Genomic DNA, 40,953 nt, shown 5'->3' on the forward strand with positions numbered 1-40,953 from the left:
AGAAACCAATGAGTCGACTGACATACCGCAATCGCGAGCAGGCTCACTCCTACAGTTGATCTGGTCCGGCATAAAATTTTGATCGACGCCTGAAAACTCCAGGCGCCGAAGGGTCTATCAGGCTTGCGTCAGTGCGGCGGCAGCGCGTTCGAAGCGGTCGAGACCGGCATCGATATCGGCGTCTTCCACCACCAGGCTCGGGGCGAAACGGATCACGTCCGGGCCGGCCTGCAGAATCATCAGGCCTTCTTTTTCAGCGGCGTTGAAGATGTCTTTGGCCTTGCCTTTCCAAGCTTCGCTCAATACACAACCGATCAGCAGACCGAGGCCACGCACCTGGGTGAACAGGCCGTACTTCTCGCCGATCTGCTCAAGGCGCGCCTTGAACTTGTCGTGCTTGGCGTTCACACCGTTCAGCACTTCTGGCGTGTTGATCACGTCGATCACCGCTTCAGCGACCGCGCACGCCAGCGGGTTGCCGCCGTACGTGGTGCCGTGAGTGCCGACGACCAGATGTTTGGCCAGCGCTTCGGTGGTCAGCATTGCCGCGATCGGGAAACCGCCGCCCAGGCTCTTGGCGCTGGTGAGGATGTCCGGGGTCACGCCGTAATGCTGGTAGGCGAACAGCTTGCCGCTGCGGCCCATGCCGGTCTGCACTTCGTCGAACACCAGCAGCGCGTTGTTCGCGTCGCACAGTTCGCGGGCACCTTGCAGGTAAGCCAGTTCGGCCGGCAGTACGCCGCCCTCACCCTGGATCGGTTCCAGCACGACCGCACAGGTCTTGTCGGAAACGGCGGCTTTCAGCGCCGCCAGGTCGTTGTAAGGAACGTGAGTGATACCGGTGATTTTCGGGCCGAAACCGTCGGAGTACTTCGACTGGCCACCGACGTTGACGGTGAACAGAGTACGGCCGTGGAAGCTGTTCAGCGCGGCGATGATTTCGTACTTCTCAGTGCCAAAGCGGTCGAACGCCACACGACGGGCCAGCTTGAACGCGGCCTCGTTGGCTTCAGCGCCCGAGTTGCAGAAGAACACGCGCTCGGCGAACGTGGCGTCGATCAGCTTGTGCGCCAGGCGCAGCGCTGGCTCGTTGGTGAACACGTTGGACACGTGCCACAGCTTGTTCGCTTGCTCGGTCAATGCACCGACCAGCGCCGGGTGCGCGTGGCCCAATACGTTAACGGCAATCCCGCCGGCGAAGTCGATCAGCTCGCGGCCGGCCTGATCCCAGACGCGGGAACCGGCGCCACGCACCGGAATGAAAGCGGCAGGCGCGTAGTTGGGAACCATTACCTGGTCGAAATCGGCGCGTTGTACCGCAGCGTGCTCAACGGACATCGGAGTCTCCTGATGAGGGCCACCCGCCTGAAACTGGCGAGCGATGGGGGGATTGTAAGGACAGTTTTCTGCCCGGCCTTGTCGCCAAGCGACAACTTCTTATAGCGCAAACCCCGGATTTTCACGGGTTTACGGCAATGCGACATATAGCGTCGCAAAGGCGCAGTTTAAACTGGCGCTGCCGATTTGCGGCAGGTCGGGAAGGATATCAACTCAATGCCCTTTCACCGGTATAAATATGTACCGCACTCGCTGTGCGTCGCTCTGTTTTGCTTGGCACTTTCCACCGCCAAGGATTGGCCCGATGTACCCGACCGCAGAGCAGCACACCGCCCCCCGCCAAATCGTCGACTCCCGACAGCCCGATGCTCATTACCTGCATCTCAAAGACAGCCTGCCCGAATGGCTGGGCAACGCCTCGCCAACCCGACGCAACGCCCTCAAGAACACACTTCCGGTGATGCCGCTGAAACTGCAGGGGCTGCCGGTCGCCCAGCATCAGGCGCTTAAAGCCCTCAATGCCGCCCACTGGTCGGCACAAAACGCTGTCGACCAACGGCTGGCCCACTTGCAGGATGCCCGAGCCTTCGCCGAGCCATTGCTCAAAGCCGCGCTCAAGGCCCAGTTCAATCTGGATCTGGATGTCAGAACCACGTTCCTGCACCTGTACATCCCGGTGACCACTCCGGTGTTCTCGATCAAGACCGGTGCCCGTACCTGGAAAGTGTCGTTGCTGGACGCTGCTTTGCATAACTTCGAGGAAAAGGAAACCGTGGACGATGCCTACGAGGCCGACTCCTCTTACATCACCTTCCCCACCAAGAGCGGCCGCCCCATCCTTGAGGAGAGCGTCGACTCGGCGCTCCCCGCTCAACCCTCGCTGAGTGACGTGTTCGACACCCTGCCCGGGATCAAGCAACAGATGAGCATCCCGGCGTTCACCAAGCTCTGTCGCACGCTGGATATCGGCGCGCAATACATGACCTATCTGGAAGACAACCTCGGAATCAGCGACGGGCAAACCGCCGCGGCCTTGCGCCAGCAAGTCGACAAAAGCCAGCAGGCCGGACTGAAAGCCGCCCTGCAATTTGCGCGCATGAGCGGCGACATCAGTGACAGCTGGTTTCGCACGATCAGCGCTCTGGCCGAAGGCATCCCGCATATGCGGATCAACGGCCATTCCGTGTTATGCCACAGCCTGACGATGATGGCCGCGCCGCTGGCCGACATTGTGCTTTTTGCGCCGCCAACCTATGAGCCGCGAAGTGCGGCCCGAGTGGTGGTCTATGTGCCGAACGACCCTGAGCACCCGATCAAGGAGTACACCTCATCGGCAGCCTTTGAAGTCGAGCTGACCCGCCAGTTGCGCTCCGCCGACTACCAGAACTTCTTCAGTCGTTTCATCAACCATGAACAGCGCGGCTTTTTCTTCTCCAGCCTGAACGCGCGGCTGAGCCGGGTCACGTGGCACCCACCGCAAGCCGGCAGTTCTGAAGCGCCCTGGCGAGACGAACCGTTGGACAAACCGAAATTTCAATTGAACCCGACACCGATCAGCGGCGAATTATGGGAACACCTTTATCAAGGCAAGTTGAACAAGATCCTTAACGACGCCGCAGTCATTGCCGTCGCCACCGCTGCGGTGGATTCAAAAGCGCGCTGGGCGCTATGGGATTCGTTCGTCGGCATCGCTTCGGCCGTTATACAGACCGCTGCGTTCATCATTGCGCCGTTCGTGCCGTTTCTGGGAGAGATGATGATGGCGTACATGGCCTATCAGTTTCTCGACGAAGTATTTGAAGGCATCGTCGAATGGGCACAAGGCCAGAACACCGAAGCGCTGGAACATCTGTTCGGTTGCCTGGAGTCGGCGGTCCAGCTCGGCGCATTTGCCGTCGGCGGTGGCATTGCCGTGAGCGAGTTTCGCAATGTGTTGCCCAAAGAGATTGTCGCCTTCATCGACCGCTTCAAACCGGTGAAGATGCCCGACGGCCAAACCCGCTACTGGGCACCGGATCTGGCCCGCTACGAACAGAAAAGCGCACCTGACCACTCGTCCACGCCGAATGGACTCGGGTTGCATCAGCATCAAGGGAAGCAAGTGCTGTCACTGGATGAAGCACATTTCGCCGTCACCGAAAGCCAGATTCCCGGCCAGTATCGAATTGACCATCCCACCCGCCCCGATGCCTACAAACCGCTACTTCGCCATAACGGCAACGGCGCCTGGCATACCGAGCTCGAACAGCCGCTGGAGTGGGATTCGCCTACGGCATTGCGACGAATCGGCCACACAATCGAAGCGTTCACTCCCGCTCAACGCGAGCGCATCCTTCAGGTCAGCGGCTTTGACCATGACGCCCTGCGCCTGATGCATGTCGATCAGGCGCCGTTGCCGCCATTGTTGGCCGACAGCATTACACGCTTCAGGATCGACCAGGATCTTCAACTGTTCATCGAACAGATGGCCAGCGAACTGCCTGAACAGCAACGTGCCGCCGACCCGCTGACGCAGTTGCAACTGCTCAGCGAATACGGTCGCTGGCCTGTCGGCAAACGCCTGCGCCTGACCGATCAGCAAGGTCTCGTCATTTGGCAGTCTGCAACCGACGAGACCTTGCCACTGACCGATATTCACCTGAACAATCTGCGCGACGGCGACGTTCTCAAAACGCTGCTGCAAACGCTCAACGAACAGGATGCCAAAGCGTTATCGGGCGAAACATTCGCCGGGCCGGATCTGTCGCTGGAGGTGCGCACCCGCAATTTGCGCCAGCAACTGCTGCAAGTCGCCAAAGCGCAGCGCGGGGTGTTGTTCGATGCTCGCTACCAGGCCATCGAAACGCCCGAAGACCCATTGATCACCTGCATCACGCAACATCAATCGACACTGCCCCTGCCCGTCACCCAGGAACTGCTCAACAGCGCCACCGGCGATGAGCTGCTGCAGATCAGCGAAGGTCAGTTGCCACAGCGTCAGCAAGACCTGATCCAGATCGCCACTGCCCAAGTACGCATCACGCGTGCTTATGAAGGACTGGAGCTGGACTCGACAAGCAATCCGGACACCGACACGCTGGTCCTGCACAGCCTCCGGAACTTGCCCGGCTGGAGCGGTGACGTGCGCCTGGAGATCCGCGATGAGCACTACGCAGGCGCACTGCTCGACAGCACCGGCCGTGTCGATGCCCCATCGCAAAAAGTCCTGGTCAGGCACACCGATGGTCGCTACCAGCCGTTCGATGACCGCGGCCAGCAATTGCACGCGGTCGCGGATATTTACTCGAGCATCCTCTACGCCCTGCCGGACACTGAACGCCAGGCCCTGAACCTGCAGATTGACCAGGCGCCACAATTGAAAAGTGCAATACGTGCCCGACCGCTGGATCGCGCGAATCTGCGCGTGGCGATTTCTTTGCCCCCTGCGCCAGAGACACAGCTGGAAACCCTGCGCCTGGTGGGGCGCGGCGGTCATCAGCCAACGTTTGGTCTGCCTGAAGCCTATCTGCCGCCCGGCGGCCTCGCAGAACCCGCTCCGCTGGAACCTGTTCAGGTGACCTATCGCGGCTACACCGCCCAGGAGGCCGAGGACTTTGCGCTCAGTTTCAACGAGGATCCGGTCGCCATCAGAAACGAACTGGCGCGCCTGAGAGGCGAACTCGGCCAGCTTCAAGATGATCTGCGTCTGTGGGAGCAGCAGGTGCCGGCGAACAACCCCGCCACCGGCCTCCCTTTGACGGCGATTGAACGGCGAGCGGCAAGGCAAAGCCGAACCAATCTGAGGATCGACCTCGAACGCTGCTGGCGCAGAGAATTACGCAGCTCTGCCGGTTACATCCTGCAGATCAGGGACCCGATCATTGGCGATCTGCCTGTGCTGAACGCCGATTTCAGCCATGTCATCTTGCTGAGCATCAATGGTAGCGCTCGCACCGGTGCCGTCGACGGGTTTCTGCAGCGATTCCCGCGACTGATGTACCTGGACATCCAGAACCTGAACGTGCCGAACCTGCCGCCCGTCATCAGCACGATGTCGAGGCTGCGAAATCTGACCGTGCGTAACTGCGGCATAGTGCTGCCGGCCGACAGCCGCTCGCTGTTTTCGCCGCTGTCCGAACTGCAGGTGCTGGACCTGCAGGGCAACCGTCTGGGCGCCACACCCGATGTGCACGCCATACCTTCGTTGCGCTACATCAATCTCGACAACACGAACATCACCACGCTGCCGGACGGTCTGCTCAATCATCCACGACTGGCTACCGGCAGGTTCGACGGCAATCGGATCGTGGATATTCCCGAGGCTTATTTCGACCTGTCTGCGGTGTTGAGCGATGGCTTCAGCTTTGCCAACAATCCCTTGTCTGCCGTCAGCCGCGAGCGGGCGAAAATCTACTACCAGCGAACCTCAAAACACTTCGGCATCTTGCCGGAACGAGCCGATTTGAATCGGGCCATGAACCTCTTTCCCGTACTCGACACCGAGCGCGCCACTGAACTGCTCTACCGATTGCCCGGAACACTGGTTGACGGTCGCGCCCGGCTAGCCCTCTGGGAAACCGAACTCCACCAAATGCAAAACGACCTCGCGCAATGGACCAATAACGTTCCTGACGTTCACCCCGAAACCGGCCTGGCGTTGACCATGAGCGAACGGGTAAATGAGCGTCTGGCCCGACAAGGATTCAGCATCAAACTCGAACAGTTCTGGCGCGAAAGATCTCCGGCAACCCCGAGCCTGCGCAACAGTCGCCTGCAAGCGAGCGTCGAGTTCATCGGCGATATGCCGGTGCTCGAAGCAGACTTCGCTCACGTTGGCGAATTGTTGCTCGATGGCAACAAGAACGTTTCGGCCCTGCTGCCCTTTCTGCAACGTTTCCAGAATCTGACCCAACTTGAACTGAGTTTTTTTGACCTGGAATCCGGCACATTGTCATCCATCGATGCGCAGCAACTGGTCATATTGCGGCTGAAGGATTGCGGGGTGGTGAACACCCCGCAAAATCAGGCAGCGCTGACTGCCATGAACCAGTTGCAAATACTCGAATTGCGCGGCAACCCCCTCGGAACCCTTTTTGATCTGAATCTGCTGCCCTCGCTCAAATATCTGGACGTCTCCGATACAGGCCTGCGCGAGCTTCCACCCGGCATCACCGACCATCCCCGCCTGAGATCGGCACTGTTCAGCGAGAACAACATCAGCGAAATGCCCGACGCCCTGTTCGAGCTCCCGGCCGACCGCAGCGACGGCATTGATCTGGCCGATAATCCGCAACTCTCGCTGGCCACCCGTGAACGGATAAAAACCTACTACCGCCGAACCGGGCAGGATTTCGACGTACTCGCGAATCCTGCAGACATCACCCTGGCGCGCGAACTGTTCCCGGCGCTCGACACCGTCGAGGCCAGTGAAGTGATCTATGACCTGCCCGGCACCCTGGCAGACGGCAGGACTCAGCTCTACACCTGGAAAACAGAGCTGGAAGGGCTCAAACGCGACCTTCGCGCATGGGCCCTTCAGGTACCGCAACACGATCCCGTGACCGGTGCGGCGATCGATGCCATCGAGATGTACAACAACTACACGGCACGGTCGGAATTCGCTCAACGACTGCAGAGTTTCTGGCAGAGCCGATCGAGCACATCCAGCATGCGCGAGGATCATTTCTTTACCAATCTGGCCTTCAGCGGAAACATGCCACGGCTGACGGCGGACTTCAGCCATGTCTCAACGCTGAACCTGATAGGCACGCCAGCCATTGGTGAGATCGCCTCCTTCATTGACCGGTTTCCCAACCTGCACGTTCTGGAAATGCGCAACTTCGCACTGGGGCAGGTCCCGGCCAACCTTGCGCGCCTGTCAGAGCTCAGGGAACTGACACTGTCCAGTTGCGGTATCACCTTCACACCTGAAGCGCAGACGTTGCTGCAATCGTTGAGTGAACTTGAACGGCTGAACCTGAGCCATAACACGCTGGTGCAGGTTCCCGATCTGGCGGGGCTGCCGATGCTCAATGATATTCGCTTGATCAACACCGGCCTGGCCAACGTGCCCAATGGCCTGGCCACTCACTCGAACCTGCGCACTGCGCTGCTCAACGACAACGCGATCACGGATCTGCCGGAATCCTTTTTCACGATGGACATCGATCTGGCTGACGGCATCAATCTGGCCAAAAACCCGTTGTCCACCGCTACGCGTGATCGCATCAAGGCGCACTACGCGGCCATTGGTTACGACTTCGGCGTACTTCCCGATCTCGCCGACATCACCACAGCACAGCAATTGTTTCCTGACCTGGACATCGAAGATATCACTCATGTGATCTATGAATTACCCGGAACACTGGCAGACGGCAGCGCTCAACTGGCGCACTGGGAGATGGAAATCACGCAGATGGTCAGCGACCTTGCCGAATGGTCCGACCGTGCTCCGGCAGGCCCTTTGGGGTTGAACATGATCGCGGCTGACCGAGCCACGCAACGGTTTGAGCGCCGAGCGTTCAGTCGGCAACTGGAACACTTCTGGCGTAGTCGACAAAACAGCAAAACAGAACTCAGGCTCAATGCGTTCGACGCCAATCTGCGGGTGATCGGCGATCTGCCGACGCTGGCGGCCGACTTCAGCCATGTCACCCAACTAACCTTGCAGGGCAACGAAGCGCTGTCCGGCACCGAGGGGTTCCTGAGCTGCTTTAGCGGACTTGAGGCACTGGAAATGCGCGGTTTTGCCTTGGGTCAAGTACCCCTGGCCCTGTCTCGTATGCCCAAACTGAAAACACTGGTATTGAGCAACTGTGGCGTTGCTCTGGAAGAAGCCGGGCAAGCTGCGTTGTCCTCGCTGTCCCGACTGACCATGCTGGATATGTACAACAACCCACTGGGCGACACCCCTGACGTTTCTGCATTGAGAGCACTGACGTTTATCGACCTCTCCAGAACCGGGATCGAGCAGATTCCCCCCGGCCTGCTCGAATTGCCGGTACTGGAAACCGCGATCCTTCATCAAAACCGCATCAGCGTGCTGCCAGAGGCACTTTTTCAGCTGTCCCCGGACGCCAGCAATGGTTTTGACTTGAATCAGAACCCACTGTCGCCGGCCATGCGCGAGCGGATAAAAACCCACTGGCAAGCACAGGGCATTAATTTTGGCGTTTCTGTCCCGCAGGAAAACAGCCTGCTGGCCCGCGAGTTGTATCCGCATCTGACCGATTCGCGGCTCGACGAACTGGTTTACAGCCTGCCCGGCACACTGGCCGACGGGCACCTTGAACTGATACGCCGACGCGGCGAACTGGCGTCCCTGATCAGTGATCTCGAAACCTGGACCACACAGACTCCAGTCGATCCCGTCAGCAATGCCCCGCTGCCCCCCGAAACCTTGCTGCAGGAGCGCGAACGCCGGGAACAATTCAAGACAAGCCTGGAGTATTGCTGGCGCCGAATCGTCACCGCAGGTCAAAGCGAAATCAGTTTCACCTCGAACCTGCCGATCATCGGTGAGCTGCCGACGCTGTCCGCTGACTTCAGCCACATACGTGCACTGAACCTGACGAGCAGCAGCTTCACATCGCCTCGTCTCGGTCGATTCCTCGAACGCTTTGCCAACCTGCACGCACTTGCCATAGAAGGCTACCAACTGGGGGACATTCCCTACGCGGTTGCAGCCATGGAAAACCTGACGGAACTGAGCCTGATCGACTGCCGCGTCACCCTTACCGAGGACACCGCGAATGCATTGCGCAACATGATCAATCTCAATCGACTGAACTTGAGCAACAACAGGCTGGGCCGAGTCCCCGACCTCAGTCAGATGACGGCACTGGCCAGACTGGATCTGAACAACACGGGACTGACAGACATACCGCCGGGTTTATTCAGTAGCGCGCGCCTTGATAATGCCAACCTGGGCAACAACGGCATCAGCGAATTGCCCATCGAAATCATGGACGCCGACACTACCGATTTCGACTTCAACGGCAATCCGCTATCCCCGACCAGTCAGCAAACCCTCAATGTTTACCACAGCAGAAGGGCTGCGCGATTGGCGCTGACGCGAAGAACCCGACAGGAATTCGACGCGTTCGAGGACGACTCGTTTTCCAGTGGCGCCGAAGCCAGGCCGTACATCGACTCTTCGGGAAGCTCCGCTGAGCTGGTCGTCGACTAGGGGTTAGCCGCGCTCAGGCGGCACCGACGACAATTCGAACGGGCTGCTGCTGCGCCGCTGGTTGCGATCTTCCCGCGGCGTGGCACCGAAGAAATTGCGATAGGCGCTGGAGAAATGCGGCCCCGAAGAGAAACCACAAGACAGGCCGATCTGGATGATCGACTTGCTGGTCTGCATCAACATCTGCCGGGCCTTGTTCAGGCGCAGTTCCAGGTAGTACTGGCTCGGCACACGGTTGAGGTATTGCTTGAAGATCCGTTCCAACTGACGACGGGATACGCACACGTGTTGGGCGATTTCGTCGGTGGTCAGCGGTTCTTCGATATTGGCTTCCATCAGCAACACCGCCTGGGTGAGCTTCGGATGACTGGAACCGAGACGGTTCTGCAACGGGATGCGCTGACGCTCGCCGCCCTCGCGGATGCGCTCAACGACCAGCTCTTCCGAGACCGCGCCGGCCAGTTCTGCACCGTGATCGCGAGCCAGCACCGCCAGCAACAGATCGAGCACGGACATGCCGCCACACGCGGTCAGGCGATCGCGATCCCAGTCGAACAGATGGCTGGTGGCGATGACTTTCGGGAAACGCTCGGCGAAATCGTCCTGCCAGCGCCAGTGCACGGCGGCGCGATAACCGTCGAGCAAACCGAGTTGCGCCAAGGGATAAACGCCAGCGGACAAACCGCCGATGACGGTACCCGCACGCACCAGTTGCTTGAGCGCACTGCTGAGTGCCGGCGCCAACGTGGTCGGCGGCTCGTCAGCGAGCAGAAACAGTTTCTGGAAATTTTCGAGCTTGCCCGCCCATGCCTCGCCGGGCAATTGCCAGGCGCCTTCGGCCGGAGGCTCGGCTTGCAGGAACGACAGTTCGTAAACCACGTCCGGGTGCACCCGCTGAGCAACACGCAAGGCTTCCTCCGCCAGCGCCAGCGTCAACGCTTTAGTGCTGGGCCAAATCAGGAAACCAATTCGATGGGCAGTCATGGGCGGGCAATCCGAAACGAAGAACAGTGATGAAGGCATGGGCCAATGCTAGCCCGTAAATGAACACAAATCTTGGAACCAACACCGATCCATTGTGGGAGCGAGCTTGCTCGCGAAGGCGGTGTATCAGTCAACATCGTTGCTATCTGAACTACCGCTTTCGCGAGCAAGCTCGCTCCCACAGGGGATTTTGGTCAGTCTCTAGGTCGCGAAGCATGACCTAATCTGGTGCATAACGGCAGCGATTACTTGAGGCTGCCCGAGAGGAATTGTTGCAAACGTTCAGACTGCGGATTAACCAGCACTTCACGCGGGTTGCCGCTTTCTTCCACCACACCTTTGTGCAGGAACACCAACTGGTTCGACACTTCACGGGCGAAGCCCATTTCGTGGGTTACCACAACCATGGTGCGACCTTCCTGAGCCAGCGCTTGCATGACTTTCAGCACGTCACCCACCAGTTCCGGGTCGAGGGCCGAGGTCGGTTCGTCGAACAGCATCACCTCTGGCTCCATCGCCAGTGCACGAGCGATCGCCACGCGCTGCTGCTCGCCACCGGACATGTGCCCCGGGAAGGCGTCTTTACGATGGGCCACGCCGACCTTGTTCAGGTAGTACTCGGCTTTTTCGCGCGCTTCGTACTTGGGTACGCCGAGCACGTGAACCGGCGCTTCCATGATGTTTTCAATCGCGGTCATGTGCGACCACAGGTTGAAATGCTGGAACACCATCGACAGGCGCGAACGCATGCGTTGCAGTTGCTTTGGATCAGCGGCTTTCAACGCACCGTCCTTGTTCGCCACCAGTTTCAGCTCTTCGTTGTTGAGCAGAATCTTGCCCGCGTGCGGCTGCTCGAGCAGGTTGATGCAGCGCAGGAAAGTACTTTTGCCGGAGCCACTGGAGCCGATGATGCTGATCACATCGCCGGCTGCCGCTTTCAGGGACACGCCCTTGAGCACTTCGTGACTGCCATAGCGTTTATGCAGGTCTTGGACTTCAAGTTTGTACATGCGGTCGGTTCTCACAAAAACAGTCAGTCAGTCGTTGAGCAAGCGCCCGTGACGCAGCGCTTCGCGCCCCGCCACCTTGGCCAGCCAGAAACCGGGTTGGGCATAACGCAGCCGTTCAATGGCAAACAGCACCCCGGAGGTACCAGCACACACCGTGCTGACCCGATCGGACAGAGGATCAATCACTTCAAAAATCTCGTCGCCTGCCTCGACCCACTCGCCGGGCTTGCGCAGAAAACTCACCACGCCCGGATGCGGCGCGAACAGCAACTCGGTGCCTTCGAACGGCATGCCTTCACAGGCTTCGTGCGCCGGGTTCGGCCACTCGCCAGTGATCAAGCCTTGCTCGGCGAGGAACGCGAGAATGCCTTCAGCATACGCCTCCGCTTCGGCGCGACCGGTGTCGGCCTGACCGCCCAGCTCAATGGTCGTTGCCAGACACGCCAGCGGAATCTGCGCATCGGGGAACTGCCGCGACAGACGCAGCCACGGCAACGAGCAGGCTTCATCGAACGAACTGCCGCCGGAATCTTCCGCCAGCAATCCGACCTTCACATTCAGGTGCGCAGCCAGCGAACGCCACTGTGGCCAGTGCTGCGGCAGCGCGTACATGTGCAGCGCGGCTTCGGCATCGCAATGCAAGTCGAGCACCACATCGGCGGTGCAGGCATGGCTGAGCAACACGCGCTGCATGCCTTGCAACTGGCTGCTCGCCTCCGGCAATGCCGCCAAATGATCGGCCATGGCCTGACGAATCAGGCGCACATTGGCATGCGGATCATCACCGAGGCTGTCGGCCAATGCGGCCGCAACCGGCGCGCTCAGCTCGACGAAGTCGCGGTTGAAATTCTTGCCGCTGCCCGCCTCGAAACGGCCTTGGTGATTGCCTTGCAGCAACTGCCCAAGACCCAACGGGTTGGCGACCGGCACCAGCTCGATGACACCGTTGAGCAAGCCTTTGGCTTCGAGTTCGCCGAGGCGCTTTTTCAGCCCCCAGGCGGTGCGCATGCCCGGCAATTCGTCAGCGTGCAGGCTGGCCTGAATGTAGGCCTTGCGCTCGCCATGCCCGAAGCGGAACACCGAAATCTTGCGCTCGCTGCCCAGATGGCTCCACGGCAATACGTGGTCAATGCGTTGCATATCAGTGCTTCCGCGGGGCCAGGTAGCTCAACCAGCGACGCTCGGCCAGTTTGAACAGTTTGACCAGAATGAACGTCAGGCACAGGTAGAACACGCCAGCGGTGATGTACGCCTCGAACGGCAGATAGAACTGCGCGTTGACGGTACGTGCCGCGCCGGTGATGTCGATCAAGGTCACGATGGAGGCCAGACTGGTGGTCTGCAGCATCATGATCACTTCGTTGCTGTACTGCGGCAGTGCCCGGCGCAGGGCCGATGGCAGCAGGATGCGCTTGTACAGTTTGAAGCGCGACATGCCCATGGCCTTGGCCGCTTCGATCTCACCGTTCGGCGTGGCCTTGAGGCTGCCGGCAATGATTTCAGCGGTGTAGGCGCTGGTGTTGACCGCGAACGCCAGACACGCACAGAACGTTGCGCTGGACAGCCACGGCCACAAGAAGCTTTCGCGTACTGCTTCGAACTGCGCCAGACCGTAGTAGATCAGAAACAGTTGCACCAGCATCGGCGTGCCACGGATCACGTAGGTGTAAAGCCACGCGGCGCCGTTGACGACCGGGTTCTTCGAGACGCGCATCAGCCCCAGCGGCAGGGCCGCGAGCAGACCGAAAAACAGCGACAGCGCGAGCAGTTTGAGGGTGGTCAGCAGGCCGCCGAGGTACAGCGGCATGGCCTCCCAAATGACGTTGTAGTCGAAGATCATAGATCAGCCGCCCTTACGCCTACCGAGTAGCGCTTCTCAAGTTGACGCAGGATCAGCAACGAAACACTGGTGATCACCAGGTACATCGCCGCCACTGCGAGGAAGAAGGTGAAAGGCTCGCGAGTGGCATCTGCCGCCTGCTTGGCCTTGAACATCATGTCTTGCAGACCGACCACGGAAATCAGCGCGGTGGCCTTGGTCAGTACCAGCCAGTTGTTGGTGAAGCCCGGAATCGCCAGGCGAATCATCTGCGGCACCATCACCCGGAAGAACACCTGAAAACTGCTCATGCCGTACGCCATGCCCGCTTCGGCCTGACCTTTGGGAATGGCCATGAACGCGCCACGGAAGGTTTCCGACAAGTACGCACCGAAGATGAAACCGAGGGTGCCGATACCGGCGGCCAGCGGATTCAGATCGATGTAGTCGTCATAGCCGAGCATCGGTGCGACGCGGTTGAGCAAGTCCTGACCGCCGTAGAAGATCAGCAGGATCAGCACCAGATCGGGAATCCCGCGGATCACCGTGGAATACAGATCGCCCAGCCAGGCCAGCCAGCGCACCGGCGACAGGCGCAACGCGACACCGATCAGCCCGAGAACGATGGCCAGAGCCATGGACGACAAGGCGAGCTGAAGCGTCAGCCATGCGCCATCGAGGATGACAGCCCCGTAGCCTTTCAACATGATTCAGGTCCTCGAAAGTTGGGATGAAAAAATGGCGCAAACCGCAGAGATCCTGTTGCTTGCGCCATTTCGGACTTGTCGCAGAGACGTCTTACTTACCGTAGATATCGAAGGCGAAGTACTTGTCCTGGATTGCCTTGTATTTGCCGTTTTCGCGGATGGCCGCGATGGCAGCGTTGATCTTGTCTTTCAGGGCGTCGCCCTTACGCACTGCGATGCCTACGCCGTCGCCGAAGTATTTGACGTCGGTGAACGCGGGGCCTGCAAATGCGAAACCTTTGCCGGCGTCGGTGTTCAGGAAGCCGTCTTGCAGCAGGGTGGCGTCAGCCACGGTACCGTCGAGACGACCGGCGGCCACGTCGAGGTAGATTTCGTTCTGCGAGCCGTACGGCTTGATCTCGGCGCCCAGTGGAGCCAGAACTTCGCGGGCGAAACGCTCGTGGATCGAACCACGTTGTACGCCGATGTTCTTGCCCTTCAGCTCAGCCAGACCTTCGCTGACCTGAGTACCGGCCTTCATGACCAGACGTGCCGGGGTGTTGTAGTACTTGTTGGTGAAGTCGACCGACTTCTTGCGATCTTCAGTGATCGACATCGACGACAGGATCGCGTCGATCTTGCGCACTTTCAGTGCCGGGATCAGACCGTCGAACTCTTGCTCGACCCACACACACTTGACCTGCATCTGCTCGCACAGAGCGTTGCCGATGTCGTAGTCGAAACCGACGATGCTGCCATCCGGTGCTTTCGAGGCGAACGGAGGGTAAGCCGCTTCGATACCGATCTTCAGAGGTTTTTCGTCAGCGAAGGCGTTCATCGACAGCACGGACAGTGCCAGGGCGCCAAGCAGCACAAGTTTCTTCATCTTGGGACTCCATCGGTAAAGGGCAAAAACGGCAGAGTGAGCGACAGCCCAATATGCGAATGGGTGAATCGGGAAATCGGTTGCTGCATCGGTGGGAAATTTCCCTTCAAAACCGTGGGAGGTTTCAACGTTAGCCACGATGAGCGAGTGATCGGCATTCTAACGACAGGCCGGAAGCCGATATTTCTTCAATGCGACAACTAATTACAGATGCACAGAGAAAGCGACTTTGGCACATTGACAGCCCTGCAATTTCATGCGAGAGCGAGAGACAGTGAACCGATCTATGCTGCAAATTGCGGGCCTATTATTCGCAAACCCTTCTAATCCGGCAAGCGCAGCGTGGTGTCTTATTTTTCACCGGGGGTTTAGAGGCTCTAAAACGGGGCAATGCGTTTCCCTTCGCCCCGCTCCGGGGCGGGCGGTTACACATTCGGTTACGTGAAAGGCGGCGGGTAACAGCGGGAAATGTCTTACGGGGGAGATCGATAATTATTGGTTGGGTGTTTCCGGTTTCTGGCAGTGGGCTACACCGGTGTCTGACAGATTGCTATCGCGAGCAGGCTCACTCCCACAGGGATCTGCATTTTGTCTGAAGGTACTCGGTCAAACTGTGGGAGCGAGCTTGCTCGCGAAGAGGCCAGCCCAGTCACCACAAAACCTCCAGACACAAAAAAGCCCCGCCCGGCAAAACCGGACAGGGCTCCTATGCTTCTAACGCTTAAGCAACATTCATCGTCTTGTGCGTATCAATCAAATGCTGCACCACACCCGGATCCGCCAGCGTCGAGATATCCCCCAACCCGTCATATTCCGCCGTGGCAATCTTGCGCAGAATGCGGCGCATGATCTTGCCCGAACGGGTCTTCGGCAGCCCCGGTGCCCACTGGATCACGTCCGGCGACGCAATCGGCCCGATCTCCTTGCGCACCCAGTTCTTCAGCTCCAGACGCAGTTGCTCGGTCGGCTCCTCACCATTCTTCAACGTGACATAGACATAAATGCCCTGCCCCTTGATGTCATGCGGCACACCCACCACCGCCGCCTCGGCGACTTTCGGATGCGCAACCATCGCGCTCTCGATCTCGGCCGTGCCCATACGGTGGCCGGACACGTTGAGCACGTCATCGACACGCCCGGTGATCCAGTAGTAACCATCGGCATCACGGCGCGCGCCGTCACCGGTGAAATACATGCCACGGAACGTCTTGAAGTAGGTATCAACGAAACGATCGTGATCGCCATACAGCGTGCGCGCCTGACCTGGCCACGAATCGAGAATCACCAGATTGCCTTCAGCCTCGCCCTCGATGATGTTACCGAGGTTGTCGACCAGCGCCGGCACCACACCAAAGAACGGACGTGCCGCCGAACCCGGCTTCAGCGCGTGCGCACCCGGCAACGGGCTCATCATGTTGCCGCCGGTTTCGGTCTGCCACCAGGTATCGACGATCGGGCAACGCGACTTGCCGACATTCTTGTAGTACCAGTCCCAGGCTTCCGGGTTGATCGGCTCACCGACCGAACCGAGCAGACGCAGGCTGCTGCCATCCGCGCCCTCAACCGCGGCTTGACCCGAGGCCATCATTGCGCGGATCGCGGTCGGTGCGGTGTAGAGGATGTTGACCTTGTGCTTGTCGACAATCTTCGCCACCCGGGTGATGTCCGGGTAGTTCGGCACGCCTTCGAACAGCAGCGTGGTCGCGCCATTGGCCAGCGGGCCGTAGACGATGTAGCTGTGGCCGGTGACCCAGCCGACATCGGCGGTGCACCAGTAGACTTCGCCCGGACGGTAGTCGAACACGCGCTCGTGGGTCATCGCCGCGTACAGCAGATAACCGCCGGTGGTGTGCTGCACGCCCTTCGGCTTGCCGGTCGAGCCGGAGGTATAAAGGATGAACAGCGCTTCTTCCGCGCCCATCTCTTTCGGCGCGCAGACGGTGCCCGCCACTTTCATCAGGTCTTCGTACCAGATGTCGCGATGCTGGTTCCACTTGATGTCGCCACCGGTGCGCTTGCAGACGATGACTTTCTGGATGCTGCTGGTTTCCGGGTTGGTCAGTGCGTCGTCGACGTTAGCCTTGAGGGAAATCTTCTTGCCGGCGCGAATGCCTTCGTCAGCGGTGATCACCACTTTCGATTTGCAGTCGATGATGCGACCGGCCAGGGCTTCCGGCGAGAAACCGCCGAACACCACCGAGTGAATCGCGCCGATTCGGGTGCAGGCCAGCATGGCGACCACGGCTTCGGGAATCATCGGCATATAAATGGTCACTACGTCACCGCGGTGCACGTCCTGACCACGCAGGGCGTTGGCCAGTTTGCACACTTGTTCGTGCAGTTCGCGGTAAGTGATGTTGCGGCTCTCGGAAGGATCGTCACCTTCCCAGATGATCGCGACTTGATCGCCGCGCTCGGCCAGATGACGGTCGAGGCAGTTGTAGGAAACGTTCAAGGTGCCGTCGGCGAACCACTTGATGTCAACATGGTGATCGTCGAACGACGTCTGTTTCACCGTGGTGAAAGGTTTGATCCAGTCGAGACGCTTGGCTTGCTCGCGCCAGAAACCGTCAGGGTTGACGACCGACTGCTGGTACATGGCTTTGTAGGTCGCCTCGTCAGTCAGCGTGTTAGCCAGAACCTCGGGACGAACGGGATACAGAGAAGCCGCACTCATCTTTCCTACCTCGGTGTAATAGTTGTTTTTGTATGACCCTGTTGTAACGGGGCGGGGGCCATAGAACCATTCGACGATGGTAGTAACAAGCCCCTACAAATCCTCCACCTACCCCGCACGCAGATCTCCCAAACATCCCCAATCCCCTGTGGGAGCTTGCCTGCAAGCGAATCAGACACCTCGGTCCCCCAGACAAACCACCCGGTTATCAATCCCCATCTCAAGGGATTGTTACCAAATCTGCCAAAGGTGTTTATCAAAACCCGCTCTGTTTACCCCCGCCCCATCCCCCTAAAATTCACCTCGCCAACAAGGCAAACGCGATTAACAACGATACAGCCCCCACGAAGGCCGTTAATCCAGCTCTCAAGTAATAACTGCAAACGATGAAGTTACACACGCAACCCTAAAAAGGTTGCGTGACCCCACTCGACCTCAAAAAGGTAAATCTGAAATGAAAGCTTTATTGGTTCTGGCCCTCAGCAGTCTGTGCGCAACCGCCATGGCAGATGAGGTCCCGACTGATGTCGCACAGCAACAACCGGTGATCGAGGAATACACTTACTCCACTCACCTGGACATCGCCAACGTTGTATCGATGAGTGAAATTCCCAACGTCTGCGAAGTAGTACCGGCAAAAATGGAGTACGACGACTCCAAGGGCCAGCGCCACATCCTGCGTTACAGCGTCATGGGCAACGGCTGCACCAATTGATGATTCGAGACTGCACCGAATTGGATCTCTCAGCGCTTCATTGAGGGTCGATTCCAGCCCGACTTCGGTCGGGCTCAGTTGTGTTTGAAGCCGGCAAAAATGCTTGCAAAACACTAGATGTAGTGAAAAACCGGGTTTTTTGTTCGTTTTTTGAGCAAATTCACAATGGCGAGATTTTTACGAAAAAAAATCTTCCCCCGGCAAAGCCCTGTAAACCCTCACTCTCGTCGAAAAACCACCCTCCTCGACCGCTCCATGCGCGGATTCGCCTCAGCACAGCCGTGTTTTTTTCCCTATAATGCCGCCCCATACGGGTCAGCAATATTCCCTTACAGGGAGCAAAAGCCATTCTGAAGCCCCGCAGCAGCGTTCAACGCTGATTGCGCCCATCAGAGGCTCTCGGAACCCGTCAAAATTTCTGTTTATTTGCCTGCGTGCATCGCTGCAAAAAACGACATCCAACGCGGTCTGTACGACCGTGTGAAAAACCAACCAATCAGGTTTCACACGGGCACAGGCCCTCACGCAGGAGACGACACGTCATGCTGAGCTGGGACGAATTCGACAAAGAAGACAGTGAAGTAGCAACCGTGAAAGGCGCCAACGCCGGCCACGCTACTGAAGCCAACATGGACCGCCTCGACAACGCTGGCGGTGCCGCCGCGATCGAAGCTCGCGCCGTGACCGCCGACGACTCGGCCGCTGTCGCCCGCGCCAAGGCTGCACTGAACTCCCTCGACGTCGCCGAAGGCCTCGCCGAACTCGAAGGCGCCTCCGCCCGTGTCGCCGTTGACGAAAAGCGCATGATCAACTGCCGCGCCGACCTCAACCAACTCGTGCCATTCAAGTACGACTGGGCCTGGCAGAAATATCTGGACGGTTGCGCAAACCACTGGATGCCGCAAGAAGTCAACATGACCGCCGACATCGCCCTCTGGAAAGACCCGGAAGGCCTGACCGACGACGAGCGCCGCATCGTCATGCGCAACCTCGGCTTCTTCTCCACCGCCGACTCCCTGGTTGCCAACAACCTGGTCCTGGCCGTGTACCGCCTGATCACCAACCCGGAATGCCGCCAGTACATCCTGCGCCAGGCCTTCGAAGAAGCGATCCACACCCACGCCTACCAGTACTGCATCGAATCGCTGGCCATGGATGAAGGCGAAATCTTCAACATGTACCACGAGATCCCATCGGTCGCGAAAAAAGCAGCCTGGGGCCTGAAGTACACCCGTTCGATCTCCGATCCGAAGTTCGAAACCGGCACCCCGGACACCGACAAAGAGTTGCTGCGCAACCTGATCGCCTACTACTGCGTTCTGGAAGGCATCTTCTTCTACTGCGGCTTCACTCAAATCCTGTCCATGGGCCGCCGCAACAAAATGACCGGCGTCGCCGAGCAGTTCCAATACATCCTGCGCGACGAATCCATGCACCTGAACTTCGGCATCGACGTGATCAACCAGATCAAAATCGAAAACCCGCATTTGTGGGATGCTGAGATGAAAGAAGAAGCGACCCAGATGATTCTGCAGGGTACGCAGCTGGAGATCGAATACGCGCGCGACACCATGCCTCGCGGGGTGTTGGGTATGAACGCGGCGATGATGGAGGACTACCTGAAGTTCATCGCTAACCGTCGTTTGTCGCAGATTGGTTTGAAGGAAGAGTACCCAGGGACGACTAACCCGTTCCCTTGGATGAGCGAGATTATGGACTTGAAGAAAGAGAAGAATTTCTTTGAGACACGGGTTATTGAGTATCAGACTGGTGGGGCGTTGAGCTGGGATTAATAGTCTCGCTCGGCATGATTTGACGATTGCTGCCTGAGTCGACAAGTCGAGAAAGCAAAAAGCCCCGATCTGATCGGGGCTTTTTTATGGGCGATGACTAGTGTTCTCGATCTTTAGCTGGCAGCGTTTACACAACACCGATACTCATAACGACTTTCATAGCCCTACTTTAAACGGCCATCCGCGCTGCTGAAGCTCAGTGGCGAAAGGCACACTGGCGCATCAATCGTCCAAGCGTAATCTGGCTATTTGCCAATGGTTGAGTCATCGAAAACCCAACGGCCGCTAAGAACCCCTTTCAACTGCTCAACACTCAGCAATTGCTGGGGCTTTTTATGCACAACCGCGTGACAGTTCGCACAGAGAGTAATCATGTCGGTTGCTGGATCAACTACTTGATCCTCTTCATATTCAGAAATGGGCTTCACATGATGGACATGGATAAACCCTTTCGCATGCTCGCCGTAAGCCTTCTCAAAATCAAAATTACATGCGTTACACCGAAGGCCATGAATATCTATCGCGCGCGATCTCAGCTTTGGGTTGCGCTCATACCTCACACCGTAATAGGCGACCTTCTTTCCTTCAATACCAGTTATTCTCGTCTCAAACTCTTGCGCGCCGTCTTCTGAAACAGAGCTCAGACTGGGTTGCTCCTTTAGCACCGCATGAGAACGAACCCTGTCAAAGACGTCTTGATTAATTTTCCGAACGCTACTACGCCAATAGTTAGTTTTAGGTGTCGCGGGAACGGGTTCAAAGTATTGCCCATCCACTTTGGTTGGAACCGCAAACTCAAAAGGTTTGAAGCCCTCAATATCAGCAAACAGATCCCCAGTTGTACTGTCGATGTCCGCGTATATTCTCACGACGCGACCAACACCAAAATAATGAGGTTTAGTGCTAAGCCTCAGATTCTTAAACTCCTTTTCTTTCATCCTACATTTATAGTAGAGCACCTCCATCCCCTCGGAGAGCGACCCTTTGAACTGCTTTGGGAAGTGGTACCGCACGCCGGTTTCATCAGACCACTTCGAAACATCACTTTCGGCAATGACAGCTGGCATCCATTTATCCTCACAAGAGAGGACGAAGCCTACCAAATAACACGAAATTTCCTACATGATTATGGAAGGCTCCCGACGCAAGGACCAGAAAATGGAGGGCTTCGTGGACTAAACCTGAGGGCATCCCCCCCCCTTGAATGACACGACAGATCGCCAGACTCCGCGTGTATAGAAATATTTTATTTTGCCGAATTAATAGGTGCACGACCCCACACCTCCCGCTATTAATACCCCTCCCCCACTCAAGGATCCGAGCCCCACCATGAAATTCGATCTCGCTTACTGCCTCAGCCTCGACGACAAGTTGTCGATCTATGACGTTCGCGATCTCAATTTCGATGAGACGGTGGCGTTTGACTCTGCGAAGGAACACTTCCAGTGCCCCAATGATGCCTGTCGTTCGGCGTTCGAGGCTTCCAACGAGTTGGGCACGTTCAACGCCAAGAACGTGAATTACGTGCGCACGCCGCACTTCAAGAACCTGCCCACGACGCAGCATGTGGCGGGTTGTCCGTATGTGAGTTTGAAGGCTTCGGCGTCTGGCGTTGAGACGGCGGATGGCGAAGTGGATGACGGGCGTGAGGAACATTTCCCTTCGGAGTTGTTACTGACCCGGCGTGAGTATGTACGCAAGCCTGTCGCGCCAACGGGGGCGGCGGATGTTTTGCGCGATGATCCGGTGCGGGTGGCGGTGGACGGTGGTAAGGAGTCGGCGAGTCGTGAGTCGGCGCCGGACAAGACCAGTGTGTTTGCGCATCCGGTGGAGTGTTTTGTTTCCAACTTCGCGGACAAGGAGTTGCTCAAGCGGATGCCGTTGAAGGTCGGTGAGCATTCGGCGCCGTACAGTTCGTTCTTCAAGAAGATTGAGTATCTGACGGACAACAAGGGGCTGATTTACTGGGGGCGGATCAAGAAGATCGAGGACTTCCACAGTGCCAGTTTTCGTATCGATTTCGAGGACAAGGTCTGGTTCAAGAAGCCCGAGGACAGTAAGAAGAAGCCGTATCCGGTCAGCGTTTATCTGAACAAGAAGCTGATCGATAGCTACCGCAAGCGCAAGGCGTTTCTGGAAGAGATCAAGCACGCGGTGGATAGCGACAAGGCGTTGTTCTGTTTCTTCTATGGGGTGACGCCGGAGTTGAAGCAGGTGCCCGGCAAGAAGAACCCCGAAAAGCCTTTCGAGGTCTTCAATGCCGATATCGAGAACCTGGATCACTTCATTATTCGTGAAGCGCCGGGGCTGGAGTGACGGTTAGCTTTGGGGTAGTTGCAGGTTGACGGCGCCGGGGTGTTGTTTGACGAGGGAGTACGGCAGGATCGACCACTCGGGTTCATCGCAACCACGTTGTACGCGCGGGAAGTATGGTCCCAGGTAAATGCCCTTGGCAGTGAAGTGCCAATTCAAAACGCTCCAGACGTTTTCATCGGTGTAATCACAGCTGTCCTCATCACCATCGGCTGGTTTTTTCATTTCGTTGGGATACAGCGTTGTGAATTGTTTGATCAGCCACGGCGCCAACACGTCGCTCTGATTGCTGGCGCTTGCTCCGGTCGAAGTATTCTCGCGCTCGCCCACCCACAACACGTCTTGCAGCTTCATGTCTTGGCCCGTGTGAACATTGAGGTTGACGGGAGAGTTACTGACATCGGGGTGCGCGCCACCACAGTCATACCCGGTATTGATGTTCAGGCTGACCACGTCTGGCGACAGGAACGTGGGCGCGACACTCTGATACTGCTCGGCGTTTTCGCCACCCTGCAGCATGCAGGAGTGGTAGCTAATGACCTCTCGCCAGAGTCGCTCAAGCAATAGCTGATTGATGCGTAGTTGATCTTGCGCCGGGTAGCCGGACGCGACGCTGAACAGTGAAATTTTCGACTCAGGTTCGACCCACCACTGCAGGTTATAACCCATGAAACTTTCTGTTTTCGCGGGCTTGAGCTTTAGCCCCTGTAAGCGCAAATACTCGTAGGGTTCGCTCTTCGGCAGTGTGGCTATGAAAGGCAAAGTCGTTGATGTCGGCGCTGGAAGTTTGGCTTCGGCAAGTTTCACCGGCAACTTCTTGCCCTTCGGACTTTGCCACTCGCCCTGCCAGCCATCGCCGGTCTCTTCCAGCTTCAGCGTAGGCAGCGGCTTTTCATCACCGTAACGATTGTTGCCCTCGGTCAGGCTCAGTGTGCTGTCCTGCAACGCGCCGCTTAGGGGCAGATCGCGATGGTACTTCTCATAGAAGTAGCGGCCAGTCACTTCGTCCGGCTGTGTGGTATTCAGCTCCACGACAATCGGTGTCTTACCCAGCGTACCGGTAAATACGCGCCGGCCATCTTCGGCATGGGCAGTGGAAATCAGTGTGAACAGCGCCGCGGCATATGGCGCCAGGCGCATCAGTCCCTTGAGCATGAATCAATCCTTGAAGGAATCGGAGGTCGCGTCGGCACACAGGCGCCGACGCAGAAAAATACGCTGCGGATTATGGCGGGGGCCGCTTAACTATTCGAGTTTTCCTGCTCGTACTTTTTAAGCCAGGCTTCGTGCTCCAGCGCCGCAATTTTCCGAGCCATTTGTTGGCGACGTTCCTTGGCAGCATGAAGTTGGACGTCATCAAGAAAGCAGTAATGACGCAGCCAGTGAAGCGCCATTTCCTCATCCGGAAAGTAGTAAGACTTGGCGCCCTTGCTGTTCCTCGGCGTGTCATTCATTTGCTCGTCAAATACCATCGCAGTGATGTCATCCGGTGGCAAAGACCCCGTATGGGCGACCTTGTCCTGGAACATCCATGCAATCTCGTCGATGTGTTTTTGCGCGCTGCGATGGCTACGTCGATAGAACCGTTGATGCTCACAAGTCTGTTTCAGCCGCGCCAACATCAACTCCGGATTAAGCCACTGCCCGAGGTCATGATGATGTGCGTTGATCACTATCCCCTTGACCCAACGATCCACAAATCGATCAACAAAGTCTTCTGTGTCAGCCTTTTTCGCATCGGCGAAAATCAGGCAATAGCGGGTCTGGACGTGAATGACCAGCAACACATGCTTGCGTTGTACCGTTATCGCGTGCACCAGCCACTGCTCGTCAGCGCCGCTCAGCTCATCATCTTCAATGATTGCGGACGGCGGTTTAGCATCCACCGGCGTGATCTTTTTACCCTTGTGAACACGGCTGAAAAACTTGCTGGCGGCTTCGGTGCAATTGAAGATCAACATCCTGGTTCTCTGGTAGTTGCTGGAGGACAGCGTTCAGTTATCGATTTTGGTTTCTTCCGCTGTAGCCTGGCAATGGTTCATTTAAGCGAAATGCACAGCAGCACAATAATCAGCAACCCGATATAGACCCAGGCATGCACCCGATCCGGGATCCGCCCAATCCACGGCGCGGCCAATCGAATCCCGATGAGCGAGCCAACCGTCAGCACAGCAAACGCCAGCAAATCCACATACCCGACAAACCACGCGCCCAAGTCAGCCTGACTGAACCCGGCCAACGCCATGTACGTCAGCGTCCCGGCCACTGCCACCGGCACGCTCAGTGGATTGGCCATGGACGTCGCTTGCGACATGCTCAATCCACAACGGCGCAATAGCGGCACGGTCATGACGCTGCCTCCTACACCGAGAAACGTCGCGATGGCGCCGATGCCTACACCGCCTGCGGAAGTTTCCGTAGCGCCAAGTCGGCGTGGGATGACGTCTGGGTTCTGAGTGAGAAAGCCGCGTCGCAGCAGGCAATCAATGATGGTCACGCCGAGGTAGCCGATGAACGCGTAGCGAATGACTTCGCCGCTGACCCACATCGCTGCTATTGCGCCAACGACCGCGCCCAACCCGATGAACCCGCCCAGCGGCCACAGGTAATGACGGATGAGATTGCCGGCACGACGGTGTTTGTTGGTGGCAATTAGGGCGTTGACGATCATCACGCAGGTCGAAGTGGCGACGGCGATGTGCATCGCTGACTGACCGATCGGGTCGTCGGCGCCATGGCTGGCGCTGAGCATCCGATACAGCAGCGGCACTACAACGAAGCCGCCGCCGAAGCCGAACAGCACGGCGGTGATGCCGGTCAGGCAGCCGAAGAGGGTCAGCAGTAAATAGAACATGTCGAAGCGTCCGTGGAGGGAGAGCGGTCGACGATAGAACGGCATCGCTTGGCCTGCTTCAGCAAGTCAGCCAATAATACTTGCGTTTACGCCAACCACCGGGAAACGCCAGATGCGCAATGTTTCGATCAATCTGCTGGATGACACGCCGCGCACGGTGGTGGCGATCGGTACGGATTATTCCCACGGTCACTTGCTGCCCCTTCACACGCATCGGCGGGCGCAGTTGTTGTACGGCGCGACGGGTGTGATGCTAGTCAGCACCCATGACGGTAACTGGGTAGTGCCGCCGCAGCGGGCGGTGTGGATTCCGCCGGGGGTGGCGCATGAGGTGTTGATGCTCGGGGTCAGCACTCGCAGTGTGTATATCGAACCGGGCGCGGTGGATTTGGGCGAGCGCTGCCAGGTGATCAGTGTGTCGCCGTTGATGCGGCATTTGCTGATGGAGGCGGTGGAGGTGCCGCTGGCCTACGACCTGGACGGGCGCGATGGCGTGTTGATCGATCTCTTGCTGCATGAACTGACGCGCAGTGCGCCGCTGCCGTTGCACATTCCGCTACCGACTGACGGAAAGCTCCTATCCCTGTGTCAGACCTTTCTGCATCAGCCGTGCGCCCATCAATCTCCACAGCAGTGGGCCGAGCAGTTACACATAAGCTTGCGCACCTTCAACAGGATGTTTCGGCAACAGACCGGATTGAGTTTCAGGCAATGGCGACAGCAGGCGTGCGTGGTCCTGGCGCTGGCGCGACTGGCCGCGGGTGAAGCGGTGACGCGTATCGCGCTGGACTTCGGTTATGAAAGCCCGGCGGCGTTCTCGACAATGTTCCGGCGGATCCTCGGGCAGGCACCGTCCGTCTGGTTGCAGGCAGCGAATTAGGGCAAATCAAAAAATGCGTTTGATCCCGGCCGAAAACAACTGTACAAAAACACAGTACATTTTCAATCAGCACTCTTGAGCCCGGAGCACACCATGGCCTCTCTTGCGATGAACCACATCCTCGAACGCATTGCCCTTTTCCAGTTCACCCCGACGCACTGCGTCCAGGCCCGAGCAATGCTGGGCTGGAGCGTGGAACAGCTATCGCGGGAGGCTGAAGTTTCGGTTGAAGACATTCAACGGTTTGAAGCGCAGCAGGATATAGCGGATGCGGCGCGACTGGCGTTGGCTTACCGGTTCGAGGCGCAGGGGCTGGTGTTCTTTCCCGGGTTTGCACCGGGGCGTAGTGCGAGTGTTCAGGGCGTGTCGTCGGAAGCGATGGGGCGTGGGGATTTTGCGATGGCTGAGTAAGACAATCGCCCCCGAAGGGGCGAACTGGCGAAGATCTATCAGGCGTTCTGCACCACACCCTCACTCTCCCCTTCAACCGCCAACCACCACGCCTCCCCGCGTTGCGGCTGAGCGATGTTAAACGCCTCACCCATCTGCGGCGTGGTAATCGAAATACTGCGTTCCCACGCCAGTGCCAGAATCCGGTCAAACGGTTCGTGCCACGCGTGCATGGCCAGGTCGAAGGTGCCGTTGTGGATCGGGAAGAGCCAGCGGCCCTTTAGGTCGATGTGCGCTTGCAGGGTTTCTTCGGGCTGCATGTGCACGTGCGGCCATTCGACGTTGTAGGCGCCTGTTTCCATCAGGGTCAGGTCGAACGGGCCGTACTGTTCGCCGATGCGTTTGAAGCCGTCAAAGTAGCCGCTGTCGCCGCTGAAGAAGATACGGGTGTCGCCGTCGATCATCACCCAGGACGCCCACAGTGAGCTGTTGCCATCGAACAGGCCACGGCCGGAGAAGTGTTGCGACGGTGTGGCGACGAAACGGATGCCGGCAATCTCGGCGCCCTGCCACCAGTCGTACTGGCGGACTTTGCTGGCATCGATGCCCCATTTGATCAGGATGTCGCCGACGCCCAGCGGGGTCAGGAACAGGTTGGTCTTGGCGGCCAGTCTGAGCACGGCCTGGTAATCGAGGTGGTCGTAATGGTTGTGCGACAGGATCACCGCTTCGATCGGCGGCAACTGGTCGATACTGATCGGCGGCTGGTGGAAGCGTTTCGGCCCGGCCCACTGCACTGGCGATGCGCGCTCGGCGAAGACCGGGTCGGTGATGAAGAATTTGTCGCGCAGCTTCAGCAGCAAGGTCGAGTGACCGAGGCGAAAGACGCTGTGATTGGGCGCTGCCAGCAGTTCTTCCCGGGTCAACGCTTGCACCGGGATAGGCGCGGCGGGCCGGGTGTTGCGCGGTTTGTGGAAAATCATGTTCCACATGATCCGCAGCATTTTGCGCACGCCTTCGCGCTGAACCGGTGCGTGATTGCGAAACAGCCCCTGATGCTGCCGCGAGGCTTCAGGCGTGGATGTGTGATCCGGGATCGAAACTGGATTGGCCATGACTGAATGACTCCAGGAAAACCGCGCAATTCGCGGTTTTTCCACGGTGGGACGATAAATGGCCAAAGCTGCACGCATAGGCCGAACTTCTGTTTTTTAAGTTGCGAGGATTAACGCAACATTACACTGATCGGTGTAGTTTCTAGGTTGCATCAAAGCGGATGACAAGTAAACTGCCAAGTGTAATTTCATCTTTTCTCTGCCGAAGCGTACTCATGACAGCTCCACAGCGCCTCACCGACCGTAAACGCGAAGCCATTATTCAAGCGGCGATTGCCGAATTCCGTGCCAACGGTTTCGAAGTCACCAGCATGGACAAAATCGCGGCCACCGCCGGTGTATCCAAGCGCACGGTGTACAACCATTTCCCCAGCAAAGAAGAGCTGTTCGCCGAAATTCTCAACCAGTTGTGGGCACGAATCAGCGCCGAGCAATCGGTCGTCTATAACCGCGATCAGCCTCTACGTGATCAGTTGCGGCAAATGCTTCAGGCCAAAATGCAGTTGATGGCCGACGAAAACTTTCTGACCCTGGCCCGAGTAGCAATTGCTGCGACCATTCATTCGCCGGAGCGCGCGCAGAACATGGTCGAGCGAATGGGTGAACGCGAGGAAGGTCTGACTGTGTGGATTCGCGCCGCGCAGGCTGACGGTCGACTGAAAGCGGTCGATCCGGAGTTCGCCGCGCATCAGGTCCAAGGGTTGCTCAAAACCTTTGGTTTCTGGCCACAGATGTCGATGGGCCGCGCAGCCCTCGATGTCGAGATGCAGAACACCGTCGCCGAATCGGCACTGGAAATGTTTCTCGCCTGCTATCAACGCTAATCCGCCCGTCTCCTGTAACCCGCTCTGCGTGACCCTGCCAGTTGCCGCTGCATGAGGCCTGGAGGGTTGATGGCGCGATGGGTCAAGCATTGAATTCATGCTGTCATCCGCAAGTGCCAGAGTTGCGAGTGGGCCTTAGTATCGGTTTGGCGCGCTATAAATCCTTGTACAAGGATGCCCTCGACTGGCTGAACGATGTCGACAAAGCGCTCTAAACCGCTAAAAACAAGGACCTCAACACCATCAGCGTTGCCTTGAGCAAGGGCGCGGCGGACAACACCGACGCCCGAAAAGTTATACAAAATTACAAATAATTACTCTCTTGTACAAGTTTATGAAGTTTTGTATAAGTAGCCATCTGCCAGCTAAGGAATACTGGCATTGAGCAGTCATTGCCGAATGCCGTCCGCGCATTCGGTCTGCCGGCGCGGAAATAGGGACTGAATCCTTGATCCTCCCCACTTCCAGAGTAGTGCGAACATGTTCTTCAATCGCCACAAATCCGTCATCGACGATCTTCAGCGCACCCTCACCGAACAAGCCGGCCTGCTCGATGCGATCAATCGCTCGATGGCGGTGATCGAGTTCGACCTCGATGGCGTGGTGCTGCGTGCCAATGACAACTTTCTCAAGACTATGGGTTACACCGCCGAACAAGCGATCGGCCAACCGCATCGACGCTTTTGCACGCCAGAGTTCGGCCGTAGTGCTCAGTACACTGATTTGTGGTCACGCCTGAAAAATGGCCAGTTTCAGTCCGGTACGTTTGAGCGGGTCGACGGCAAGGGCCAGCCAATCTGGCTGGAAGCCAGTTACAACCCGATCAAGGATGCCTCGGGGCGCGTAGTAAAAGTGGTCAAGTACGCGATGGACGTGACCGCCAAGGTGCAGCAGGAAAGCGAAGCCAACGCCAAGTTGCAGGCGATTGACCGGGCAATGGCGGTCATCGAATTCAACCTCGACGGCAGTATTCTCACGGCCAATCAGAATTTTCTGACGCGCATGGGTTACAACCTCGCCGAGCTGAAAGGTAAACATCACCGTTTGTTCTGCACGCCGGCACTGGTCAACAGCAGCGCCTACGAAGATTTCTGGCGGCGCTTGAACCAGGGCGAGCTTTTCCAGGGTCAGTTCGAACGCGTCGATAAACGCGGGCAAACCGTATGGCTCGAAGCCAACTACAACCCGGTTTATGACGCTGCCGGGCGCTTGTGCAAAGTGGTGAAGTTCGCCTCCGACGTGACCGCCCGGGTCGAGCAACACGAACAGGACGCGCGCAGTGCCAGCGCGGCGTATCACATCTCCGTGGCAACCCGAAAAGTCGCCGAGCAAGGTACGCAGGTGATCCAGCAAGCCGCCAGCGAAATGCGTGAAATCGCCGAAGACATTGCTGAGTCTTCAACGCTGATTGCACAACTGGGGGAACGCTCCGAGCAGATCACCGCCATCGTCAACACCATCCGCGCGATTGCCGACCAGACCAACCTGCTGGCGCTCAACGCTGCGATCGAAGCAGCGCGCGCCGGTGAACAGGGTCGCGGTTTTGCCGTGGTCGCTGACGAAGTGCGGCAATTGGCGGCTCGAACCAGCGGCTCGACCGCGGAGATTTCCAGCATGATCGGGCTGATCCAGAACGAGACCCGCCAAGCCATCAAGAGCATGGAAGGCACCCGCGGGCGCGCGGCGGAAGGGGTCGAGTTGGCGAATCAGGCGGGGACGGTGATCTTGCAGATTCGTGATGGCGCCAGTGAGGCAGTGGATGCGGTGAGCATGTTTGCCAATGAGCGGGCCCCGGGTTAAAGGCAGGTAGACCGCGTCGTTGCCTTCGCGAGCAAGCTCGCTCCCACAGAGATTGAGTCGACCACGGGTTTTGTGTTCCGACCGCTGATCCTGTGGGAGCGAGCTTGCTCGCGAAGGGGCCGGTCGCCACAACGCAGGGCTATAGTGACTACACGTCCCACGCCCTGCCGAGTGCACCATGACCACTGAAAAACCCGCATCGCCTGAAACAGCTCCCGTCGATCACCTGCGCTTCCACCGCCCCCACGCCCACCTCAGTACCACCTTCGGTAACGACACGTTCGCCCTGCGCGCCGAGGCGTTTGCGCGGTTCTTCGGCACGCCGATGTTTCTCGGCGCGCAAACCCTGATTGTGTTGTTTTGGGTCTGCCTCAACGTGTTTGGCGTGACCACCTTCGACGTCTACCCGTTCATCCTGTTGAACCTCGCTTTCAGCCTGCAATCGGCTTACGCCGCGCCGCTGATTCTGCTCGCACAAACACGCCAGGCTGCCCGCGACAAGGCGCAGGCCGATGCTGACGCACTACATCGTGAAGACCTGGCACAGGCCAATACCGAGCGTCAGGCCCAAGCGGCGAAGAACACCGCGCAACTGCTTGAGCTGCTGGAGCAGAACACCCGCCTCACCGAGATGACCAAAAACCTCACCGAACGCATCGCCGGCCTGACCAGCGAGTTGCACGATCACATGCGCCAGAACCCGCAGCGCTGATCACGGCAAACGCAGCGCCCGCCCCAATTCATCGAACAACGTCACCACCGAGCGCAACGCCCGGCAATCCGGGCGGGTCAGCAGCCACAGCGCGGTGTCATAACAATGCAGCGGCTCGCTCAACGCCTGCACACCCTCGGTGATCAGAAAGTCCGGTAATGCCGCCACGCCGAGGCCGGCGCGAACCAGTTCGGTTACCGACAATATGCTGTTGCAACGATAGCTCGGGGTCACGCCGGGCAGGTGTTGCCGACGCCAGGCGATGGTTGGGTGATCGGGCAGAAAGTCGTCCGGAGCGATCCAGGTCAGCGCGGCCAGATCCGACGCATCGACATTCTGCAGATAGCGCGAACTGGCGCAGACCCGGTAGGAAATCTTCGCCAGTTGCCGTCCGACCAGATGCTCGGGCGGTGTACGCGTCAGGCGCAGGGCGATGTCGGCATCGCGGCGACTGAGGTTGGCGAAATCGTTGGAGGTGCTTAGCTCAATGGTCAGTGCTGGGTAATTGGGCATGAACTGCGCCAGCGCCGGCAGCAGCAAACCTTGCAAGACGGAATCGGTGCAGGTCAGGCGCACCGTGCCGCTGACCACTTCACCGCCCTGCTCTACACCAATGCGCGCGGCCTCCAGCGCCTGTTCGGCGCGTTCGGCTTGCTCGGCCAGTGTCTGTGCCAACGTCGTCGGCAGGTAGCCGGCGCGGCTTTTTTCGAACAGTTGCTGACCGAGTGCGGCTTCGAGACGGCGCACGGCGCGGAACACCGTCGACACGTCGACCTTCAACAGCTGCGAAGCGCGGGCCAGAGAGCCGCCTCGTACCAAGGCCAGAATCAGGGCGAGATCGGGGTAGTCGAGCTGATAGTGCGTCGCTGCATTGATCACTTGGGTAAACGCCCATATTGAGTGCGTGAACGCCAATCTATAGTGAGTGCCATCAATCAACAAGCGCAGGGAACCTCCATGGAAAACAGCGCCATCCGTATCGCCCTGATTGGCGATTACGACCCGCAGGTCACCGCCCACCAAGCCATTCCCGTCGCCCTCGGGCTGGTCGCCGAACACCTCAACCGCAACGTGCAATTCGAATGGTTGCCCACCGAGCAGATCCACGCCGATACGCCGCTCGAGCGGTTCGACGGTTTCTGGTGCGTCCCCGCCAGTCCTTACAAAAGTGAAGCCGGCGCATTGCGGGCGATCCGTTTTGCCCGCGAACAGCAGCGCCCTTTCCTCGGCACCTGCGGTGGTTTTCAGCATGCAGTGCTGGAATTTTCCCGCAACGTGTTGGGTTGGGAGGATGCGGAACACGGTGAAACATCGCCCGACTCTGAACGCGCGGTACTCACGCCGTTGACCTGTTCGCTGGTCGAAGCGGTGGACAGTATTCACTTGGTTCCCGGGTCGTTGATCGCCAAGGCGTACGAAACGTCGCAGATTCGTGAAGGCTATCGCTGCCGCTTCGGTGTGAATCCGCTGTTCGAACGGGAACTGTTGAACGATCGGCTACAGGCAGTCGGGCATGATTCGTCAGGGGATTTGCGCGCGATCGAACTCAAGGATCACCGGTTTTTTGTCGCGACGTTGTTTCAACCGGAACGCGCGGCGCTCAAAGGGCAGATGCCGCCGCTGGTGCGCGCGTTTGTTGAAGCTTGCGCGGAGACACGTTGATGACTGCCTGCTTTGCGGTGATTTTTACGTCGACTCGCACCGAGGGTGACAACGGCTATGCCGAGGCGGCTGAGCGCATGGCTGCGTTGGTGAGTGAGCAGCCGGGGTTTCTTGGGGTTGAGTCGGTTCGAGGAGCCGATGGCGTCGGGATTACGGTGTCGTATTGGCAGAGCGAAGCGGCGATTCTGGCGTGGCGGCAGCATCCTGAGCATCGGGAGATTCAGGCGCGTGGTCGTTCGCAATGGTATTCGGCGTTTCATACGCGGGTGTGTCGGGTGGAGCGTGAGTATCGGTTCGGGCAGTGAATAACGCGGTGTACTCACTGGCCCTATCGCGAGCAGGCTCACTCCTACATTTGGATTGTGGCGAACGCAGATCCCCTGTAGGAGTGAGCCTGCTCGCGATGGGGCCTGCACGGCCCCTGCAAAACTTCAGCCCCGCACCAGACTCCGCACCGCCTCAATCTCCGGCACGTCAACCTTGCTCATGTAAACGCGCAACGGCTCGGTGATGTTGATTCGGTCATCAATATTCTGATCCAGCAACAACTGAATCAACTCGCGTTTAAGCGTCATGGTCTGCGCTGTCGCCGGCGCCCAGACGAATTCGTTCACAGGAATAATGCCGTCATCCGCCACGTCCATGCCGAACGAATCTTCGCTGAAGCGCACGATGTACTGACCGGTTTTGCGGTTAAGGCCGACAAAACCCTTGAGATCGTCGGCGGCCTGGCAGATGAGTTGGGAGGTGATGCGCATGGTAAACCTCACGAAAAATGATCGATGGTTTACACGCAGGGCAACTGAGCGGCGCGCCCTCTGCCGGGACGTCTGCCGAGGGCAAGCGTACTGCAAACCGCGCCACAAAAGTGCAGGAAAAATCGCTTTTAATACGTTTATGTCGGTCCTGCGATAGCACCCGAGCGCTTCAGTTGTTAAAAGGTACGTCTTTGAAAATGCCCTGCGAAAGGAACTCGAACATGCCCGCTACTTTCACCAAAAGCGCTCTGGTCCTGAGCCTGCTGCTCGGCCTCGGTCAGGCGCACGCCGCCAGCCAAACCGATCCGAAAGCGCTCGCAGCCGCCAACGGCATCCCGCACCCGGCGGTTATCGCCCACCGTGGCGCGTCTTTCGATGCACCGGAATCCACTGCGGCGTCTTACAAACTGGCTCGCGACCTGGGCGCCGATTACCTGGAAATGGACCTGCAGCGCAGCAAGGACGGCGTGCTGTTCGCCCTGCACGACGACAACCTGCAACGCACCACTGACGTTGCCAGCAAGTTTCCGGAGCGCAAAGACGCCTCGGCCACCGCGTTCACCATGGCCGAACTGAAAACCCTCGATGCCGGCAGCTGGTTCAACGCCAAGTACCCGGATCGCGCCCGCCCGTCCTACGCCGGACTGAAAATTCTGACCCTCGATGAAATCATCGACATCGCCCAGGCCAATCCGCAACACAAGCCGGGCCTGTACATCGAGACCAAAGAGCCGCAGCTGTTTCCCGGGATCGAGAAAGACCTCAAGGAAAAACTCCAGGATCGTGGCTGGCTGAGCCCGGCCGGTTCGAAACTGGCGAAAAGTGCGCTGGGTGTTGGTCAGGGTAAAGGCAAAGTGATCCTGCAGACGTTCGAGAAAAACAGCCTCGAACTGCTGGAAAAAGAAATGCCGCAAGTGCCGAAAATCCTCCTGTTGTGGGTGGGCGAAGGCAGCATCGAGCCGAAATCGAAAGTGACGTTTGCCGAATCCGGCGAGAAAGACAAAAACGTTTTCTACGGCAAGCAAGAGCCGAAGTCCGAAGCCGAATTCAAACAATGGGTGGATTACGCCAAGGCCCAGGGTGCGATCGGCACCGGCCCTTCGGCGAAGTTGACCAAGGGTGGCGACCAGAGCTATTCGGATCTGGTGCAACCGTGGATGAACCAATACACCCACGACCAGGGCATGCTGGTGCACGTCTACACTGTCGACGAGCCGGTGGACTTCGAGAAAGTCATGGCGGCCGGTGTCGACGGCATCTTTACCAACCGTGCCAGCGAACTGTTGAAATTCTATAAACGCCCGGCAGCTGGCAGTGTTGATCAGGTGTTGAAGAACAACGGTTTCTGATCTGAAATCGAGGCGTCTTCATTGCGGGCAAGCCACACTTCCACAGGTTCTGTGCAGGTGCAGGGCTTGCCCGTTTTGTTTGGGTTTGGGATTTTAAGGGTGAGTTAAGTTGTGCCGGTTAACCTGAGGCCACTTAAACGAATCACCCCAAGGAACGAACCGATGAAAACTTTGACTGCCCTGTTTACCGCTGCTGCCCTGACTCTTACCGCTGGCTTGGCCCAAGCTGATGTTCGCGTTGACCAGATTCCTGAACTGGTTAAGTCGGGCAAGATCAAGTCGCTGGAGTCGATGAACGCCGAAGCACTGAAACTGCATCCGGGTGCGACTATCACTGACACGGATCTGGATAACCACTTCAATGGTTATGAGTATGAAGTTGAATTGAAAACTGCTGATGGTAAAGAGTTCGATGTGGACTTTGATGCGACCACTGGCAAGGTGTTGAGCAACAAGCAAGACACTTGATTGAACGCACCACCAAAAGCCGCACGATTGAAAGATCGTGCGGTTTTTTTGTGTCTGGTGTTTGGCATGGTTGACGTGTTGTCAGTGAGATTTTCTCCCCCTCACCCCAGCCCTCTCCCCCAAGGGGGCGAGGGGAAAGGGAGCCGATCGGGGTCCTTTCAAAGCCCCAGTGCGCCTCGATATTTCAGGTCGGCGTAACTCGAATAGTCACCACGGTCAGTTCCCTCTCCCTCTGGGAGAGGGCTAAGGTGAGGGAATAGAAAGCCGATCGGGGGTCATTCAAGACCTGGGTTAGCCTCGCAATCTTGCAGCCGATCAGGAAAACAACAAGGACCTGAGTGCGACTCGATATTTCAGGTCGGCGTACCTCGAATAGTCACCACGGTCAGTCCCCTCTCCCTTGGGAGAGGGCTAGGGTGAGGGGAAAGGGCATCACGCCGAGGTGCTGACCAGCGAACCCGAGGTGCTCGAATCGGAATCCTGCAACGCCTGCAACAGCGAGGCGGTAGCGGTTGACAGGGAGGCCGAGGTAGCGCTGATCTGCGCTTGTGCGGCGGCTACTTCCGCAGCCTTGGCATCCGAACTTTCCTGCTTCGCCTGCGCCGCTTGCAACGCTTGCTGTTCTTCCTGCAATTGCTTCTGCAGTTCGGCAATCTGCTTGCGCAGTTCTTTCACCGAATCCGATTCTTCGCTGCTGCTGGAACTGCTGTCACCCGCCGGCGCCGCCCCACCACCGGCGGCGACCTTACCGGTATCGGGCGTAGCGCCCGTGCTGGCGGTTGCTGAAGTAGACGTGTCGTCACCAACGTCACTGATTGACGTTTTGCTGGTCGGTGTCGTGACGGTCTGATTGATCGAAACAGTAGTGATGCTGACCATGAAAAGGCTCCAATGCCGGTTATAGATAACCGGTCATCGACACTGGCCGCATCAATTTGAGATCGACTGTGTACCGACTCGGTATCCGAATCGGTACACAGTCAATGGCCTCAGGCGCTCAGACGCGCGGTGACTTCATTCAGTTGCCCGGACAGACCATGCAGGTTCTGGCTGGCGCTTTCGGTGCGCTGCACATTGTCGAGGTTGGTGCTGGCGATCGAAGTGATTTCGGTGAGATTGCGCGAGATGTCTTCGGCCACCGAGGTCTGCTCTTCAGCAGCGGTAGCGATCTGACGGTTCATGTCGCGGATCGCTTCCACGGCGTGGGTGATGCGCTCCAGCATCGCACCGGCCTGGGTCACCTGCTCAACGCTTTCGTCACTGCGCGTCTGGCCGCTGTCGATGGCTTGCGCCGCGTCCACCGCACCGGTTTGCACGCTCTGAATGATCTGGTTGATCTCGATGATCGACTCGGCGGTGCGCTGTGCGAGGTTGCGCACTTCATCGGCAACCACAGCAAAACCACGCCCGGCCTCACCGGCGCGCGCCGCTTCGATCGCAGCGTTGAGCGCCAGCAGGTTGGTCTGTTCGGCGATGCCACGAATCACTTCCAGCACTTTGCCGATACGACCGCTGTCGGCTTCCAGACGACGGATCACCGTAGCGGTGTTGGCGATTTCGCCGCGCATCTGGGTGATCGAGTGGATGGTGCTCTGCATGACCTTTTCACCCTGTTGGGCAGACTGGTCAGCATCGTCGGCAGCACGCGCAGCATCAGCGGCGTGGCGGGCCACTTCCTGCGCAGTGGCGGACATTTCGTTCATCGCCGTGGCCACTTGATCGGTGCGATTGAACTGCTCGTTGGTGCCGCCGGCCATGATCGTGGCGATCGCGTTCAACTCACCGCTGGCGCTGTCCAGATCCGACGCGCTGCGTTGCAAACGGGTGAAGGTGTCGGCGAGGAAATCACGCAGGGTGTTGGCCGCAGCGGCGAGATTGCCCAGCTCGTCCTGGCGGTCACTGACCACACGTTCGGCCAGTTTGCCTCGGCTCAATTGGGTGACGTAATCGATGAGTTTGCGGATCGGCTCGACCAGGTTGCGGTTGACCAGCCACAGGCTCAACAAACCGATCAGCAGACCCGACGCGAGCATCACCAGCAGCCCCAGCCACACGGTGCGATCAGCCTCGGCACTGATCAGCGCCGACTGCGCGGTGCCTTGCTTGCGCAACTCGGCGACCAGTTCGCTCATCTGATCACTGGCGGCACGGTCAACGCCTTTGACCGCCGCGTCACCCACCGTCGGATCACCACCGGCGGCCACGTAGGCATCACGTCCCTTCTGATACGCAGAACCCAACTGACGATGCTCATCACGCAAACGTTCGATGCGGTTTTTCAGACTCGGCTCGATGCCTTTCTGCCCGGCCAGTTCTCCGAGGATCTTCTGCACATCGCGCTGGCGATCTTCGAACTGACCCCAATACTTGGCCAGATCCGCCGGTTGTTTGCCACGCAACAACACGTTTTTCCATTCCTGCACCTGCACCTTGAATTGCAGGTTGGCTTCGTCGATCAGTTGCGAGGTGTGCAGGGGACCGGCGATCAATTGGCTGTAGCTTTGCACGCCGTTGGACAGGAAATGAAAACAGGCCAGCGCAATCAACAGCACCGCCAGCAGGCTGCCGCTCAGCAAGGCGAGAATTTGCGCTCTCAGGGATTTTTGCAGCATCGCAAGATACTCAAGACAGGGATGAGGCACGCCCGGTAAGGCGTGAAATTTTGCCGGACATCCATGTCGGCGAGCCTTGGCTCATGGCCAAGCGCGCGCAACGTAACCCAAGCGTGATCGGCGCACCAGAGCGCTTCTTGAAGAAAATCCGACCGTCGGTAAGTCGCTGATTTGACGTCACTTTGCTGTCACAAAAACGTCATGTGACATTGCGATGATGCGGCTCAGGTGAATCTGTAAAACCCGCCCCGGATGCCCTCCTCGCAGCGAGCCGTCATGAACCACAGCCTCGACATCAGTCATCGCGATCCTGATCTGTTTGGCCTGCTCTACGGCTTTCGTTTCCTGCCCGGCGAACGTGGCCGCGAAGTCGATTCGGCGACGGCATTGCGCTGTTTGCAGGACGACAGCGACAGCGGTGAATTCCTTTGGCTGCACCTCAATCTGGCGCATGCGGCGTGCGAGCGCTGGATGAAAAGTCATCTGCAATTGCCCGAAGAGTTTTTCGAGGCGCTGCACGAAGGCTCGCGTTCGACACGTATCGAGCATGTCGACTCGGCGTTGCTGGCGGTGGTTAACGATGTGGTGTTCAACCTCAGCAGCATGGTCTCTTCGGACGTGTCGACACTGTGGGTCTGTGTGCGCAGCAAACTGATCGTCAGTGCACGTCTGCAACCGCTGCACTCGGTGGACAAATTGCGCTCGTCTGTGAAGGCTGGCGAACGCTTTCGTTCGCCCTCGGAATTGCTCGTGCACCTGCTGCGCGATCAAGGTGAAGTGCTGACGCAGATCGTGCGCAAGACCAGCATGAGCGTCGACCAGGTCGAGGACGAATTGCTTTCCTCGCGGCTGTCGACCAATCGCGCCGAACTCGGTGCCAACCGGCGGGTGCTGGTGCGTCTGCAACGGCTGTTGGCACTGGAACCGGGTTCGTTATTGCGTCTGCTCAACCGGCCGCCGCCCTGGTTGCAGAAGGAGGACGTCAAGGAGCTGCGCAAATCCACCGAGGAGTTTGCGCTGATCATCAACGACCTCACCGCCCTCGGCGAGCGGATCAAACTGTTGCAGGAAGAGATCGCCGCCAACCTCAACGAACAAAGCAACCGCACGCTGTTTACTCTGACGGTGGTGACTGTGCTCGCGTTGCCGATCAACATCATTGCCGGTTTTTTCGGAATGAATGTGGGTGGCGTGCCGTTGTCGCAGGATCCGGAAGGGTTCTGGATATTGGTCGCGCTGGTGGCGACGTTTACCGTGATTGCCGGGCGTTGGGCGTTTCGTAAAAGAGGCGATTACTGACCACAAAACGCATTGCCACCGCGCTCCCACAGGGATCTTCTTCAGTCTTCGGATCAGCGGTGGAGCTAAAACCCCAAACACTGACCTGACGCAGTCTCTCTGTAACATTCTGCAACGATCATGGGCGACATTCCTTCCCTCGCTCAGGATTGTCCGCTCATGGCTACTCCCTCCCTGACCGCCAGCCCCGCGTCCGCCGCCAGCGGCAGGCCTGCCCTCGACAAGAAAACCGGCCCATTCACCTACGTGATCTTTTTCGCCGTGCTGGCGATGGGGATGCTGTTCACCGCCTACAGCCTGATGCACGACATGCACGAACTCGGCACGGTGGTCACCACGTGGACGCCGTTTCTGCTGCTCGGTGTGGCGCTGTTGATTGCGCTGGGCTTTGAGTTCGTCAACGGTTTCCACGACACCGCCAACGCCGTCGCAACGGTGATCTACACCCACTCGCTGCCACCCAATGTCGCGGTGGTCTGGTCGGGGTTCTTCAACTTTCTCGGCGTGCTGCTTTCGAGCGGCGCGGTGGCGTTCGGCATCATCGCTTTGCTGCCGGTGGAGTTGATTCTGCAGGTCGGTTCCTCCGCCGGTTTCTCGATGATTTTCGCCCTGCTGATCGCGGCGATCCTGTGGAACCTCGGCACCTGGTGGCTGGGTTTGCCGGCGTCGTCTTCGCATACGCTGATCGGTTCGATCATCGGTGTCGGTGTGGCCAATGCCTTGATGCATGGCCGCGACGGCACCAGCGGCGTCGATTGGGCGCAAGCGACCAAAATCGGTTACGCCTTGCTGCTCTCGCCGCTGGTAGGTTTCGGTTGCGCGGCGCTGTTGCTGCTGGCGCTGCGTGCGTTCGTGAAGAATCGTTCGCTGTATAAAGCGCCGGAAGGCAACACCCCACCGCCGTGGTGGATTCGCGGTCTGCTGATTCTGACCTGCACCGGCGTGTCATTCGCTCACGGCTCCAACGACGGCCAGAAAGGCATGGGCCTGATCATGCTGATTCTGGTCGGCACACTGCCGATGGCCTACGCCTTGAACCGCACCATGCCGGAAGAGCAATCGCTGCAGTTCGCCGCCGTGGCACAAGTCACCCAGCAAGCACTGGTGAAAAGTGCACCGCTGCCGACGCCCGCCGATCCGCGTGCGGTGCTCTCCGATTACGTGCGCAGCAAGGACGCCACGCCGCAACTGATCCCCGCCCTCGCCGCTCTCACCGGGCACATCGGTGAAGAAGTCAAAGGCTACGGTTCGCTGGCAAAAGTCCCGGCTGAAGCCATGGGCAACGTGCGTAACGACATGTACCTGGCCAGCGAAAGCATTCGCCTGATGGACAAAAACAAGGTCGGCAATTTCGACGCCGACACCAGCGGCAAACTGCAACTGTTCAAGCAACAGATCGACAACGCCACGCGGTTTATTCCGCTGTGGGTGAAGATCGCCGTGGCCATCGCACTGGGGCTGGGCACCATGGTTGGCTGGAAGCGCATTGTGGTGACGGTCGGCGAGAAGATCGGCAAGACCCACCTGACCTATGCGCAAGGTGCCTCGGCGGAAACCGTGGCGATGTTGACCATTGGCGCGGCGGACATGTTTGGTTTGCCGGTGTCGACCACGCATGTGCTGTCTTCGGGCGTGGCCGGAACCATGGTCGCAAATGGTGGTGGGTTGCAGATGAAGACCATCCGCAATTTGCTGATGGCGTGGGTGCTGACACTGCCCGCCGCCATTCTGCTATCGGGCAGCCTCTACTGGCTGTTCACCCAGATCTTCTGACCGAAGAAAGTCCCCTGTAGGAGTGAGCCTGCTCGCGATAGCGGTGTATCAGTCAACATTGATTAAACT

General features: G+C 58.3%; 31 protein-coding genes and 2 pseudogenes. 16 read left to right on the forward strand and 17 right to left on the reverse strand.

Annotation, left to right across the window (positions count from 1 at the left end; translation table 11 throughout):
* Window positions 1–117: 117 nt before the first annotated feature.
* The gene (locus ACW9IR_RS15815; protein ID WP_053122869.1) at window positions 118–1,338 is read right to left on the reverse strand and encodes an aspartate aminotransferase family protein; all 1,221 of its coding nucleotides are present in this window, start codon (window positions 1,336–1,338) and stop codon (window positions 118–120) included.
* Between the two features lie 304 nt (window positions 1,339–1,642).
* Between ACW9IR_RS15815 and ACW9IR_RS15820 the strand changes: the two genes are divergently transcribed.
* Window positions 1,643–9,505: a dermonecrotic toxin domain-containing protein gene (locus ACW9IR_RS15820; protein WP_457464094.1), complete on the forward strand. Its 7,863-nt coding sequence runs from the start codon at window positions 1,643–1,645 to the stop codon at window positions 9,503–9,505.
* A gap of 3 nt (window positions 9,506–9,508) precedes the next feature.
* Here the strand turns inward: ACW9IR_RS15820 and argR are convergent, their stop codons facing one another.
* From argR to acs, 7 genes are all read right to left on the reverse strand, one after another.
* On the reverse strand, window positions 9,509–10,489 hold the full coding sequence (gene argR, locus ACW9IR_RS15825) for a transcriptional regulator ArgR (protein WP_007912706.1): 981 nt from the start codon (window positions 10,487–10,489) through the stop codon (window positions 9,509–9,511).
* Window positions 10,490–10,734: 245 nt separating this feature from the next.
* Complete coding sequence (locus ACW9IR_RS15830; RefSeq protein ID WP_007912705.1) at window positions 10,735–11,499, reverse strand: ABC transporter ATP-binding protein; 765 nt, start codon at window positions 11,497–11,499, stop codon at window positions 10,735–10,737.
* Between the two features lie 27 nt (window positions 11,500–11,526).
* Complete coding sequence (locus tag ACW9IR_RS15835) at window positions 11,527–12,639, reverse strand: M14 family metallopeptidase (RefSeq protein ID WP_457464097.1); 1,113 nt, start codon at window positions 12,637–12,639, stop codon at window positions 11,527–11,529.
* Window position 12,640: 1 nt separating this feature from the next.
* Window positions 12,641–13,339, reverse strand: coding sequence for an ABC transporter permease (locus ACW9IR_RS15840; protein ID WP_007912703.1), 699 nt, complete (start codon window positions 13,337–13,339; stop codon window positions 12,641–12,643).
* Window positions 13,336–14,025 carry an ABC transporter permease gene (locus tag ACW9IR_RS15845; protein ID WP_007912702.1) on the reverse strand — a complete coding sequence of 230 codons (690 nt, stop codon included), beginning with the start codon at window positions 14,023–14,025 and terminating at the stop codon, window positions 13,336–13,338. The genes ACW9IR_RS15840 and ACW9IR_RS15845 overlap by 4 nt, the downstream gene beginning before the upstream one ends.
* A 91-nt stretch (window positions 14,026–14,116) precedes the next feature.
* Window positions 14,117–14,890, reverse strand: coding sequence for an ABC transporter substrate-binding protein (locus ACW9IR_RS15850; protein WP_038366516.1), 774 nt, complete (start codon window positions 14,888–14,890; stop codon window positions 14,117–14,119).
* 721 nt (window positions 14,891–15,611) lie between these two features.
* A complete protein-coding gene (acs, locus tag ACW9IR_RS15855) occupies window positions 15,612–17,567 on the reverse strand; it encodes an acetate--CoA ligase (protein WP_007912698.1) in 1,956 nt (651 codons plus the stop codon).
* A gap of 454 nt (window positions 17,568–18,021) precedes the next feature.
* On the opposite strand from acs, the gene ACW9IR_RS15860 reads away from it, so the two are divergent.
* Window positions 18,022–18,282 (forward strand): DUF2790 domain-containing protein, encoded by a 261-nt coding sequence (locus tag ACW9IR_RS15860; protein ID WP_008084846.1) that lies wholly within the window; start codon window positions 18,022–18,024, stop codon window positions 18,280–18,282.
* Between the two features lie 542 nt (window positions 18,283–18,824).
* The gene (locus ACW9IR_RS15865; RefSeq protein WP_008084848.1) at window positions 18,825–20,075 is read left to right on the forward strand and encodes a ribonucleotide-diphosphate reductase subunit beta; all 1,251 of its coding nucleotides are present in this window, start codon (window positions 18,825–18,827) and stop codon (window positions 20,073–20,075) included.
* 245 nt (window positions 20,076–20,320) lie between these two features.
* Here the strand turns inward: ACW9IR_RS15865 and ACW9IR_RS15870 are convergent, their stop codons facing one another.
* On the reverse strand, window positions 20,321–21,142 hold the full coding sequence (locus ACW9IR_RS15870) for an HNH endonuclease (protein ID WP_457464102.1): 822 nt from the start codon (window positions 21,140–21,142) through the stop codon (window positions 20,321–20,323).
* Window positions 21,143–21,404: 262 nt separating this feature from the next.
* Between ACW9IR_RS15870 and ACW9IR_RS15875 the strand changes: the two genes are divergently transcribed.
* Window positions 21,405–22,391, forward strand: a complete 987-nt coding sequence (locus tag ACW9IR_RS15875; RefSeq protein WP_457464104.1) for a hypothetical protein — start codon at window positions 21,405–21,407, stop codon at window positions 22,389–22,391.
* A 3-nt stretch (window positions 22,392–22,394) separates the two neighbouring features.
* On the opposite strand, the gene ACW9IR_RS15880 is transcribed toward ACW9IR_RS15875, so the two are convergent.
* From ACW9IR_RS15880 to ACW9IR_RS15890, 3 genes are all read right to left on the reverse strand, one after another.
* Entirely contained in the window at window positions 22,395–23,543 is a 1,149-nt protein-coding gene (locus ACW9IR_RS15880; RefSeq protein WP_457464106.1) for a hypothetical protein, read from the reverse strand.
* An 86-nt stretch (window positions 23,544–23,629) separates the two neighbouring features.
* Complete coding sequence (locus ACW9IR_RS15885; protein WP_110718757.1) at window positions 23,630–24,349, reverse strand: DUF6933 domain-containing protein; 720 nt, start codon at window positions 24,347–24,349, stop codon at window positions 23,630–23,632.
* A 77-nt stretch (window positions 24,350–24,426) separates the two neighbouring features.
* Window positions 24,427–25,242, reverse strand: coding sequence for a sulfite exporter TauE/SafE family protein (locus ACW9IR_RS15890; protein ID WP_457464108.1), 816 nt, complete (start codon window positions 25,240–25,242; stop codon window positions 24,427–24,429).
* A 112-nt stretch (window positions 25,243–25,354) separates the two neighbouring features.
* Here ACW9IR_RS15890 and ACW9IR_RS15895 point away from each other — a divergent pair, with 112 nt between their 5' ends.
* Together ACW9IR_RS15895 and ACW9IR_RS15900 are read left to right on the forward strand one after the other, a co-directional pair.
* Window positions 25,355–26,122 (forward strand): AraC family transcriptional regulator, encoded by a 768-nt coding sequence (locus tag ACW9IR_RS15895; RefSeq protein ID WP_457464110.1) that lies wholly within the window; start codon window positions 25,355–25,357, stop codon window positions 26,120–26,122.
* 93 nt (window positions 26,123–26,215) lie between these two features.
* The gene (locus ACW9IR_RS15900; RefSeq protein ID WP_457464112.1) at window positions 26,216–26,533 is read left to right on the forward strand and encodes an XRE family transcriptional regulator; all 318 of its coding nucleotides are present in this window, start codon (window positions 26,216–26,218) and stop codon (window positions 26,531–26,533) included.
* 38 nt (window positions 26,534–26,571) lie between these two features.
* Here the strand turns inward: ACW9IR_RS15900 and ACW9IR_RS15905 are convergent, their stop codons facing one another.
* Window positions 26,572–27,627 (reverse strand): MBL fold metallo-hydrolase, encoded by a 1,056-nt coding sequence (locus ACW9IR_RS15905; protein WP_457464114.1) that lies wholly within the window; start codon window positions 27,625–27,627, stop codon window positions 26,572–26,574.
* A 215-nt stretch (window positions 27,628–27,842) separates the two neighbouring features.
* On the opposite strand from ACW9IR_RS15905, the gene ACW9IR_RS15910 reads away from it, so the two are divergent.
* From ACW9IR_RS15910 to ACW9IR_RS15925, 4 genes and pseudogenes are all read left to right on the forward strand, one after another.
* Entirely contained in the window at window positions 27,843–28,451 is a 609-nt protein-coding gene (locus ACW9IR_RS15910; RefSeq protein ID WP_457464116.1) for a TetR/AcrR family transcriptional regulator, read from the forward strand.
* A gap of 570 nt (window positions 28,452–29,021) precedes the next feature.
* Window positions 29,022–29,705 (forward strand): annotated as a pseudogene (locus tag ACW9IR_RS15915) (PAS domain-containing protein); the annotation flags it as partial.
* Between the two features lie 108 nt (window positions 29,706–29,813).
* Window positions 29,814–30,251: pseudogene (locus ACW9IR_RS15920) on the forward strand (methyl-accepting chemotaxis protein); the annotation flags it as partial.
* A gap of 178 nt (window positions 30,252–30,429) precedes the next feature.
* Complete coding sequence (locus ACW9IR_RS15925; RefSeq protein WP_457464118.1) at window positions 30,430–30,963, forward strand: DUF1003 domain-containing protein; 534 nt, start codon at window positions 30,430–30,432, stop codon at window positions 30,961–30,963.
* On the opposite strand, the gene ACW9IR_RS15930 is transcribed toward ACW9IR_RS15925, so the two are convergent.
* Window positions 30,964–31,905: a LysR family transcriptional regulator gene (locus ACW9IR_RS15930; protein WP_457464120.1), complete on the reverse strand. Its 942-nt coding sequence runs from the start codon at window positions 31,903–31,905 to the stop codon at window positions 30,964–30,966.
* 15 nt (window positions 31,906–31,920) lie between these two features.
* Between ACW9IR_RS15930 and ACW9IR_RS15935 the strand changes: the two genes are divergently transcribed.
* Window positions 31,921–32,625 (forward strand): CTP synthase C-terminal region-related (seleno)protein, encoded by a 705-nt coding sequence (locus ACW9IR_RS15935; RefSeq protein ID WP_095121228.1) that lies wholly within the window; start codon window positions 31,921–31,923, stop codon window positions 32,623–32,625.
* Window positions 32,625–32,930, forward strand: coding sequence for an antibiotic biosynthesis monooxygenase family protein (locus ACW9IR_RS15940; RefSeq protein ID WP_457464122.1), 306 nt, complete (start codon window positions 32,625–32,627; stop codon window positions 32,928–32,930). The genes ACW9IR_RS15935 and ACW9IR_RS15940 overlap by 1 nt, the downstream gene beginning before the upstream one ends.
* Window positions 32,931–33,056: 126 nt before the next feature.
* On the opposite strand, the gene ACW9IR_RS15945 is transcribed toward ACW9IR_RS15940, so the two are convergent.
* Window positions 33,057–33,383: a DUF2025 family protein gene (locus ACW9IR_RS15945; RefSeq protein ID WP_110718768.1), complete on the reverse strand. Its 327-nt coding sequence runs from the start codon at window positions 33,381–33,383 to the stop codon at window positions 33,057–33,059.
* Between the two features lie 221 nt (window positions 33,384–33,604).
* Here ACW9IR_RS15945 and ACW9IR_RS15950 point away from each other — a divergent pair, with 221 nt between their 5' ends.
* Entirely contained in the window at window positions 33,605–34,732 is a 1,128-nt protein-coding gene (locus ACW9IR_RS15950) for a glycerophosphodiester phosphodiesterase (RefSeq protein WP_457464125.1), read from the forward strand.
* Between the two features lie 162 nt (window positions 34,733–34,894).
* The gene (locus ACW9IR_RS15955; protein ID WP_007917758.1) at window positions 34,895–35,200 is read left to right on the forward strand and encodes a PepSY domain-containing protein; all 306 of its coding nucleotides are present in this window, start codon (window positions 34,895–34,897) and stop codon (window positions 35,198–35,200) included.
* A 432-nt stretch (window positions 35,201–35,632) separates the two neighbouring features.
* On the opposite strand, the gene ACW9IR_RS15960 is transcribed toward ACW9IR_RS15955, so the two are convergent.
* Together ACW9IR_RS15960 and ACW9IR_RS15965 are read right to left on the reverse strand one after the other, a co-directional pair.
* A complete protein-coding gene (locus ACW9IR_RS15960; RefSeq protein ID WP_457464127.1) occupies window positions 35,633–36,079 on the reverse strand; it encodes a hypothetical protein in 447 nt (148 codons plus the stop codon).
* Between the two features lie 110 nt (window positions 36,080–36,189).
* Window positions 36,190–37,812, reverse strand: coding sequence for a methyl-accepting chemotaxis protein (locus ACW9IR_RS15965; protein ID WP_102900880.1), 1,623 nt, complete (start codon window positions 37,810–37,812; stop codon window positions 36,190–36,192).
* 276 nt (window positions 37,813–38,088) lie between these two features.
* Between ACW9IR_RS15965 and ACW9IR_RS15970 the strand changes: the two genes are divergently transcribed.
* Entirely contained in the window at window positions 38,089–39,111 is a 1,023-nt protein-coding gene (locus tag ACW9IR_RS15970) for a transporter (protein ID WP_102900881.1), read from the forward strand.
* Between the two features lie 159 nt (window positions 39,112–39,270).
* On the forward strand, window positions 39,271–40,884 hold the full coding sequence (locus ACW9IR_RS15975; RefSeq protein WP_077574219.1) for an inorganic phosphate transporter: 1,614 nt from the start codon (window positions 39,271–39,273) through the stop codon (window positions 40,882–40,884).
* Window positions 40,885–40,953: the final 69 nt, after the last annotated feature.

The sequence above is a fragment of the Pseudomonas sp. SDT291_1_S447 genome (genome assembly GCF_054070155.1).

Coding starts and splice junctions, on each gene's coding strand:
- ACW9IR_RS15970 (WP_102900881.1), top strand. CDS start 38,089: ATGAACCACAGCCTCGACATCAGTCATCGCGATCCTGATCTGTTTGGC.
- argR (WP_007912706.1), bottom strand. CDS start 10,489: ATGACTGCCCATCGAATTGGTTTCCTGATTTGGCCCAGCACTAAAGCG.
- ACW9IR_RS15840 (WP_007912703.1), bottom strand. CDS start 13,339: ATGATCTTCGACTACAACGTCATTTGGGAGGCCATGCCGCTGTACCTC.
- ACW9IR_RS15945 (WP_110718768.1), bottom strand. CDS start 33,383: ATGCGCATCACCTCCCAACTCATCTGCCAGGCCGCCGACGATCTCAAG.
- acs (WP_007912698.1), bottom strand. CDS start 17,567: ATGAGTGCGGCTTCTCTGTATCCCGTTCGTCCCGAGGTTCTGGCTAAC.
- ACW9IR_RS15935 (WP_095121228.1), top strand. CDS start 31,921: ATGGAAAACAGCGCCATCCGTATCGCCCTGATTGGCGATTACGACCCG.
- ACW9IR_RS15905 (WP_457464114.1), bottom strand. CDS start 27,627: ATGGCCAATCCAGTTTCGATCCCGGATCACACATCCACGCCTGAAGCC.
- ACW9IR_RS15870 (WP_457464102.1), bottom strand. CDS start 21,142: ATGCCAGCTGTCATTGCCGAAAGTGATGTTTCGAAGTGGTCTGATGAA.
- ACW9IR_RS15845 (WP_007912702.1), bottom strand. CDS start 14,025: ATGTTGAAAGGCTACGGGGCTGTCATCCTCGATGGCGCATGGCTGACG.
- ACW9IR_RS15895 (WP_457464110.1), top strand. CDS start 25,355: ATGCGCAATGTTTCGATCAATCTGCTGGATGACACGCCGCGCACGGTG.
- ACW9IR_RS15880 (WP_457464106.1), bottom strand. CDS start 23,543: ATGCTCAAGGGACTGATGCGCCTGGCGCCATATGCCGCGGCGCTGTTC.
- ACW9IR_RS15960 (WP_457464127.1), bottom strand. CDS start 36,079: ATGGTCAGCATCACTACTGTTTCGATCAATCAGACCGTCACGACACCG.
- ACW9IR_RS15890 (WP_457464108.1), bottom strand. CDS start 25,242: ATGTTCTATTTACTGCTGACCCTCTTCGGCTGCCTGACCGGCATCACC.
- ACW9IR_RS15835 (WP_457464097.1), bottom strand. CDS start 12,639: ATGCAACGCATTGACCACGTATTGCCGTGGAGCCATCTGGGCAGCGAG.
- ACW9IR_RS15925 (WP_457464118.1), top strand. CDS start 30,430: ATGACCACTGAAAAACCCGCATCGCCTGAAACAGCTCCCGTCGATCAC.
- ACW9IR_RS15955 (WP_007917758.1), top strand. CDS start 34,895: ATGAAAACTTTGACTGCCCTGTTTACCGCTGCTGCCCTGACTCTTACC.
- ACW9IR_RS15910 (WP_457464116.1), top strand. CDS start 27,843: ATGACAGCTCCACAGCGCCTCACCGACCGTAAACGCGAAGCCATTATT.
- ACW9IR_RS15940 (WP_457464122.1), top strand. CDS start 32,625: ATGACTGCCTGCTTTGCGGTGATTTTTACGTCGACTCGCACCGAGGGT.
- ACW9IR_RS15820 (WP_457464094.1), top strand. CDS start 1,643: ATGTACCCGACCGCAGAGCAGCACACCGCCCCCCGCCAAATCGTCGAC.
- ACW9IR_RS15975 (WP_077574219.1), top strand. CDS start 39,271: ATGGCTACTCCCTCCCTGACCGCCAGCCCCGCGTCCGCCGCCAGCGGC.
- ACW9IR_RS15850 (WP_038366516.1), bottom strand. CDS start 14,890: ATGAAGAAACTTGTGCTGCTTGGCGCCCTGGCACTGTCCGTGCTGTCG.
- ACW9IR_RS15875 (WP_457464104.1), top strand. CDS start 21,405: ATGAAATTCGATCTCGCTTACTGCCTCAGCCTCGACGACAAGTTGTCG.
- ACW9IR_RS15950 (WP_457464125.1), top strand. CDS start 33,605: ATGCCCGCTACTTTCACCAAAAGCGCTCTGGTCCTGAGCCTGCTGCTC.
- ACW9IR_RS15885 (WP_110718757.1), bottom strand. CDS start 24,349: ATGTTGATCTTCAATTGCACCGAAGCCGCCAGCAAGTTTTTCAGCCGT.
- ACW9IR_RS15815 (WP_053122869.1), bottom strand. CDS start 1,338: ATGTCCGTTGAGCACGCTGCGGTACAACGCGCCGATTTCGACCAGGTA.
- ACW9IR_RS15860 (WP_008084846.1), top strand. CDS start 18,022: ATGAAAGCTTTATTGGTTCTGGCCCTCAGCAGTCTGTGCGCAACCGCC.
- ACW9IR_RS15965 (WP_102900880.1), bottom strand. CDS start 37,812: ATGCTGCAAAAATCCCTGAGAGCGCAAATTCTCGCCTTGCTGAGCGGC.
- ACW9IR_RS15830 (WP_007912705.1), bottom strand. CDS start 11,499: ATGTACAAACTTGAAGTCCAAGACCTGCATAAACGCTATGGCAGTCAC.
- ACW9IR_RS15900 (WP_457464112.1), top strand. CDS start 26,216: ATGGCCTCTCTTGCGATGAACCACATCCTCGAACGCATTGCCCTTTTC.
- ACW9IR_RS15865 (WP_008084848.1), top strand. CDS start 18,825: ATGCTGAGCTGGGACGAATTCGACAAAGAAGACAGTGAAGTAGCAACC.